The organism is Allorhizobium borbori (assembly GCF_014196535.1).
Lineage (GTDB): Bacteria > Pseudomonadota > Alphaproteobacteria > Rhizobiales > Rhizobiaceae > Ectorhizobium > Ectorhizobium borbori.
The window spans coordinates 166,545-215,324 of the sequence record NZ_JACIDU010000009.1 but is presented as its reverse complement, the minus strand read 5'-3'; the positions used below and the strand labels follow the sequence as shown (position 1 = coordinate 215,324).

General features: G+C 62.8%; 36 protein-coding genes, 1 tRNA gene and 2 riboswitches (1 of these 39 cut by a window edge). Of the genes, 15 read left to right on the top strand and 22 right to left on the bottom strand.

Annotation, left to right across the window (positions count from 1 at the left end; all coding sequences use genetic code 11):
* Positions 1 to 18 precede the first annotated feature (18 nt).
* A tRNA-Met gene (locus GGQ66_RS12950) sits at positions 19 to 95 on the top strand.
* A gap of 176 nt (positions 96 to 271) precedes the next feature.
* On the opposite strand, the gene GGQ66_RS12945 is transcribed toward GGQ66_RS12950, so the two are convergent.
* The 5 genes from GGQ66_RS12945 to GGQ66_RS12925 form a co-directional block, all read right to left on the bottom strand.
* Positions 272 to 1,957: an ABC transporter permease gene (locus GGQ66_RS12945; protein ID WP_183793132.1), complete on the bottom strand. Its 1,686-nt coding sequence runs from the start codon at positions 1,955 to 1,957 to the stop codon at positions 272 to 274.
* Between the two features lie 6 nt (positions 1,958 to 1,963).
* Positions 1,964 to 2,944 (bottom strand): ABC transporter substrate-binding protein, encoded by a 981-nt coding sequence (locus GGQ66_RS12940; RefSeq protein WP_183793131.1) that lies wholly within the window; start codon positions 2,942 to 2,944, stop codon positions 1,964 to 1,966.
* A 136-nt stretch (positions 2,945 to 3,080) separates the two neighbouring features.
* Positions 3,081 to 3,611 carry a histidine phosphatase family protein gene (locus GGQ66_RS12935; RefSeq protein ID WP_183793130.1) on the bottom strand — a complete coding sequence of 177 codons (531 nt, stop codon included), beginning with the start codon at positions 3,609 to 3,611 and terminating at the stop codon, positions 3,081 to 3,083.
* Positions 3,611 to 4,687 (bottom strand): MBL fold metallo-hydrolase, encoded by a 1,077-nt coding sequence (locus tag GGQ66_RS12930; protein WP_183793129.1) that lies wholly within the window; start codon positions 4,685 to 4,687, stop codon positions 3,611 to 3,613. The genes GGQ66_RS12935 and GGQ66_RS12930 overlap by 1 nt, the downstream gene beginning before the upstream one ends.
* Positions 4,688 to 4,690: 3 nt before the next feature.
* Positions 4,691 to 5,791, bottom strand: coding sequence for an ABC transporter ATP-binding protein (locus tag GGQ66_RS12925; protein WP_183793128.1), 1,101 nt, complete (start codon positions 5,789 to 5,791; stop codon positions 4,691 to 4,693).
* Between the two features lie 175 nt (positions 5,792 to 5,966).
* Between GGQ66_RS12925 and GGQ66_RS12920 the strand changes: the two genes are divergently transcribed.
* The 3 genes from GGQ66_RS12920 to GGQ66_RS12910 all read left to right on the top strand — a co-directional run bounded on the left by GGQ66_RS12920 (position 5,967) and on the right by GGQ66_RS12910 (position 9,831).
* Positions 5,967 to 6,827 carry a DUF6502 family protein gene (locus tag GGQ66_RS12920; protein ID WP_183793127.1) on the top strand — a complete coding sequence of 287 codons (861 nt, stop codon included), beginning with the start codon at positions 5,967 to 5,969 and terminating at the stop codon, positions 6,825 to 6,827.
* Positions 6,824 to 7,915, top strand: coding sequence for a DUF5666 domain-containing protein (locus GGQ66_RS12915; protein ID WP_183793126.1), 1,092 nt, complete (start codon positions 6,824 to 6,826; stop codon positions 7,913 to 7,915). Before GGQ66_RS12920 ends, GGQ66_RS12915 begins: the two co-directional genes overlap by 4 nt.
* Positions 7,916 to 8,508: 593 nt before the next feature.
* Positions 8,509 to 9,831, top strand: coding sequence for a GGDEF domain-containing response regulator (locus GGQ66_RS12910; RefSeq protein ID WP_183793125.1), 1,323 nt, complete (start codon positions 8,509 to 8,511; stop codon positions 9,829 to 9,831).
* 4 nt (positions 9,832 to 9,835) lie between these two features.
* On the opposite strand, the gene chrA is transcribed toward GGQ66_RS12910, so the two are convergent.
* The 4 genes from chrA to GGQ66_RS12890 all read right to left on the bottom strand — a co-directional run bounded on the left by chrA (position 9,836) and on the right by GGQ66_RS12890 (position 16,650).
* Positions 9,836 to 11,059: a chromate efflux transporter gene (gene chrA, locus GGQ66_RS12905; protein ID WP_183793124.1), complete on the bottom strand. Its 1,224-nt coding sequence runs from the start codon at positions 11,057 to 11,059 to the stop codon at positions 9,836 to 9,838.
* A gap of 670 nt (positions 11,060 to 11,729) precedes the next feature.
* Positions 11,730 to 12,842 carry an ABC transporter permease gene (locus tag GGQ66_RS12900; RefSeq protein WP_183793123.1) on the bottom strand — a complete coding sequence of 371 codons (1,113 nt, stop codon included), beginning with the start codon at positions 12,840 to 12,842 and terminating at the stop codon, positions 11,730 to 11,732.
* 2 nt (positions 12,843 to 12,844) lie between these two features.
* Complete coding sequence (rbbA, locus tag GGQ66_RS12895) at positions 12,845 to 15,583, bottom strand: ribosome-associated ATPase/putative transporter RbbA (RefSeq protein ID WP_183793121.1); 2,739 nt, start codon at positions 15,581 to 15,583, stop codon at positions 12,845 to 12,847.
* Positions 15,580 to 16,650: an HlyD family secretion protein gene (locus GGQ66_RS12890; RefSeq protein WP_183793119.1), complete on the bottom strand. Its 1,071-nt coding sequence runs from the start codon at positions 16,648 to 16,650 to the stop codon at positions 15,580 to 15,582. The genes rbbA and GGQ66_RS12890 overlap by 4 nt, the downstream gene beginning before the upstream one ends.
* A 214-nt stretch (positions 16,651 to 16,864) precedes the next feature.
* Here GGQ66_RS12890 and GGQ66_RS12885 point away from each other — a divergent pair, with 214 nt between their 5' ends.
* Together GGQ66_RS12885 and pbpC are read left to right on the top strand one after the other, a co-directional pair.
* On the top strand, positions 16,865 to 22,285 hold the full coding sequence (locus GGQ66_RS12885) for an alpha-2-macroglobulin family protein (RefSeq protein WP_183793117.1): 5,421 nt from the start codon (positions 16,865 to 16,867) through the stop codon (positions 22,283 to 22,285).
* Between the two features lies 1 nt (position 22,286).
* The gene (pbpC, locus tag GGQ66_RS12880) at positions 22,287 to 24,371 is read left to right on the top strand and encodes a penicillin-binding protein 1C (RefSeq protein ID WP_183793115.1); all 2,085 of its coding nucleotides are present in this window, start codon (positions 22,287 to 22,289) and stop codon (positions 24,369 to 24,371) included.
* A gap of 116 nt (positions 24,372 to 24,487) precedes the next feature.
* Here pbpC and GGQ66_RS12875 read toward each other — a convergent pair whose 3' ends face one another.
* The 6 genes from GGQ66_RS12875 to GGQ66_RS12850 form a co-directional block, all read right to left on the bottom strand.
* Positions 24,488 to 25,033, bottom strand: coding sequence for a DUF924 family protein (locus GGQ66_RS12875; protein ID WP_183793113.1), 546 nt, complete (start codon positions 25,031 to 25,033; stop codon positions 24,488 to 24,490).
* Between the two features lie 20 nt (positions 25,034 to 25,053).
* Positions 25,054 to 25,830 (bottom strand): ethanolamine ammonia-lyase subunit EutC, encoded by a 777-nt coding sequence (gene eutC, locus GGQ66_RS12870; RefSeq protein ID WP_370686343.1) that lies wholly within the window; start codon positions 25,828 to 25,830, stop codon positions 25,054 to 25,056.
* Positions 25,827 to 27,203 carry an ethanolamine ammonia-lyase subunit EutB gene (locus GGQ66_RS12865; protein WP_183793111.1) on the bottom strand — a complete coding sequence of 459 codons (1,377 nt, stop codon included), beginning with the start codon at positions 27,201 to 27,203 and terminating at the stop codon, positions 25,827 to 25,829. Before GGQ66_RS12865 ends, eutC begins: the two co-directional genes overlap by 4 nt.
* A gap of 86 nt (positions 27,204 to 27,289) precedes the next feature.
* Complete coding sequence (locus GGQ66_RS12860) at positions 27,290 to 28,483, bottom strand: vWA domain-containing protein (protein WP_183793110.1); 1,194 nt, start codon at positions 28,481 to 28,483, stop codon at positions 27,290 to 27,292.
* A 3-nt stretch (positions 28,484 to 28,486) separates the two neighbouring features.
* Complete coding sequence (gene metA, locus GGQ66_RS12855) at positions 28,487 to 29,416, bottom strand: homoserine O-acetyltransferase MetA (RefSeq protein WP_183793108.1); 930 nt, start codon at positions 29,414 to 29,416, stop codon at positions 28,487 to 28,489.
* 55 nt (positions 29,417 to 29,471) lie between these two features.
* A riboswitch (SAM riboswitch) is annotated at positions 29,472 to 29,549 on the bottom strand.
* Positions 29,550 to 29,607: 58 nt separating this feature from the next.
* On the bottom strand, positions 29,608 to 30,444 hold the full coding sequence (locus tag GGQ66_RS12850; RefSeq protein ID WP_183793106.1) for an AAA family ATPase: 837 nt from the start codon (positions 30,442 to 30,444) through the stop codon (positions 29,608 to 29,610).
* 295 nt (positions 30,445 to 30,739) lie between these two features.
* Here GGQ66_RS12850 and rpsU point away from each other — a divergent pair, with 295 nt between their 5' ends.
* The 7 genes from rpsU to GGQ66_RS12815 all read left to right on the top strand — a co-directional run bounded on the left by rpsU (position 30,740) and on the right by GGQ66_RS12815 (position 38,866).
* Positions 30,740 to 30,958 carry a 30S ribosomal protein S21 gene (gene rpsU / locus GGQ66_RS12845; RefSeq protein WP_183793104.1) on the top strand — a complete coding sequence of 73 codons (219 nt, stop codon included), beginning with the start codon at positions 30,740 to 30,742 and terminating at the stop codon, positions 30,956 to 30,958.
* An 86-nt stretch (positions 30,959 to 31,044) separates the two neighbouring features.
* Entirely contained in the window at positions 31,045 to 31,692 is a 648-nt protein-coding gene (locus tag GGQ66_RS12840; protein ID WP_183793103.1) for a thiamine diphosphokinase, read from the top strand.
* Positions 31,693 to 31,695: 3 nt separating this feature from the next.
* The gene (locus GGQ66_RS12835) at positions 31,696 to 33,519 is read left to right on the top strand and encodes an ABC-F family ATP-binding cassette domain-containing protein (protein WP_183793100.1); all 1,824 of its coding nucleotides are present in this window, start codon (positions 31,696 to 31,698) and stop codon (positions 33,517 to 33,519) included.
* Between the two features lie 73 nt (positions 33,520 to 33,592).
* A riboswitch (TPP riboswitch) is annotated at positions 33,593 to 33,714 on the top strand.
* Positions 33,715 to 33,756: 42 nt separating this feature from the next.
* On the top strand, positions 33,757 to 34,767 hold the full coding sequence (thiB, locus tag GGQ66_RS12830; RefSeq protein ID WP_183793098.1) for a thiamine ABC transporter substrate binding subunit: 1,011 nt from the start codon (positions 33,757 to 33,759) through the stop codon (positions 34,765 to 34,767).
* Between the two features lie 14 nt (positions 34,768 to 34,781).
* Positions 34,782 to 36,404, top strand: a complete 1,623-nt coding sequence (locus GGQ66_RS12825; protein ID WP_183793096.1) for a thiamine/thiamine pyrophosphate ABC transporter permease ThiP — start codon at positions 34,782 to 34,784, stop codon at positions 36,402 to 36,404.
* Positions 36,394 to 37,110 carry a thiamine ABC transporter ATP-binding protein gene (locus GGQ66_RS12820; protein ID WP_183793094.1) on the top strand — a complete coding sequence of 239 codons (717 nt, stop codon included), beginning with the start codon at positions 36,394 to 36,396 and terminating at the stop codon, positions 37,108 to 37,110. The genes GGQ66_RS12825 and GGQ66_RS12820 overlap by 11 nt, the downstream gene beginning before the upstream one ends.
* A 208-nt stretch (positions 37,111 to 37,318) precedes the next feature.
* Positions 37,319 to 38,866, top strand: coding sequence for a M48 family metalloprotease (locus tag GGQ66_RS12815; RefSeq protein WP_183793092.1), 1,548 nt, complete (start codon positions 37,319 to 37,321; stop codon positions 38,864 to 38,866).
* A 19-nt stretch (positions 38,867 to 38,885) separates the two neighbouring features.
* Here GGQ66_RS12815 and GGQ66_RS12810 read toward each other — a convergent pair whose 3' ends face one another.
* The 5 genes from GGQ66_RS12810 to GGQ66_RS12790 all read right to left on the bottom strand — a co-directional run bounded on the left by GGQ66_RS12810 (position 38,886) and on the right by GGQ66_RS12790 (position 44,877).
* Entirely contained in the window at positions 38,886 to 39,746 is an 861-nt protein-coding gene (locus GGQ66_RS12810; protein WP_183793090.1) for an RNA polymerase factor sigma-32, read from the bottom strand.
* 247 nt (positions 39,747 to 39,993) lie between these two features.
* Positions 39,994 to 40,566: a CarD family transcriptional regulator gene (locus GGQ66_RS12805; RefSeq protein WP_183793088.1), complete on the bottom strand. Its 573-nt coding sequence runs from the start codon at positions 40,564 to 40,566 to the stop codon at positions 39,994 to 39,996.
* A 346-nt stretch (positions 40,567 to 40,912) separates the two neighbouring features.
* Positions 40,913 to 41,251, bottom strand: coding sequence for a ferredoxin FdxA (gene fdxA / locus GGQ66_RS12800; protein WP_183793086.1), 339 nt, complete (start codon positions 41,249 to 41,251; stop codon positions 40,913 to 40,915).
* Positions 41,252 to 41,448: 197 nt separating this feature from the next.
* On the bottom strand, positions 41,449 to 41,859 hold the full coding sequence (locus GGQ66_RS12795) for an RNA-binding S4 domain-containing protein (protein WP_183793084.1): 411 nt from the start codon (positions 41,857 to 41,859) through the stop codon (positions 41,449 to 41,451).
* Positions 41,860 to 41,865: 6 nt separating this feature from the next.
* Positions 41,866 to 44,877 (bottom strand): helicase-related protein, encoded by a 3,012-nt coding sequence (locus GGQ66_RS12790; protein WP_183793141.1) that lies wholly within the window; start codon positions 44,875 to 44,877, stop codon positions 41,866 to 41,868.
* Between the two features lie 744 nt (positions 44,878 to 45,621).
* Between GGQ66_RS12790 and GGQ66_RS12785 the strand changes: the two genes are divergently transcribed.
* A complete protein-coding gene (locus tag GGQ66_RS12785; RefSeq protein ID WP_183793082.1) occupies positions 45,622 to 45,876 on the top strand; it encodes a YMGG-like glycine zipper-containing protein in 255 nt (84 codons plus the stop codon).
* Between the two features lie 277 nt (positions 45,877 to 46,153).
* Here the strand turns inward: GGQ66_RS12785 and GGQ66_RS12780 are convergent, their stop codons facing one another.
* Complete coding sequence (locus GGQ66_RS12780) at positions 46,154 to 47,335, bottom strand: acetyl-CoA C-acetyltransferase (RefSeq protein WP_183793080.1); 1,182 nt, start codon at positions 47,333 to 47,335, stop codon at positions 46,154 to 46,156.
* Between the two features lie 377 nt (positions 47,336 to 47,712).
* Between GGQ66_RS12780 and GGQ66_RS12775 the strand changes: the two genes are divergently transcribed.
* Entirely contained in the window at positions 47,713 to 48,360 is a 648-nt protein-coding gene (locus GGQ66_RS12775) for a LysE family translocator (protein ID WP_183793078.1), read from the top strand.
* A 21-nt stretch (positions 48,361 to 48,381) separates the two neighbouring features.
* On the opposite strand, the gene rlmN is transcribed toward GGQ66_RS12775, so the two are convergent.
* Positions 48,382 to 48,780, bottom strand: the 3' end of a protein-coding gene (gene rlmN / locus GGQ66_RS12770) for a dual-specificity RNA methyltransferase RlmN (RefSeq protein ID WP_183793076.1). It continues 831 nt past the right edge of the window; 399 of the gene's 1,230 nt are visible here — the last part of the coding sequence; its start codon lies beyond the right edge, outside the window; it ends in the stop codon at positions 48,382 to 48,384.

Genomic DNA, 48,780 nt, shown 5'->3' with positions numbered 1-48,780 from the left:
CATGCTTCCAATATATAACGCGGGGTGGAGCAGCCCGGTAGCTCGTCAGGCTCATAACCTGAAGGCCGCAGGTTCAAATCCTGCCCCCGCAACCAACGATCCCTGCATTTGTACCAAGCCCTTCCTACCGAAGGGCTTTTTTGCGTTTAACACACAATAATACCAAGCATGTATTTGTAATACACAAAAGCCCCGCGCAGCACTGCGACGGGGTTTGTTGCGTTTTGGGGGGCGTTTAGGTGTTGACCTATCAGGCCCGGCGGATGTCGATTTATGTGCGCCAAGGCAGGCTGCCGGGCGGCAGGCGGCGGCTGAGGAGTGTTCCGCTTCCCGCCAGGGCAAATACGACAGCTGTCGATGTTACCGCTACAGCGGCAGCCTGGGTCGAGTTGCCTTCGTATTGAAGTGCGAAGATCATCACGCCGATTGTCTCGTGACCGGATGACCAGAGAAGGGCCGAGAGTGTCAGTTCGTTCTGCGCGGTCATCATCACGACAATCGCGCCGCCAATCGCCGCGGGAAGCAGGTTCGGCAGGAAGATCTGTGTCAACCGGTGAGTGAGGCCTGCGCCTGCGATGCGTCCAGCCTCGTCCAGCGCCGGATCGATGGTCGACGCGGCGGCGGTGACAGGGCGCAGCACCAATGGCAGGAAACGGGCGAGATACGCAACCGTAAGGATCGCCATTGTGCCGTAAAGTGAAACGCCGACGATGGGGAGCGGCTGCAGGAATGCGAGGATCATGCCGAGTGCGACGACCGTACCGGGGATGATCCATGGCGCTTCCACCAGAATATCCATCGCCTTTACGAGTGGGCCGGGGCGACGCACCGATAGATAGGCGAAGGGAATGGCGACGAGGACGCCGATGATCGCGGTGAACAGCGACAGGCCGATCGAATTGAAGAAAGCGCGCAGGATCGTGGCGTTGCCGAGTGCGGTTGTGAACTGGGTAAGGCTGACCGTCTCCAGCCCGAAGGAAACGCCGATGGCAGGCAGGAGGGCGGTCATCGTGAGCGCTGCGAGCGGTGCCACGGCGATGACAAGAACGATGATCCAAAGGATGATTTCCACTGGTGCCGAACGGCGAGTCGGTTCGAACGGCTTGCCCGATGGCATGGGGACGGCGATCTTTCGCATGACGAAGCCGCGCAGCATCAGCGACAGCACGGCGATGAAGGTCAACAGCAACGCCAGTACCGCGACCTGTCCGGCAGCACTCTGGCCGAAGCCGTTCAGCCTCTGGTAGATCAGTGTCGTCAGGACGGATACGCGACCCGGGATACCGAGCAGGGCCGGGACACCGAAATTGCCGATGGCGGCAGAAAAGGCGACCAAGGAACCCGCGAGCACAGAGGGCATGACCACCGGCAAGATGATGCCCGTGGCGATGCGGCGGCCGGGAATGCCGAGAATGCGGGCGGCTTCCACGAGATCCGCCGGCAGGGAGCGTAGCGCGACGCGTGTGGCCATGAACACCAGCGGCATATGTTCGGCGCCCATGACCAGCGCGATGCCGCCGGCGGAGTAAAGCGGGTTGGTGGTGCCGGGGGCGGGTGCCATGCCGATGAGGTTGAGGATGGGTGAGTTGGCACCGAAAAGCTCGATCCAGGCCAGCGCCATGGTTTGTGACGGCACGATGAGCGGCATCAGGATCAGGAAGGTGAGCGCCCCTTGCGTGCGCAGCTTCAGCAGGCTGATGGCGAAAGCGAGCGATGCGCCGAGGATGACGGAGATCGCGACCGAAAGGCCTGATGTGTAGAGCGATCCGCCGAGCGCACGCGCCGTGGCGCGACTGGCCAGCGTTTCCGTGAAAAGGCCGAGAAAAGCGCCATCGTCACCCGGCTGGAAGCCGGTGGCGAAAAGCTCAGCCAGCGGCCAGAGGGTGGTGAAGGCAATGTAGGCCAGAAGAAGGGAGACGAGCAGACGCTCGCCCCCCGATGCGGTTCGGATGGCCATAGAGGATCAGCCGCCGAAAATGTCGGCAAACTTTTCCTTCGCCTTCTTGTCGTCGGCCAGCATCCGAGCACTGTCGGCAGGCAGGATCTTCAGCGTCATGAGATCCGGATAGCCGGCCGGTTGGGCGACGCCCGGCAGGATCGGGAAGTAACCCTGGCTTGCGGCCTGTTCCTGCGCTGTCTTCGAGAGCTGCCACTTCACAAAGGTCTTGGAGGCTTCGAGCGAGTCCGTATCCTTGAGGACGGCGATCGGCTGGGTGATGGCACTGACGCCTTCCCTGGGGAAGACGAAATCAACTGGCGAGCCCTTCTTCCGGGCGTTGAGCGCCATGTATTCGATGATGATGCCGTAAGCTTTTTCACCGCGCGCCACGGCTTCGATGACAGTGCCGTTGCCCTGACCGGCGACAGCGCCACCCTTGGCCAGCTTCTCGAAGTAATCCCAGCCGAATTCCGGTTGCTGGACGACCGTGCCGACATGGATGACGGCGGCACCCGAATAAAGCGGGCTCGGCATGATCAGGCTCTTGGCGGCGTCGGCGGTTAGAAGATCGTTCCAGCTCGAGGGCGCCGTCTTTACCAGATTGGTGTTGTAGACGATGCCCGTGGTGATGACCTTGGTGCCGAAATAGGTCTTGTCCTTGTCGATGAAGGCGGGATCGATGCCGTCCACCGGGGCGTCGGCATAGGTGTAGAGGCGACCTTCATTCTTGAGCTGCGTCATGGCGACGGTATCGGCGATCAGGATGACATCGGCCGGACTCTTGCCGGCGGCATATTCGGCCTGAAGCTTGGCCATGACTTCCGTGGTGCCGGAGCGGAACAACTCTACCTTGATATCCGGGTATTCGGCATTGAAGGCGTTGATGACGGCCGTCATCTGATCCTGCGGCTGCGACGTATAGACGGTGATCGTTTCGCCGGCGCTGGCGGAAAGGGCGGAGCCCGCAAGGAAGGCTGCGGCGAAAAGGGTGCGGAAAATCGACATCTCGACCTCGTTTAAAGCAAGCCGGGAATGGGCGCATGCGCGCAATCAACCGGCCGTGCGGGATATGGGAATGAATGCGCCATCGGGGGGACGGGCTTTCACCGAGGTCGGATAACGGTGCTGCGTGACGCAGGCGCTACAATTTCTTGACAATCCAGTGACAGTTTTCGTCACGGTGGAAATGCAGGATGTCGCAATTATCCGGTCGCGCGAAGGGAAGATCCAGAAAGGCGAAGATTTCCCGCGCTGTGCCGGAATGGGCGACGATGAGGACTGGCGCGGGACCGGTGATCCGGCCAAGGCCAGCGCGCGTGCGGTCGCGAAACTCGTCCGATCCCTCACCGCCATGGGGCTTTGCTTCGCGCTTGAGTTCGCTACGCGGACGGCCCTCCATTTCGCCCCAATTGCGTTCCCTGAGTTCATCGAGGAGAAAAAGGGGCGCATCGCAGGTGGTGAGAACCGCAGCGGCGGTCTGGCGGGCGCGGGTGAGCGTCGAAACCCAGAACGACCCGAGCGAAAGTCCTCTCAGTTTTTCGGCTTGCCGGGCCGCGAGCACCTTTCCCGCCGCAGTCAGCGGTTCGTCGGTGAAACCGGCAATGCGGTCGCTGTCATTGCTGGCCGTCATACCGTGGCGCATGAAGTAGAAGTCGTTTTCGAGAAGGCGCATTACCACTCCATAACGGTGCCAGGGGCGATAGGCCAGCCGGTTTCTGCGCGGAGTTCGGCAAGCGCCTGGGGATGGCAAAAGGCGGCGAGCGCCTGCTGCGGCGCAACGGCTTCCAGCAGGCGGCGCTGTTCACCGAGGCGGGGATGGACGTTCCAGCGCAGGAAACGGGCCGTGCCGTTACGGACCATCGCTTCGGAAGGCTGGCCGCCGGCGATATGGCCGGTGAAGACGATCTGGCCCGACTTCGTAGCGATCAGGCGTTCGGCGATGGCTTTGGCGGCGCCGCGTTCGGCATTCGGGCCGGCGGCGATCATGACGCCTTCCAGCGGGGAATCCGTCTCCAGATGCCCGCCCTTCGACAGAAGGTCGTCCAGTATGGCGCAGCCACCTGCCGTCAGCCAGCTTTCATGGGATAACAGGGTTTCCGCCACTTGCCGGTGCGAAGGGCAGAGGCTGACGGGCAGGCCCTTTTCGAGAAAATGGCGGGCCATTTCCAGCCCTCGTCCGCCGGCCGGGCAGGGGAAGAGGATGGGCTCAGCGTCAAGGATTCTGTCGATTTTCGCGATCTGCTCGGAAAGCGGTATGTTGGCCACGCCGTAGGAGGCGTCGAAGATCAGGGCTTTGGCGCGAGGCGGCAGCGAAGAGCGGAACAGGGTGCTTTCCAGCGAGACATCGCCGGAATAGACGAGGCCGTCTTTACCGCCCAGTCGCATCCAGACAGCACCCGGCGCGTGGCCGCAGGGGCCGGTTTCAAGTGTAATGCCGTAGATTCTTTCGCACTCTTCCAGCGGCGTCGCGGTCTTGAGTTCGGCGTGGTTGCTGAGTGCGATGGTGGGGCGCGTTGCGTAAAGCGGGGGCCTTCCAAGCGCCTCCCATAATACCAGGCCGCCGGTGTGATCGACATGGCCGTGGCTGAACAGAATCGCATCGATCCTGCCGAGGCCGTCGATGACCGGCAGGTTGTCGCCGTCTGGGCCACGTCCGAGATCGAGCAGCAAGCGCAGGCCCGCGGCTTCATAGAGGAAGCAGGCGGGGCCCTTGACGCCCACGCCGGAAATGGCAGTTACCCTTTGCATGGCTCAGGCCGGCTCCGGCACGGGCTGTTTGTGGCGGGCCGGGGCGGCATTGGCGGCGGCGCGGGCGATGACCCAGCCGCCGGAAAAGACGATCTCGACCGGGTTGCCCCGCGAAAGCCGCTCCCTGAGCGGAAGGCTGATGGTGTCAGCATCGATACCGAGCGGCGTGAACTGGCTCATCCATGCGCCGTTCTGGAAGATCTGGTTGACGAGTTCGGCCTTGAGATGGCCACCGTGGGAAACGGTCGCGATATCCGAGGCGTGAAAGCAGAGCCAGCCAGCCCCGACGGGCGCATCGCCCGGCATGTGCAGTAGCGTTTCGCCCAGTCTGATGGTGAGGTTGCCGGCGTCGGAGGCCAGCACATCGACCGGCAGCGTGCGCCCGCGGCCGATGAAGCGGGCAACCATTTCCGTGGCCGGGCGGGTATAGAGGTCTTCCGGCGCACCGATCTGTTCCAGCCGTCCGCGATTCATTACGGCGACATGGGTGGCGACGGCCATCGCCTCGTCCTGATCGTGGGTGACGAAGACGAAGGTCGCGCCAGTCAGGGAATGGATGCGACGGAACTCCGTCAGCATGGCTTCGCGCAAATGGGCATCGAGATTGGCGAGCGGTTCATCGAGAAGGATGAGGCGTGGCCGCATGGCAAGCGAGCGGGCGAGCGCCACGCGCTGACGCTGACCGCCTGAAAGCTCGTGCGGGCGGCGGGCCTCCAATCCCTTGAGGCCGACCACATCCAGCACTTCGGCAATGCGTGCCAAGCGCTGTTGCGTTGTCAGGCCGGCGATCTTCAGGCCGAATTCGATATTGCCCTTGACCGTCATGTTCGGCCACAGCGCATAGGACTGGAACACCATGCCGAGGCGGCGTTTTTCCGGCGGTACGAAGGCATCCGGACCGGCGACGGTTTCGTCATCGAACAGGATCTGACCCGAGTCCGGTTGTTCGAGACCGGCGATCATGCGCAGAAGCGTGGTCTTGCCGCACCCGGAGGGTCCGAGCAGCGCCAGAAAGGCGCCATCGGGAATGGAGATGGAGACGTCATCGACCGCAGGCGGGCCATCGAAGCGTTTCAGGAGATTTCGGATTATCAAGCGGGGCACGGCTTACCGTCCAATCGTTTCGTGCCGGTTGAATGTCGTATTTTCATGACATTTGCATGAAGCTTTCCCATGTTGCTGGGGATTTGCGACGAGTGCGATGTGTAAAAACTTCCCACAAGGCGAAATTCTGGTTAGATAGCCGAATGGAATGAATTCCGGTGGTCCCGATAAGCGCATGACACGGCAACGCCCGACCGCTCCCTTCTCAGAGGACGCCCTGCAACGCACGTTGACGCGGGTCCTGCGGCCGCTCGTCAGGCTGGCGCTTTCCTGCGGGCTGACATTTCCGGCCTTTTCGGCGGTAATCCGCCGGCTGTTCATCGACGTGGCGGAGAAGGAATTCGCCATCGAGGGAAAATCACAGACCGACAGCCGTATTTCGCTGATTACCGGCATTCACCGCAAGGATGTGAGCCGGCTAAGAACAGGTGAAATGCCCATGCCTGTGCTACCACCGCCGGTCTCGCGGACAAGTCGCATCGTGGCGCGCTGGCTGGCCGATCCCCGTTATTGCGACGAGCATGGCCTGCCCAGGCCCTTGCCGCGTACAGGGACCGACGACGAGATCTCCTTCGAGACGCTGGTGGGCGATGTGACACGCGACCTGCGCGCCCGCGCCGTGCTTGATGAGTGGCTGGACCGGGGCATTGCGGTTGTCGATGCGGATGACCGCGTGCATCTGAGCGCGGCCGCCATCGTGCCCGAGGCTGGCGATGATGCACTGAGGCACTATTTTACCCGAAACCTGCATGACCATGCGGCGGCAGCGGTGGCGAACATGGTTGCTGATGCACCGCCCTTTCTGGAGCGGGCGGTCCACTATAACCGCATCTCACCGGCGCTGGCCGCCCGGCTTGAGGCGTTGAGCCGGGAAGAGGCGATGCAGATGCTGCTTCGCCTGAACCGTGTGGCCAACGACGCTATCGAGGCGGATGAAGGCGGCGATGCCCGCTGGACCACCGGTGTTTATGTGTTTCGCGCCGATCATGAGCCGGAGAACCATTCCGTTCCGGCAGAGAAGGGCAAAGCCGAATGAGCGGTGTGCGGCTTTCCAGACGGCTGTTCCTGCAGGCAGCGGCCTTTCTGTTGCCCATGGGGGCTTCACGCGTTCTGGCTGACGCGCCGAAGCCGCTTCCCGTCGATCACGGCATTGGTGGGACCGGCATGCCCATTCGCCGCAGGGGCGGTGAGGATCAGGGGATCGGCGGGACCGGCGTGTTCGGCCGCATCCGTAAATTCGGCAGCATCTATGTCAACGACCTGCGTATTCATTATCCGCCTGACGTCGTGGTTTTCATTGACGGACGGCGCGCTGGCGTTGAGGCGATGCGGATCGGCCATGTGGTGCGCGCGGCCCTTTCAGGAACGGCAAGCCGGCCGCAAACGCAACGGATCGATATTACCAGCGAGGTGATCGGGCCGATCGAGCAGGTCGGCGCCGAAACGATGACCGTGCTTTCCCAGCGGATCGATCTCCGTACGGCTGCTTACAGGCCGAAACTCAAGCCGGGCATGACGGTTGCCGTTTTCGGTATTCGCGCGCCGGACGGGCAGATCGTGGCCAGCCGGGTCGAAACGCGCCCGCGTTCCGCGCGATGGATCGTGCGGGGTGTTGTAGAAAGGGCCGGCGGCCGATTGCGGATCGGTGGTTTGACCATAGATCGCCCTGCCGGCGCCCTTGCCGGACACCGTGTCGAGGCGGAGATCGCCAGGGCGGCGCGGGGACTGGTGCTTCGGCGCATTACCGAGGAAATCCTGGTGCCCGGCCTCGGTTCGGGCCGTGTGATTGTCGAGACCGTGCGCTCGTCAGGGGAAGGCGGCTTGCGATCGGGGCCGTCGCGCGGGCAACCCATGGAGCCCGGCTACTTCAATTTGTCCATCGGACCTGACGGTCGCGCCGGGCCAATGCAGGGCATGCCCGGGCCGGGGCCGGGGCTAGGACCAGGACCGGGACCCAATGGCGGGCCCTATCCGGGAGGCCATCCGCCTCCCGGCGGTCCTCCACCCGGCAGGCACCCCTTTGAGGGAGGGTTTTTCGAGGGTAGGCATCCCCCCGGGCCACCCGGTGGAAGAGCGCCGCCAGGTCCTCCGGGTGGAAGGGGGCCGCCGCCGGGGCGTCGCTGAAATAAAAATGGCGAGGTCCGGCTGGGCAGCCCGGAACTCGCCATGCCGATGGCCAGTCGAATATTCGCTTGCCCTTCCGGTTCGAGCACCGGGCCGGGATCGCGAGGCCGTCACGATACGCGATACAATCCGGGTGTTCTTTGGGGGCGGTCATGGTCTGCGATCGAATCGCCGGCCATCGGGAATCACCTGTTTTGAACTGCGCATGCATGAATAAATGGGAAATTTTCCCACACGTCAAGCGCAGCATTTCGCTGTCAGGCCTAATCGACTGACCCGTGGACGTGGCGGAAATGTGCGTCGATGATCGGGGTTTTCGCGGAGAAGACGTATCTCTGCCCGTGCCGTGTCCGACGGGGATGTTTGGCGGTGCATTTCTGAAGCGATTTGCAGCCAAAAAGACAGATCATCTGCGGAAAATCAACGATTTTTGCGCTATTTGGTCGCGGCTTACGGTCGTGTGACTAAAATTTCAGATCCGCTTAATTATTCACCTGCAATATATGGGTGTTTGCAGCCTGAAGTCCTGTCGACGCGCGTGGTCGGGGCAGGGTGCGGCAGCTTTCCTGGGCAATCAAGGGGCAGGTAGGTCTATGTCAGTGGCAAGAGCGGTGCAACGCAATGCGCCCTACCGTGTCGCGCACGACACCACGAAAATTCTGGTGATCGAGGATTCGGTTGCGGTTGCCGCCGTCCTGAAAGCCGGGATCGAGGAAGAGACGAGCGCGACTGTGGTTCATTGCGCTTCCTTTGCGGAAGCCGAGCCGCATATCGATGGCGGCGACATTTCCTTTGCCGTCACGGGCCTCAGCCTGCCGGATGCGGCGGGTCGTTCGATCCTCGACCGGCTGGAGAGGAGCGGTATTCCGGCCGTCGTGTTCACGGCCCGGCATGACGAGGAGGCCGAGACCCATTTCGCCGAACAGCGTCTGCTGGATTATATCCTCAAGGACAGCGCCGATTCCGTTGCGCGCGCCGTTCATTCGGTGAAGTGCATCGTTGAAAACAGCGCCTTCACCGTTCTGGTCGTCGATGACGCGCGCTCGGCGCGTTCCGGCCTTGTCGATCTTCTGACCCGGCGCCAGTTCAAGGTGTTCGAGGCCCGCTCCGGCTCGGAAGCGCTGAAGATCATGGCCGTTCAGCCGAACATCGACCTGATTATCACCGATTACCACATGCCAGATATGGATGGATATCAGCTCATCCAGCGCATTCGCACGGAGAAAACCTCGGAAGAGTTGCGGATCGTCGGTGTCTCCTCCTCGTCGGACCGGCGGTTGAGCGCGCTGTTCCTCAAGGCCGGTGCGTCCGATTTCATCTACCGCCCCTTCGTGGCGGAGGAACTCCAGTGTCGCATCGACAACAATATCGAGACGCTGAAGCAGCTTCGCCGGCTGAAATATTATGCCGAGCGCGATCCGTTGACCGGACTTTCGAACCGCAGGCTGTTCTTCGAAACGGGTATTCGCATGGCGCGGGAAAACGAGCGCGCCAACCGTGCGAGCGCGGTCGCCATTCTCGACGTCGATCATTTCAAGAAGGTCAACGATACCTATGGCCACGAGGCCGGTGACGTGGTGCTCAAGGCCGTTGCCGATACGCTGGCCGAAAAGGTGGAGGGCACGCGCCATCTGGTGGCGCGGCTGGGCGGTGAGGAATTCGCGCTTTACCTGCACGATCTGGCGGGTCGTGCCGCCTTCGACTTCTGCAATGGGGTGCGTGAGGCCGTGGAAGCCCTGGTGATCGAAGTCAACGACAAGATGATCCACATCACCGCTTCGATCGGCGTGGCCGATGTGCAGCCCGAAGAGACATTCGACAACCACCTGAACGCCGCAGACCAGTTTCTTTACATGGCCAAGAATGGCGGTCGCAACCGAGTCTTCTGCGAAGGCGTGCTGCTCGGCCAGTTCTGAGCAATCAGACCAGCCCGTAGAGCGTGCCGGCAAAGGCCATGGCGACGACGACCGCCGCCGGCGGAAGTTTCCACCATACGAGCAGGATGAAGCCGGTGGCCGCGAGTGCGAAATCGCCCGGCGCCCTGATGGCGCTCGTCCAGACCGGATCGTAAAACGCTGCCGCCAGCAATCCCACGACAGCCGCATTCACCCCTTGCAGGGCGGCACGCGCGCCAAGCCGATTGCGCAACGCGCTCCAGAAGGGCAGGGCGCCGAGCACGAGCAGGAGGCCGGGCAGGAAGATAGCGACGGTGCCGAGCATCGCCCCCGCCCATCCGTTCGGTCCGGTTTGCGAGGCGGCTCCCAGATAGGCAGCGAAGGTGAAGAGCGGTCCCGGCACGATCTGGGCCAGACCGTAACCGGCCAGGAAGAGATCGTTCGTCAGGCGGCCCGCCCCCACGAAGGCCGTTTCCAGAAGCGGCAGAACGACATGGCCGCCACCAAAGACCAGCGCGCCGGCCCGGTAGAAGGCATCGAAGGCGAAAGCCCATGCACCCGCACCGGTTTGGATGAGGAGCGGCGGCACGACGAGCAACAGGGTGAAGAGCGCAAGGCAGGCGATGCCGGCGCTTCGCGAGAGGCGTACCGGCAGCGCCTGCACTGAGGCCGATGCGGCGGGCTTGCAGAGCACGAGACCGAGCAGGCCGCCACCGGCAATCGCGATCATCTGCCCGAGGCTGCCGGGGAGCATCATGACCATGACGAGCGCGCCAAGCGCGATGCCGACGCGCGGCGCATCGGGTGTCAGCGTTTTCGCCATGCTCCAGACAGCCTGGGCGACGACGGCGACAGCGACGATCTTCAGCGCGTGGATGAGGGCAGCGCCGAGGGCATTGTCGAAGGAGCCGGCGGCAAGCGCGCAGAGCGTGAGAAACAGCGCCGAGGGCAAGGTGAAGGCCAGCCACGCGGCAAGCGCGCCGGGCATTCCGGCTCTGAGGTAACCGATGACAAAGCCGGTCTGGCTGGAAGCGGGACCGGGAAGGAACTGGCAGAGCGCTACGATATCGGCATAACCGGCGTCATCCAGCCAGCCGCGCCGTTTGACGAACTCGTCGCGGAAATAGCCGAGATGTGCCACCGGCCCGCCAAAGGCGGTGAGGCCGAGTTTCAGAAAAACGCGAAACACCTCCGCGACGGCTTTCCCTTTGGCGCGGGCGGGATCTGTGGCGGGAGTGTCATTTTGCATCGGTTCTCTTCCGGGCGCTGTGGCTCTTTCCCTTTACACGCTTTTCCATGAAGGTTTGAAGGCTGGCATTTGCGTTTCGGGGCCCCGCAAATTTGGGATGTGGTTTCCGTTTGGTTAAAATCGAGGATGCGATTTTAATCTTTTGTTAAGCATAAATTTCGTAGGGTCAAAGCACACCCTGACAGGGGTTCACCGGCTGCATCAGGCAGGTCCGGTCTTCCTGAAAATGTAGATCGTCGTGACTGCAGGGCCTTGACCGGGGCTGGCATGAGCGATGATCCAGACAGGTTCTCATTTCTTCCGGCGGAGATGCGATGACACATCGCGGTCTATCTGTTCGCGAAACCTGCAGTCTTTCCGCGGCTTCGGCAACGGATGGAGCGGGGTCTCATCCGGAAGATGATGTTTCCCACCGTTGCCGGCTCGTCCGGGGCGCTTTTGAGCCGCGCCTGTACCGGCCTGCCGATGGGGAACGAAGAAATCGCTTGCCGGCAGGATGCCGGAAAGCGTCGGGCCGGGGTTTTCACAGGCCCCGGTTCTGCCCGGCAGGGCAGCGTACCGGATCGAAGCGATGTGCGATCGGAATGCCCTGCGTCGTGTCCGGCCTGTCAGCGCCCAGATTGGTCTCTAAGGTGCTGGCAGGCCGCCGGGCCGACCGTTGCGGTCCCGGTCATCTCAGGAAATCGCGGAAGCGCCTGAGTGCGAAAAGGGAAAGCGCCGAGCCGATGGCGGCCAGCGCGAGAAATTGCGGCCAGACGATGCCGAGGCCTGCGCCCCGGAACAGGATGGCCTGACCAAGAATGACGAAATGCGTATTCGGCGCCGCCAGCATGATGGTCTGGATGATCTGCGGCATGCTTTCGCGGGGCGTCATGCCGCCGGCCAGAACCTCGAGCGGCAGAAGCACGAGGACGAGCAGCATGCCGAATTGCGGCATGGAGCCGGCAACCGTGGCCAGGAAGATACCGAGCGAGGTGGTGGCGAAGAGGTGAAGCGCCGCCCCCGCCAGAAAGAGCGGTATCGAGCCCTGTATATCCACGGAAAGCAGGCCCTGCACCACGCCATAAAGCGCGCAGCCGGTGGCCACCAGCACCACCGCGCCCATGGACCACACTTTCGACAGCATGATTTCCGCCGGCGTGACGGGCATGACGAGCAGGTGCTCGATCGTTCCGTGTTCGCGTTCGCGGATCAGTGCCGCGCCCGTCAGGATGATCGACAGGATCGTGACCTTGCTGATCGTATCGGTGATGGAGCCGAACCAGCTTTTGCTCAGTTCCGGATTGTAGCGGGCGCGCAGCGTCAGATTGACCGGCACTTCGGTTGCGGCGCGGTAGCGCTTCACATATTCGTTGATCTCGCTGTCGACGATCTGCTGGATATAACCGTTGCCGGAAAAGGCCTGCGACATGCGGGTGGCATCGATATTGAGCTGCAGTTCCGGCACGCGCCCGGCCATGAGGTCGCGCTGGAAATCCGGGGGAATATCGAGCGCGAACGCATCGAGCCCGGCATCCATGCGCTTGTCCATTTCGGTGACGGAAATCATCTTCGGCGTCATGAAATAAGGTTCGTAGAACGCCGAGGCGATCCGCCCCGACAGCGGCGACTGGTCCTCATCGACAATGGCGATGGCCGCGTTGTTCAGGCTTTCCGGCATGGCGGAAGCGTAGGTGTAGATCGATACCGTGAAGGCGTAGAGGATCAACGCCAGCAGCATGTGATCACGGGAAAGCCCGCGCAGTTCCTTGATGCCCAGCTCTATGACGTTGGAAAGACGCATGGTCAGTTCGCCTGCTTGCGGAGGAAGAGGGCTCCCATTGCGATGAGGATCGGCACCGCGATGAGGAGCGGGATGAACGATCCGGCGAGATTGGTGAAATCGAGGGCCTTGGAGAAGGTGCCGCGCGAGATCGTCACGAAATAGGTGGCGGGATAGATGTTGCCAATGACGGCACCCGCGCCCTTGAGCGAGGTGACCGGATCGATCAGCCCGGAATATTGCACCACAGGAATGAGGGTGAGCAGTGCCGTGCCGAACAGCGCGGCAATCTGGCTCTGCACGAAGGTGGAGATGACGAGCCCCATGGCCGTGGCGATGGTGACATAAAGGAAGGCGCCGGCGGTGAGCGTTATGAAACTGCCGGTAAAGGGCACCGAAAAGGCCGTCATGGCGAACGCGATGAGCAGCAGGAAGTTCACCATGGCCAGCAGGATATAGGGGATCTGCTTCCCGATCAGGAATTCGAGCCGCGTGACCGGTGTCACATAGAGATTGACGATCGAGCCGAGTTCCTTTTCCCGCACGACGCTGAGCGCCGAAAGCATCGCGGGGATGAGCATCAGGAGCAGCGGAATGACTGCCGGCACCATGGCGACGAGGCTGCGGATGTCGGGATTGTAGCGATAGCGGGCCGCGACGGTGTAGGTGCCTTTGATTGCCTCATCGCCGTAGAGTTCGCGGGCCTTGCGTGTGAGCCAGCTTTTATGCATGCCCTCGACATAACCGCGCACGGTTTCGGCCCGTGTCGGCATGGCGCCGTCGATCCAGGCGCCGACCTCGACCGTGTTCCCGTGGGTGACATCGCGCCCGAAGCCCGGTGGAATTTCGATGGCGAGGCTGATGTCGCCTTCCTGCATCCGCCGGTCCATATCCGCGTAATCGAGGATTGGTGGCTTCTCGATGAAGTAGCGCGAACCGGAGATATCGGCGACGTAATCGCGCGAGATGGTGGAATCGTCGCGGTCGAGAACGGCGAAGGTCAGGTTCTCGACATCGAGGTTGATGCCGTAGCCCATCACGAACAACAGGATGACCGAGCCGAGAATGGCGAGCGTTGCACGGATCGGGTCGCGTTTCAGCTCCAGCGCTTCACGGCGCGTGTAGCTCAACATGCGGCGCAGGCTGAAAATACCGCGGCGTTTGGGGGCCGTGGATGGCGCGGCTTCCAGCGATGCCGGTTCCGCCGCACGGACTGTTTCCGGGCCGATGGCGTCCTGAAGATAGGCGATGAAGGCATCTTCCAGCGATGCCGCGCCGCGCTTTTCGACAATGGCGGCGGGCGTGTCGCTGATGAGCACCTTGCCGGCATGCATCAACGAGATACGGTCGCAGAGCGCCGCCTCGTTCATGAAATGGGTGGAGACGAAGATCGTCACGCCGTCCTTGCGGGAGAGATCGGCGAGGATCTTCCAGAAATCGTCGCGGGCAACGGGATCGACGCCGGACGTCGGTTCATCGAGGATGAGGATATCCGGTGCGTGGATCATCGCGACCGCCAGCGAAAGTCGCTGGCGCACGCCGAGCGGCAGCGCTTCCGGCAATTCGTCCATGATACCGGCGAGATCGAAGCGTGCGGCCATCTCCTCGATGCGGGCCGGGATCGTCTCCTTCGGCAGGCGGAAAAGGCAGGCATGCAGGTCGAGGTTCTGGCGCACGGTCAGTTCGCCATAGAGCGAGAAGGCCTGGCTCATGTAGCCAATGCGGCGGCGCACCTCCATGTCGGCGGCATTCACGGTATTGCCGAACAGTTTGGCCGTACCTTCCGTCGCGGCGAGAAGGCCGGTCAGCATTTTCATGGTCGTGGTCTTGCCGCAACCGTTCGAGCCGAGAAAGCCGAAGATTTCACCGCGCGGAATGCGGAAGCTGACGTGATCGACGGCGGTGAAGTCGCCGAAACGCATGGTCAGGCCTTCCGCCTCGATCGCGAACGCCTGCGCACCATCCGTCTGGCGCGGCGGAATGACGACCTTGGTGTGGTCACCGCGCTCTTCCACCGGCAGGAGCTCGATGAAGGCGGCGTCGAGATCGGCGGTGCCGGTGCGGGTCATGAGTTCGGCGGGGGTGCCGGTTGCCAGCACCTTGCCGGCATTCATCGCCATCAGCCAGTCGAAACGGGCGGCCTCTTCCATATAGGCGGTGGCGACGATGACGCTCATTGTGGGGCGCGTAGCGCGGATGCCTTCGATCAGTTCCCAGAATTGCCGGCGTGAGAGCGGATCGACGCCGGTGGTCGGTTCATCGAGGATCAGCAGATCGGGATCGTGGATGAGAGCGCAGCAAAGACCGAGCTTCTGCTTCATGCCACCGGAAAGCTTGCCGGCCGGGCGGTCGAGAAAGGGATCGAGCCCGGTGCCGCGGGTCAGTTCGCTGATGCGCCTGTCGCGTTCGGCCTTGTCGTGACCGAACAGGCGGCCGAAGAATTCAAGGTTTTCCCGCACAGAGAGCGTGGCATAGAGATTGCGGCCAAGGCCTTGCGGCATGTAGGCGATGCGCGGGCAGACGGCATTGCGGTGCTTCACATCCGCCATGTCGCCGCCGAGCACCAGAACACTGCCGGTCTTGATGGCGCGGGCGCCGGAGACGAGCGACAGAAGCGTCGACTTGCCGACGCCATCCGGGCCTATCATGCCGACCATGCAGCCGGCGGGAATATCGAGCGTCACGGCATCGAGCGCCACCGTCTTGCCATAGGCATGGCTGACGGCTTCGAGCCGGACGATGGCGGGTTCCGAAACGCTCATTGGACGAGGTTTTTCTCAAGCTCCGCAGGCCAGACGGCATCCGGGGCGGTGCGTACATAGGCGACGCCCGGCAGACCGGTCTTGACCTGACGGATATATTTTTTCAGCAGCTCCTGCGGAATGGCGGCGCGCACCCGAAAGACGAGCTTCTGGCGCTCTTCTTCCGTTTCCACCGTCTTCGGGGTGAACTGGGCGACATCCGCGACGAAGGATATCTTGGCCGGGATGGTGTATTGCGGCGCGGCATCCAGCACGAGGCGCACATCCGAACCGATCTGCAGGCGGCCCGCTTCGGAGGTCGGCAGGAAGAAGGTCATGTACACGTCTTCCAGATCGACCAGGCTGACGATGCGGCCACCGGCGGCCAGCACCTCACCGGGTTCGGCAACGCGATACTGGATGCGTCCGTCGCGCGGCGATTTCAGCGTGCCATCGGCGATCTGCGTCTCGATGAGTTCGATGGCGGCCTTTGCCGCGTCGATGGCGGCTTCGGCATCCACCACCTGTGCGCGGGCGGCATTGATACCCGCCTCCGCGGCGGCAAGGCTTGCCTTGGCGACGGCCAGCGCCGACACTGCACCCTGATAGGCAGACCGCGTATCGTCCAGAACCTGTTGCGACACGACGCTGGTCTTCGCCAGGGATTCCGCGCGGTCGAGGGTTTTCTGGGCGACTTCGAGCTGAACTTCGCGCTGCGCGACCACAGCCTTGGCCGACTCATTTTCAGCCAGCCTCTGCTTGAGAACGCTGCCGGCGGTGTCGACGCCGATTTCGGCGCGGCGCTTTTCCGCTTCCGCCTGCCGCTTCTGTGCTGCCAGCGTATCGCTGTCCATGACGGCGAGCACCTGCCCGGCGGTGACGAAATCGCCCTCGCGAACGGTAATTCCCTTCAGGCGTCCGGCAAGCTTGGTGGAAATGCCGATTTCCGTTGCCTCGATGCGACCATTGCCCTTGGCGATGCCGGCGGGCAGTTCGGTGGCGCCAAGGCGTTGCCAGGCGAGATAAGCGCCCGCTGCTGCGATGACGACGACGCCCGTCGCCGCGAGGTTCCTGATCGACAGAGCCATGCCCATTCCCTTTGAAAACGGTGCCATTCGTGAAAGCGCGCTCATCCTAAAACAGGCGGCGGCTAATGTTAACTCCTATCAGGAGAGCGTCGAAGATTGATTGATTTTTATCAATGCCTCGCAATTGCTTCGCCCGGCATTCCCCCAAAGCGTGTGATTGACAATGGAGACGCCTCGGCCAAGATGCGCCAAAAGCAAAGACCGGGAGGGTCCCATGCGCGCGTTTCTCCGCAGCATTCTTGTTCTCAGCCTTGTTTCCATGGCCGGTTTGGCCGCCGCGCAGAGTGCGAGAACCATCGAAACGACGCCGGATGCCGATTATTTCGGGTTCGATCTCCGAGCCGAGAAGAATGTGTCACAGGCCCAGTGCGAGAAGCTTTGCACCGACAGCAAATATTGCAAGGCCTTCACCTACAACATCAAGGCGCAATGGTGCTTCCTGAAGTCGGATTACGATACGATCAAGCCTGCGCCGGGGGCGGTGGCGGGGCGTGTCGTCGAAAAGACGTCCGAACCGGATACCGGTGCGCCGCCGCGCCTTGCCTTCATTTCTTCGTGGATGCAGCAGAACGCCCGCGATTTCGCCAACGGTCTCGACGTGCCGGAGGAAGACAGCGACAAGACGCTGGCCGTGCTTTCGAGCGAAGCGGCGGCGGCAACCGCCGCCAACGATTCGGCCCGCGCCTTTGCTCTCTACAAGGCGATTGCCGTTGCCGAGCCGGACAAGGCGCTGGGCTGGCTGGGAGCCGCGCGGGTTGCGCTCGGCGTGACCGACAATTCGATTTCCGCCACCGATGCGGTTTCCGCTGCGCTGAACGGCTATCAGCGCACCCGCACGGCGAAGGAGCGGGCATCCGCCCTTTCCGTTCTGGCGCAGGCGCTGGAGAAGACCTCGGAATTCCGTCCGGCGCTCGAAGCCTACAAGGCATCGTTGAAGCTCGCCGAGGTGAAGAGCGTGCGCGCCGCCTATGCTGCCCTGCATGAGAAGCAGGGGTTCCGCATGGTGGAACATACGATCGATTCCGACACGGCAAGTCCGCGCGCCTGCGTGCAGTTTTCCGAACCGTTGCAGAAATCGGGCACGGATTATTCTTCTTTCGTGACGCTGGATGGGGCCGTGCCCTCCGCGCTCGAAGCCAAGGACAACCAGATTTGCGTCGAAGGGCTGACGCATGGCGGGCGTTACAAGCTCGCCTTCCGTGCCGGTCTTCCCTCCACCGTGGGCGAAAACCTTGAAAAGCCGGTATCGCTCGATCTTTATGTGCGCGATCGTAAGCCGGCCATTCGCTTTACCGGCGAGAATTTCGTGCTGCCGGCCACTGCGCGGCGGTCGATCCCCGTGGTTTCGGTGAATGCCGAGGAGGCATCGCTCAAGCTCTATCGCATTGGCGACCGGGGCGTGGCGCCGCTGATGGCCGATTCGAAGTTCCTGTCGCAGATGGATGGCTATGGCTTCGACGATCTCGAGGAAAACCGCGGCGAACTGGTGTGGCAGGGCGCGCTTTCGCTCGATCAGCAGCTCAACAAGGAAACGATCACCGGCTTTCCGGTGGATGAGGCGCTGCCTGAGCGCAAACCGGGCGTCTACGTGCTGACCGCCTCCGTGAAGGGCGACGGGCTGGAAAGCTGGGACAGCAAGGCGACGCAATGGTTCGTCGTCTCCGATATCGGTCTTTCGACCTTTGCCGGTACCGATGGCCTTTCCGTCTTCGTGCGCTCGCTGTCTTCCGCCAAGCCTATGGCGAATGCAGAACTAACGCTGCTTTCGCGCGGCAACGAGGTGCTCGGAACCGGCAAGACCGACCGTGACGGCAAGCTGGTGCTTTCCGCCGGGCTCATGCGCGGGGCCGGAGCGCTGGCGCCCGCCGTTCTCACCGCCAAGATGGGCGAGGACTACGTGTTCCTCGATATGACGCGGGCAGGCTTCGATCTTTCCGACCGGGGTGTGACGGGCCGCACCGCGCCGGGGCCACTCGACCTGCTGCTGTGGACCGAACGCGGCATCTACCGGGCCGGCGAAACCGTTCATGCGGCGGCGCTTGCCCGTGATGCCGCCGCCAATGCCGTCCCCGGTCTGCCGCTGACCTTCGTCTTTGAGCGCCCCGATGGCGTGGAGGCATCGCGTGTCGTCAGCAACGATGTCGGGCTGGGCGGCCATGCCGTTGATTATGCCGTTTCTGCAACGGCGATGCGCGGCACCTGGCGGTTCAAGGTGTTCACCGATCCCAAGGCGCCCGCGCTTGCCGAAAAATCCTTCCTTGTTGAAGACTTCGTGCCGGATCGCATCGAATTCTACATGGTGACCGAGGCCAAGGCGATTGCGTCGGACGCACCGGCAACCCTCGATATCGATGGCCGCTTCCTCTATGGCGCACCTGCTGCCGGCCTTGCCATGGAAGGCGAAATCGTGGTGAAGCCGGTGCGCAGCCGCGCGGGCTTCGAGGGTTATGTCTTCGGTCTGGCCGACGAGGAAACGGAAGAGGCAAGCCGCACCGCGCTGGAGGACCTGCCGACGCTGGACGAGGACGGCAAGGCCAGCGTCGAAGTGGCGCTTTCCGACCTACCATCCACCACGCAATGGCTGCAGGCCGAAATTGCGCTGCGCATGCGCGAGGGCGGTGGCCGCGCCATTGAACGGACGCTTTCGCTGCCGGTTCAGCAGGATGGGCCGATGATCGGCATCAAGACGGAGTTCTCCGGGTCCGTTGCCGAAAACAGCCAGGCGAAATTCAACATCATCGCCGTCGATGGCGAGGCCCGCACCGCGCTCAAGGGCGCGAAGTGGAAGCTCATCAAGGTCGAGCGAAATTACCAGTGGTATCGCGAGGGCAATGGCTGGCGCTTCGAGCCGGTGCTGTCTACCTCCAAGGTGGCGGATGGCACGCTGGATATCGGCGCCGAGGGGGCAGCCCTTTCCGTGCCGGTAGCCTTTGGTCGTTACCGGCTGGAAATCGAGGGTAAAGGCGCGCTTTCGAGCGCGGCCTTCGATGCCGGCTGGTATGTGGAGGCAAGCTCCACCGAAACGCCGGATGCGCTGGAAATTGCGCTGGACAAGCCAAGCTATGCGGCGGGCGATACCGCAAAGCTGAAGATTTCGCCGCGCCATGCCGGCCGCGTTCTGGTGACGGTGGGCACGGAATCCCTGCTTTACAGTGCGGATGCCGAAATCGGCGAGGGTGGCGGGGAAATCGCTATTCCCGTGACAGCAGACTGGGGCGGCGGAGCCTATGTGGCCGCCACGCTGTTCCGTCCGGGCGATGCGCAGGAAAGCCGCATGCCGATGCGTGCCATCGGCGTGAAATGGCTGGGCATCGATCCGGCCGCCCGCAGGCTTGCCGTGACGCTTTCGCCGCCGGAGAAGGTTCTGCCGCGCGGAGCGCTGGAAATTCCCGTGCAGGTGGCCGGGGCCGGTGTTGGTGAGGAAGCCTATGTGACGGTCGCCGCCGTCGATGTCGGCATTATCAACCTGACGCGCTACACGATGCCGGAGCCGGAAGGCTGGTATTTCGGCCAGCGCAAGCTGGGCCTTGAAATCCGCGACCTCTATGGCCGCCTTATCGACGGTTCGCTGGGCGCCATGGGCCGCATTCGCACCGGTGGCGACGGTGGCGACATGGCCCTGCAGGCGAGCCCGCCGACCGAAAAGCTGGTCGCCTTCTTTTCCGGCCCGGTGAAGCTTGGCGCCGATGGCAAGGCGAATATCCGCTTCGACCTGCCGCAGTTCAACGGCACGGCCCGTGTGATGGCGGTGGCCTGGACGAAGACAGGCGTGGGCCATGCCGAGAAGGACGTGGTGATCCGCGATCCGATCGTGTTGCAGGCCAGTCTGCCGAAGTTCCTTTCGCCCGGCGACCGTAGCGAATTGCGCATCGATATCGCGCCGACGGATGCGCCGGCGGGCACCTACAAGCTCACCGTTTCGACCGATGCGGCGGTGACGCTGGACCGGGCGGCCGCCACGCGCGACGTGGCACTGCAACCCGGCAAGCGGCAGGCGGTCACGCTGCCGATCCTTGCCCACCAGCCGGGAACGGCGAAGATCGGGCTCGCCTTGACCGGGGCTGACGGGCTGAAGGTGGAGCAGGGGCTGGAGGTGCCGGTGCGGCCCTCGACACTGCCGGTGACGGTGCGCAACGAACTTGCCATCGAGCCGGGCCGCAAACTCGTGGTGGATAGCGGTCTTCTGGCGGGCAGCATCGTCGACGGGGCCTCGGTTGCCGTCAATATTACCCGTGCGCCCGCCTTCGACATGACGGCGCTTGCCATGATGCTCGACCGCTACCCCTATGGTTGCGCCGAGCAGACGGTGAGCCGGGCACTGCCGCTTCTCTATCTCGATCAGGCCGCCGCGCTGGCTGAGGGACCGGACGATCCCGATCTGAAAGTCCGGGTCCAGCAGGCGGTGGAGCGGGTGCTGGGCTACCAGTCCTCCTCGGGCAGTTTCGGGCTCTGGGGTCCGGATTCCGGTGACTTGTGGCTCGACGCCTATGTCAGCGATTTCCTGACCCGGGCGCGGGAGCGTGGTTTTGCCGTGCCGGAAGAAGCGTTGGCACAGGCGCTTTCCAATCTTGAGAACCAGTTGGCCTATACCGAAGTGAAGAATGCCGGCAATGCCATGGCCTATGCGCTTTACGTGCTGGCAAAGAACCGCAAGGCGGCGATTTCCGATCTGCGCTATTATGCCGATACGGCGCTTGAAAGCATTTCGACGCCGATGGCGCGGGGGCAACTGGCTGCCGCGTTGTCGCTCTACGGCGATCAGGGCCGGTCGGGCAGCCTGTTCCGCAGTGCGCTCGCCCTTTCCGGGGAAGCGGCGGCGGCGCAATCGCGCTCGGATTACGGTTCGACGCTGCGCGACAATGCGGCCCTTTTGGCGCTTGCTGCCGAAAGCCGCCCGGAACCCGGCGTGGTCGTGCCGGTTTCGACGCGGGTTGCCGAGGAATGGCAATTGAAGAGCGCTTCCAGCACGCAGGAACAGGCGTGGATGTGGCTTGCAGGCCGCGCGCTTTCCGAAGGTGACAAGACATTGGCGCTTGCCATCAACGGTGAGGCGAAGAAGGGCGGCTATCAGGCGCGCATGAGCGGCGAGGTGCTGGCCGCCAAACCGATCTCCGTCGAAAATCGCGGCAAGGAAACCGTTTATGCGTCGGTCACGGCGGTCGCTTCGCCGGAAGAAGCGCTGCCGGCGGGCGGGCAGGGCTACGCCATTTCCCGCACCTATTACACCATGGATGGCGAGGAGACGGATATTTCGCAGGCCGTGCAGAATGAACGTTACGTGGTGCAGATCACCGTGACGCCGGAGCATGACTGGGCGCAACGCCTGCTCGTGACCGATCTTCTGCCTGCCGGTTTCGAAATCGACAATCCGAAGATCATCGGCAGTGCCGATCTTGCCAATTTCGACTGGCTGGCGGATGTGGAGGCGGCGCATACCGAATTCCGCAGCGACCGGTTCGTGGCCGCCTTCAACCGAAACGAGGGCGATGGCGACGAGATCACGCTGGCCTATGTGGTGCGGGCGGTGACGCCGGGCACCTATGCCCTGCCGGCGGCAAGCGTGGAAGATATGTACCGGCCGGAATTTGCGGCGCGCACGGCAAGCGGCATGGTTGCCGTTTCGAAGGCTGACTGACATGCGCGGGCGGCGGCTGGTCTTCGGCGTGGCCGTTTCAGGCCTCATCGGCATCGCCGCCATCTTCGCGCTCTATTGGGCTGACAAAGCCTATCCGCCGCCGCTTGATGCTGCGCGGGTGGTTTCGGCGGAGGTGCTGGACCGAAACGGGGCTCTGCTGCGCGCCTTCGCGACCAGGGAGGGACGTTGGCGGCTGAAGACCGGGGCGGCGGATGTCGATCCTCGGCTGGTGCAGATACTCGTTGCCTATGAGGACCGGCGGTTTCATGACCATCACGGCATCGATCCGCAAGCCATCGCGCGGGCGGCCTGGCAATTCGTGACGCATGGCCGCATCGTTTCCGGCGCATCGACGCTTTCCATGCAGGTGGCGCGGTTGATCGAGCCGCGCGCCGAACGCAGCCTGTTTGCCAAGCTTCGCCAGATGGCACGGGCGGTGCAGATCGAGCGGCGGCTTTCCAAGGCGGAAATCCTCGACCTTTACCTGACGCTGGCGCCCTATGGCGGCAATCTGGAGGGCGTGCGCGCCGCCAGTCTCGCCTGGTTCGGCAAGGAACCGAAGCGGCTTTCGGTTGCGGAAGCCGCGCTTCTGGTGGCGCTGCCACAATTGCCGGAGAAACGCCGGCCCGACCGCTTTCCCGAGGTGGCGGCCAAGGCGCGCGAACGGGTGATAGACCGGGCGGTGAAGGCCGGGGGGCTCGATGCCGGCGAGGCGGCCCGAGCGGAGATGGCGGCCGTTCCCGCATCCCGCCGGGCGCTGCCTGCGCTTGCCGCGCATCTGGCGGGCACGGCCCTTCTCAAGAAGCCCGGCGAGCGGCTTTACCGCACGACGCTCGACGCGCGCATTCAGGGGGCGCTGGAAGCGGTGGCGGCGGGCGCGGCGGAGCGGCTGGGGCCGAAGCTTTCTGTGGCCATGGTGATGGCCGATGCCCGCACAGGCGATATTCTGGCGCGCGTGGGTTCGGCGGATTATTTCGACGGCGGACGGCGCGGCTGGATCGACATGACGGAGGCCGTTCGTTCGCCCGGTTCGGCGCTGAAACCCTTCATCTATGCGCTCGGCTTCGAGGAAGGGCTTGTGGCGCAGGAAAGCATCGTGGAAGACCGGCCCGCCGATTTCTCCGGCTACCGGCCGCGCAACTTCGACATGACCTATCAGGGCGATGTGTCGATCCGCCGGGCATTGCAACTGTCGCTCAACGTGCCGGCGGTGAAGCTGCTTGAGGCCACCGGCCCCGCGCGACTGATGGTTAGGCTGAGGCGCGCGGATGTGAAGCTGCAACTGCCGACGGGTGAGCCGGCCGGACTTTCCATCGCGCTCGGCGGGGCCGGCATTTCGCTCAAGGAACTGACGCAGCTTTACACCGCCTTTCCCAACCGCGGCAAACCGATGCGGCTGGGCGATGGGGTGACGGGCGAACCCGGCGCTTTCGACGGAGAGCCGCTGACGACACCATCCGCCGCCTGGCAGGTGTCGGATATTCTCTCGGCCGTTCTGCCGCCGCCCGGCAGTCCCGTCGGCGGCATCGCCTACAAGACCGGCACGAGCTACGGCTATCGCGATGCCTGGTCGGTGGGGTTCGACGGGCGGCATGTGCTGGGCGTGTGGATCGGAAGGGCGGATAATGGCGCGGTGCCGGGCCTCACCGGCTATCAGGCCGCGGCCCCCGTTCTGTTCGAGGGCTTTGCGCGTTCGGGCGTGGCGATCACGCCGCTGCCGGAAGCGCCGGTCGGTGCGGCGCATCTTGCCTTCTCCGAGCTTCCCTTCGGGCTTCGCCGGTTTGCCGCCACGGAAAACGGCCTGCCGCGCCTGAAGGCCCAGGAACCGCCGCCGCGTATCGTCTATCCGCCGGAGGGCGCGCGGGTGGAACTGGGGTTCAGGAGCGAGCGCGACGCCGAACCGCTGGTGCTGAAACTTCAGGGCGGCAAGGCGCCGTTCCGGTGGCTTGCGAACGGCAAGCCGCTTTCCGGTGATCCGACCCGCCGGCGCACCAGCGAATGGTTGCCGGATGGCGGCGGCTTTTCACGGCTGACGGTGATCGACGCGGACGGTCGTGCAGCGAGCGTCGGGGTGTTTCTGGAATAGGCGGCGGGAGGCAACACCTCGGGTTGCCGGATCAGAGGTTGCCGTGCCCCTCGTCCCGCTGCCGTCCCCTCTCCCCACAAGGGGGAGAGGGGACGGCAGCCAGAGGGAGGTTGTCCTTACCCGGCAAAGCCGCCTTCATCGAGAAAGGCCTGTTCCTCCGGTGTCGTTTCCCGGCCCAGAATGGCGTTGCGGTGGGGAAACCGACCGAAGCGGGCGACGATATCGCGGTGGTCGATGGCGTGGGGAAGCCAGGGTTCGCCGAGCTTTTCGTTGAGGCGGACGCATTCGTGCTGATCGGAGAGATCTTCCGAATGGGTGAGCGGCAGGTAGAAGAACACCCGCACATCCTTCTCCATCGCCTCGTCATGACCAAGCGCCAGAGCCCGGCGGCAATAATGCAGTGCCAGCGGGTCGGTGGCATACATATGCCCGGTGTTACGGAACGAATTGCGCGGATACTGGTCGAGCAGGATGAAGAGCGCCAGCGCGCTTTCGGGCTGGTCGATCCAGCTTTCCCGCTCGCGGCGGGCGGCGGACCAGTGGAGGTCGGCGAAGGTTTCGCGGAAGGTGCGGTCGAAGGCCTCGTCCTTGCAGAACCATTTGTCGGGCCCCGCCTCGCGCCAGAAACGGGTGACGGCGAGGGCTTCGTCGGGAATGGTCATGCAAGTCTCCAGCTCAAATTTCAGCTTTCCGGCAGTGCGGCCTGCTGCTCCTCCTTCAAGTCTACCCCGGTCAGCCTGCGTTTCAAAGCTTCACGGATGAGCCAGAACGCCTTTGCAGCGGCAAGAGGCAGTTTCAGGCCGGCGTCGCGAATGTTGGAAATGCAGTTACGGTCGGCATCGGAAAGACCGGGCCGAGGGCCATAGGTGAGATAGGCGCCGAGGCTGTCGACGGAGGAGAGGCCGGGGCGTTCGCCGATCAGCATCAGCACGAGGCGGGCCTGAAGCGCTACGCCGATTTCGTCACCGATGGCGACGCGGCCGTTTTCGACGACGGCGATCGGCCCGACGGAGAGGCCCTCGCTGGCGAAAAGCGGCAGAAGATCGGCGATGAACGGCACGGCATTGGCGGCGATGGCGGTTGAGGACAGGCCGTCGGCCACGACGATGGCGATGTCGCAGGGTTCCGACCCCAGCGCTTTCAGCCGGTCGACATCCTCCGGTTTCAGGCGACGGCCAAGATCGGGCCGCGACAGATAGGTCTGCCGGCTTTCCGCCTGGCTCGATACCGGGATGTTCATGAGGCCGAGATCGGAAAGACCAGCCCGCAGCGCTTCCTTGTCGAAGGGAATATGCACGGCATCGCGGGCGGTGGCATGGGCATAGGAAAAGCGCAGCACCTGCGATGTGGGCAGTGATGCGCCGACGCGACCGAGCGCGATGGAGGCATCGGTGTGACGGCGCAGCGCTTCCCACGGATCGAGCGTGACGATGTCGGCGGACTTGGTGTCTTCGGTCACGATGCGATCCTCAGCAGCGATTGTCCGGCGGTCTGTGGCAGAAGGTGGCCGGTGTCGTCCGTCACCTGCATCCTGTTCAGCCAGTCCCGGAATTCCGGCGCGCGTTTCAGGCCGAGCACCTCGCGCACGTAAAGCTGATCGTGGAAGGAGGTGGACTGGTAGCCGAGCATGACGTCGTCGGCACCGGGAATGCCCATGATGAAATTCACGCCGGCGGCGCCCAGAAGGGTCAGCAGCGTATCCATGTCGTCCTGATCGGCTTCGGCATGGTTGGTGTAGCAGATGTCGCAGCCCATCGGCACGCCAAGTAGCTTGCCGCAGAAATGGTCTTCCAGACCGGCACGGATGATCTGCTTGCCGTCATAGAGATATTCCGGGCCGATGAAGCCGACCACGGTGTTGACGAGGAGCGGTTTGAAGGCGCGGGCGACCGCATAGGCACGCGCCTCGCAGGTCTGCTGATCGACGCCGTGATGGGCGTCTGCGGAAAGGGCGGAGCCTTGTCCCGTCTCGAAATACATGACGTTGTCGCCGACCGTGCCGCGCTTCAGCGCAAGGCCGGCTTCATAACCCTCGCGCAGCGTGGCAAGCGAGATACCAAAGGAGGCGTTGGTCTTTTCCGTGCCGGCAATGGACTGGAAGACGAGATCGACCGGTACGCCCTTTTCAGCCATGGCGATGGAGGTGGTGACGTGGGTGAGCACGCAGGATTGCGTCGGAATTTCATAGCGGGCAATGATTTCCGCCAGCATTTCCACCAGCCCGGTCAGAACCGGCACGCTGTCGGAGGCGGGGTTGATGCCGATCACCGCATCGCCGCAGCCATAGAGCAGACCGTCGACAATGGAGGCGGCGATGCCCATGCGGTCGTCGGAAGGGTGGTTCGGCTGGAGGCGCACCGCCATGGTGCCTTCGAGGCCGATGGTGTTCCGGAATCTGGTGACGATCCGGCATTTGCGGGCGGCAAGGATCAGATCCTGATTACGCATCAGCTTGGATGTGGCAGCCACCATTTCCGGCGTCAGGCCGGGGGCGAGGGCAGCGAGTGTGACGGCATTGGCGGCGGGTGACAGCAGCCATTCGCGAAAGCTTCCGACCGTCATATGCGAAACCGGCGCGAAGGCCTGTGCATCGTGACCATCGATGATGAGGCGTGTCACCTCGTCTTCTTCATAGGGGATCAGCGCTTCGCTAAGGAAGGTTTTCAGCGGCACATCGGCCAGACACATCTTGGCGGCGATATTTTCGGCAGCGCTTGCCGCAGCGACGCCGGCGAGATAATCGCCCGAACGCGGTGGCGTGGCTTTCGCCATCAATGTCTTCAGGTCGGCGAAGCGATAAAGCTCGCCGCCAGCGGTGATCTGGTAGGCCATGGCCGGCGGGTTCCCCGTTTGTTTTTTCCGGAGCCGGCATTAGGGCAGGGGTGTTGACGGGCGTCAAGTGTTTCGCGGTTGCGAAATCAACGCGACAGTTCGCGGATGGCGGCATCGAGGCCGCCGAGGGTGAGGGGAAACATGCGCTCGCCCATCAGTTTGCGGATGAGTCCGATGGACATGGTGTGATCCCAATAGTCCTCGCGCACCGGGTTCAGCCAAACGGATTTCCGGAAATGGCCGGTGATGCGATCGAGCCAGACGGCGCCGGGCTCCTGGTTCCAATGCTCGACGGAGCCGCCCGCCATGGTCACTTCGTAGGGACCCATGGATGCATCGCCGGCAAAGACGATGCGGTAATCCGGCCCGAAGGTACGGATGACGTCGAGAGTGGGGATGCGGTCGGCGTGGCGGCGGCGGTTGTCCTTCCACACGCCTTCATAAATGCAATTGTGGAAGTAGAAATATTCCATGTGCCGGAATTCGGCGCGGGCGGCGGAAAACAACTCCTCGATGACGCGGATATGGTCGTCCATTGAACCGCCGGAATCGAGGAACATCAGAAGTTTCACGGCATTGCGCCGTTCGGGCCGTGTCTTTACGTCGAGATAGCCGTGTTCGGCGGTGGAGCGGATGGTGCCGGACAGGTCGAATTCATCGGCCGCACCGTCGCGCACCCAGCGGCGCAGGCGCTTGAGCGCCACCTTGATGTTGCGGGTGCCAAGTTCCACCGTGTCGTCGTAATTGCGAAATTCGCGCTTGTCCCAAACCTTCACGGCGCGGCGGTGGCGGGATTGCTCCTGTCCGATGCGCACGCCTTCGGGATTGAAGCCATAGGCCCCGAAGGGGGAGGTGCCGGCGGTGCCGATCCACTTGTTGCCGCCCTGATGGCGGGCTTTTTGTTCTTCCAGCCGCTGTCGAAGCGTTTCCATGAGCTTGTCGAGACCGCCAAGGGCCTCGATCTCTCTTTTCTCCGCATCGGTGAGGTATTTTTCCGCCAGTTTCGCCAACCATTCGGCGGGCAGGTCGACCGGGGCCGGGCCCTCGCCCTCACCATCGCCCGAAAGAGCGGCAAGACCCTTGAAGTGAGTGGAAAACACCCGGTCGAAGCGGTCGATATGGCGCTCGTCCTTCACCAGTGCGGCGCGGGCGAGATAGTAGAAGGCCTCGATATCGAAGGCGGCAATCCCCTGCTTCATGCCCTCCAGCAGGTCCAGGAGTTCCCGTAGTGTTACGGGAACCTTTTCTGCCTTCAGCGCCAGGAAGAAGGGGATGAACATCGCTTATCCCTTGTCGGTGCCGATCTCCGCGAGATCGTAGGGGGTGGTCTGGTACATCTCGTTGATCCAGTTGCCGAAGAAGAGATGCGCATGGCTGCGCCAGCGGTTCAGGGGCGTCAGCGCCGGATCGTTGTGCGGGAAATAATCGTGCGGCATCTTGATGGGCACACCGGCATTCACGTCGCGGAAATATTCATCGCCGAGCGAGGTGGAGTCATATTCCACATGGTTGAACATGTAGAGCCGGTTGGCCGTGGTGTCCTGCACCAGGCAAACGCCGGAACCGTCGGATTCCGCCAGAATATCGAGGGCCTGCCCCTTTTCCTCGACATCGGCGCGGCGGATTTCCGTCCAGCGCGACACGGGCACCTCGAAATCGTCGGAGAAGCCGTTGAGGAAAACGGAGGAAGGCTTGAGGTTCCTGTGGCGGAACACGCCGAAGGCCTTTTCCTTCAGGGCGTGCTTGGGAACACCGTGGAAGTGGTAGATCGCCGCCATCGCGCCCCAGCAGATGTTGAGTGTCGAATGGACGTTGGTTTCGGTCCAGTCGAGAATCCTCTGCATTTCCGACCAGTAGGTCACGTCCTCGTAGGGAATGGTTTCGACGGGCGCGCCGGTGATGATGAAGCCGTCGAACTTGCGGTCCTTGATCTCGTCCCAGGTCTGGTAGAACGAGAGGAGATGTTCGGCGGAGGTGTTGCGCGGTGTGTGACCACCGACGCGAACCAGCGTGAATTCCACCTGCAGCGGCGACGCGCCGACGAGGCGCGCCATCTGGATTTCCGTCTTGATCTTGTTCGGCATGAGGTTCAGGAGCCCGATCTGAAGCGGGCGAATATCCTGACGGACGGCCGCTGTTTCAGTCATGACCCGCACGCCCTCGGAAACGAGGGTGTCGAAGGCGGGCAGCGTATCGGGAATCTTGATGGGCATGGGACACGATCCAGACTTTGAAACAAGCCAGCCGGTCTCGATAAACGGTTTCGGGAACATCGCTCCCTCGGCCCTTTAGCGAGTTTTTTAACGTGGCTGCAAGCCGGCCGGCCAAATCACCACGGACTTTCCATTTACCGGTGTATTGCGGAAAAATCAATCTTTGCGGCGTGCAGATGCCGCAAAATTCGTCAGTTGCGCCGGGCCATGAAGGCAAGCCGTTCGAAGAGGTGCAAATCCTGCTCATTCTTCAGAAGCGCACCGTGGAGCTTCGGCAGGATGGTCTTCGGATCGACCTTGAGATCGTCGGGCGAAACCTCATCGGCGACCAGAAGGCGAATCCAGTCCAGCGCTTCGGATGTGGATGGCTTCTTCTTCAGGCCGGGCACGGCGCGGATTTCGTAGAAGAGAGTCAGCGCGTTGCGCAGCAGGTCGTGGCGGATGCCGGGATAATGGACTTCCACGATGCGGGCGAGTGTTTCGGCCTCGGGGAAGCGGATGAAGTGGAAGAAGCAGCGGCGCAGGAAGGCGTCCGGCAGTTCCTTCTCGTTGTTGGAGGTGATGATGACGATGGGACGGACTTGCGCACGCACCACCTCGCCGGTCTCGTAGACATGAAACTCCATGCGGTCGAGTTCCTGCAGGAGATCGTTGGGGAACTCGATATCGGCCTTGTCGATTTCATCGATCAGGAGAACGACCTTGCGACCGGCGGCAAAAGCCTGCCAGAGCTTGCCCTTGCGGATGTAGTTCGCCACATCGGAGACACGGGGGTCGCCAAGCTGGCTGTCGCGCAGGCGCGAGACCGCGTCGTACTCATAAAGGCCCTGCTGGGCTTTGGTGGTGGATTTGACGTTCCATTCGATGATGTCGAGGCCAAGGCCTTCGGCAACCTGCCGGGCCAGTTCCGTCTTGCCGGTGCCGGGCTCGCCCTTGACCAGCAGTGGACGCTCCAGCTTGATGGCGGCATTGACCGCGACCATCAGATCCTTGTCGGCGATATAGCTTCCGGTGCCGGAAAATTCCATCGGGCGTCCTCCAAACGTCACTTTCAGGCGATCAATAGCGGATGAATGCATTCTTTGGAACCTTTTGGCGCAGAAAGCGCTTGAGTTCGCGGCCCGACCGAACCATTATACGCCACCGAATGACAGGGCGGTTTGCCGCCTGAAATGCCGTCTCACGACGCCACAGGGCGCCCGGCGGAATTTTCGTCCGTATCCAGAGAATTCCTCCGGCTTTCACGCGCCGGATCGTCACCATTGATCGCGGCTTTGCCGCTTCAAACCAATTATCGCCGCAGGGCGAAGCAAAGGAGTTACATTGCAGGTTCTCGTTCGTGACAACAATGTCGAGCAGGCGCTGCGCGTTCTGAAGAAGAAGCTTCAGCGCGAAGGTGTGTTTCGTGAAATGAAGGCTCGTGCCTCCTATGAGAAGCCGTCCGAGAAGCGCGCGCGCGAAAAGGCCGAAGCCATTCGCCGCACCCGCAAGCTGGCGCGCAAGAAGGCTCTGAAGGAAGGCGTTGTCGCCCGCAAGCACTGATCGCCTGGCTTGGCCGGTCCGTTTGTAAAAGGCTCCGTTCTCGCGGGGCCTTTTCCTTTGACGGGTATATGCGCTATTGCAGGGCCATGAGCGACAGTTTCACCATCCTGCTCGGCGGCGAGCTTGAAAAGACCGAACGGCTGATGGCGGCCATGGCCGGCAGCCGTGTCATTGCGGCGGATGGCGGCATGCGTCATGCCGAGGCGCTGGGCGTCGTGCCGGAACTGTGGGTCGGGGATTTCGATTCCGCCGATCCCGCCCTTTTCGAACGCTATGCCACTGTGCCGCGCCAGACCTTCCCCCGCGAAAAGGATGCGACCGACGGCCAGCTTGGCGTTGAAACCGCCATTGCGCTGGGCGCGAAACGGCTTGTTCTGGCCGGTGCGCTTGGAGGAACCCGTTCCGACCATGCCTTGCAGCATGTCGTCTATGCCGTGCATCTGGCCGAACGCGGCCTCGATGTACTGCTGACGTCCGGCGAAGAGGAGATGGTTCCCTTTCTCGCTGGCACGGTTGAGGTCGATCTGCCCGACGGCGCGTTGTTTTCCATTCTCGGCCTGACCGATCTTGCGGCGCTCACCATCGAAAACGCGAAATACGGCCTCGACCGCCGCGATGTGCCCTTCGGACCGCCGATGACGATCTGCAATGTGGCGCGCGGGCGGGTTCGCCTGACCCATGAAGGCGGGCGTGCGATCATTCTGTCGCGCCCCTATGATTTTACCGGAGTTTGATTCTTGGCCCCCCCGATCCTGAAGCTCGACAATATCTTCCTCACCTTCGGTGTGACGCCGCTTCTGGCCGGCGCATCGCTCCAGGTGGAACCGGGCGACCGCATCTGCCTGGTGGGGCGCAACGGCTCCGGCAAATCGACGCTGATGAAGATTGCCGCCGGGCTTGTCGAGGCGCAGTCGGGCGAAGTCTTTCGCCATCCCTCCGCCACCATCCGCTATCTGGAGCAGGCGCCGGATTTCGGCAGCTTCACGACGGTGCAGGCCTATTGCGAGGCGGGGCTCGGACCCGGCGACGACCCCTACCGCGTCACCTATCTGCTCCAGCATCTCGGGCTGACCGGCGAGGAAGACCCCTCCCGGCTTTCCGGCGGTGAGGCGCGCCGGGCAGCGCTCGCCCGCGTCATGGCGCCCAAACCCGACATTCTCATGCTCGATGAGCCGACCAACCACCTCGATCTCCCGACCATCGAATGGCTGGAAGATGAGCTTTCACGCAGCCGCTCGGCTCTGGTGCTGATTTCGCACGACCGGCGCTTTCTCGAAAAGGTTTCGACCGCGACCGTGTGGCTCGATCGCGGCATTGCCCGGCGGCTCGACCGCGATTTCTCCCACTTCGAAGCCTGGCGTGACAAGGTGCTGGAAGAGGAAGAGCAGGAGCAGCACAAGCTCGGCCGCGCCATCGAGCGCGAGGAACACTGGATGCGCTACGGCGTGACCGCGCGGCGCAAGCGCAACATGCGCCGCGTCGGCGAACTGCAGGACATGCGCGCGAAGTTTCGTGGTCACAAGGGGCCGCAGGGTTCGGTTCAGGCCACGATTACCGAGGGGCGCGAATCCGGCAAGCTGGTCATCGAGGCGGACAAGATCACCAAGGCCTATGAGGGGCGCACCATCGTCGCGCCGTTTTCGCTGCGGGTGCACCGCGGCGATTGCATCGGTCTCGTCGGGCCGAACGGTGCCGGCAAGACGACGCTTCTGAAGATGCTAACGGGCCAGCTTGAGCCGGATTCCGGCATCGTCAAGCTGGGCACCAAGCTTGAAATCGCCACGCTGGACCAGAAGCGCGAGGACCTCAATCCGGAGGAAACGCTCGCCCATTATCTGACCGACGGGCGCGGCGAAAACCTTCTGGTGAACGGTGAGCAGAAGCATGTGTCCGGCTATATGAAGGACTTCCTGTTCCAGCCGGAGCAGGCTCGCACGCCGATCCGCAACCTTTCCGGCGGCGAGCGCGCGCGCCTCATCCTTGCCCGCATCATGGCGCGGCCCTCCAACCTGCTGATCCTCGACGAGCCGACGAACGATCTCGACATCGAGACGCTGGATCTGTTGCAGGAAATCGTCGCTGGCTATTCCGGCACGGTCATCCTTGTCAGCCACGACCGCGATTTCCTGGACCGCACAGTGACCTCCACCATCGCGCCCGCCGTTCCGGATGCGCCGGACGGACGCTGGATCGAATATGCCGGCGGCTACTCCGACATGCTGGCCCAGCGCAAGGGGGCGGCTGACGAACGCCGCAAGGCGGAAAAGGCCGCCGAAAAGCCGAAGGCCGAGACTGCCAATGCGGTCGAGACGCCGAAGGGCAAGGGCAAGCTTTCCTACAAGCAGAAGTTCGCGTTGGACAATCTGCCGAAGGAAATGGAAAAGCTTCAGGCCGACATGGCCGCCCGCGAGGCAAAGATGGCCGACCCCAACCTCTTCACCAAGGACCCGGCAGGCTTCAACAGGTTGGCCGGCGAACTGGAAAAGCTGCGCGACAAGCTGGCGGCGATGGAAGAGGAATGGCTGGAACTCGAAATGCTGCGGGAAGAGCTGGAAGGCTGATTTCTCCCTGCCTGGGCGAGAACAGGTCTGTTTCTCGCCCTTGTCACATTCCCAACATCGCGCTACATCTCTCCTCGCTCTAACGGGGTGCCCCGGTTTCGACCGGGGCTGAGAGGCATTGGCCGTGTTCACGGTTGCCAACCCGAAGAACCTGATCCGGTTAGCACCGGCGGAGGGATTAGACGGCTCGCATCCTGCGCCCTATTCCCGTCAACACGATCGAACGAGGAGGCGCTGATGCGCACGAAATTCCTGTCCCTGCTTGCGGCCTGCGCCGTATTCTCCCTGTCTTCGGTTGCGGCGGACGCCGCGGGCAAGACGCTGACGGTCTATACCTATGAGAGCTTCGTTTCCGAATGGGGACCGGGGCCGAAGGTGAAGGAAGCCTTCGAGAAGACCTGCGACTGCACGGTGAACTTTGTCGGCATTACCGATGGCGTGGCGCTGCTTTCGCGCCTGAAACTGGAAGGTGCCTCCGCCAAGGCGGATGTGGTGCTCGGCCTCGACACCAGCCTGACGGCGGAAGCCAGGGATACCGGCCTGTTTGAGGCGAGCGGTGTCGATACGTCGGCGACAACCGTGCCGGGCGGCTTCAAGGATGAGGTATTCGTTCCCTATGATTACGGCCACTTCGCGGTCATCTACGATTCCAAGGTGGTGACGAGCCCGCCGAAGAGCCTGAAGGAACTGGTCGAGGGCGACCCGTCGCAGAAGATCGCCATTCAGGATCCGCGCACCTCCACACCCGGTCTCGGCCTGCTTCTGTGGGTGAAGTCGGTCTATGGCGACAAGGCTGGTGAGGCGTGGAGAGCGCTCAACAAGCGGGTGCTGACGGTGACGCCCGGCTGGTCGGAAGCCTATGGCCTGTTCACCAAGGGTGAGGTGCCGATGGTGCTGTCCTATACGACATCGCCGGCCTATCACATCATTGCCGACAAGGAGACGCGCTATCAGGCGGCGGCCTTTTCCGAAGGTCATTATGTCCAGATCGAGGTGGCCGGCCTGTTGAAGAACGCACCGGAAAAGGAACTCGGCCGAGATTTTCTGCGCTTCATGCTGACGCCCGGCTTCCAGGACGCGATCCCGGAAAACAACTGGATGTGGCCGGCTGCCGCCACGTCCGCACCGCTGCCGGAGGCGTTCAACACGCTGGTGAAGCCGGAAAAGACCCTCCTCATCCCCTCTGAGGAGGTTGCCAAGAACCGCAAGGCCTGGATCGACGAGTGGCTGGCCGCCTCGGTCAAGTGAAAGCCTGACCGGCCATGCTGACGGCGGGTGAAAGAATGCGGGCGATTGGCGGCGGGGCTCTGGTTCTTGCCGTCATCACCGGCTTTGCCGGCACGGCACTCGCGGCTCTTCTGCTGTTTGACGGGGCCGGATTTTCCGGCCTCCTTGATACCTATACACTGAGCGTGGCCCGCTTCACGCTCTGGCAGGCGACGTTGTCCACCCTGCTTTCGGTGCTCTTTGGCATTCCCGTTGCCCGCGCGCTGGCGCGGCGGCCGCAATTTCCGGGCCGCATCTGGATTGTCCGGTTGCTTGCGGTGCCCATGGGCTTGCCCGTGCTGATCGGCGCACTCGGCCTAATCGGCATCTGGGGCCGGCAGGGGGCGATGAACGATCTGTTGCGCATGCTCGGCCTTGCCGAACCGGTGAGCATTTACGGGCTTTCCGGTATCCTTCTGGCGCATGTCTTCTTCAACATGCCGCTCGCGGCACGGCTGATGCTGGCGGGGCTGGAGCGTATCCCCGGCGAATACTGGCGCGTTGCCGCCTCGCTCGGCATGCCCTCGCGCTCCGTGTTCCGTTTCATCGAAGGGCCGGTGCTGCTCGGGCTTCTGCCGGGGGTGGCCGGGCTCATCTTCATGCTGTGCGTCACGAGCTTCACGCTGGTTCTGGTGCTTGGCGGCGGGCCAGCGGCAACGACCATCGAGGTGGCGGTCTATCAGGCGCTGCGGTTCGATTTCGACCCGGGCCGGGCTGTGGCGCTTGCACTGATGCAGATCACCATGACCGGCATATTGCTGGCCGCCATGGCCTTTGTTCCGGTGCCGGTGGAACAGAGTGCTACACTGGCGCGTGGCGGTCGGCGCTTCGATGGCTGGCGGCGGCAAACGCAATGGGTCGATGGTACCGTGCTGCTGCTGGCAACCACCTTTACCGGCCTGCCGCTGCTGGCCGTGGTTCTGGCCGGGTTGAAGGCCGATCTTCCGGCCCTTCTTTTCTCGCCGGCCTTTCGCCGGGCGGCGTTGACAAGCCTTGCCATTGCGCTGAGCGCCGGTTGCCTTTCGGTGATGCTGGCCGCAACCATCATTCACGCGCGGGCGGCCATTGGCAGCGAGCGGCGAGCCGGAATGGCGCTGCGGGGCATCCGTGCGGGGCTTTCCGGCGCGGGATCGCTCATTCTGCTGGTGTCGCCGTTGATGCTCGGCACCGGCTGGTTTCTGGCGCTGCGCCCGTTCGGCGACGTCGCCCGCTTTGCGCCGACGCTCGTCATCGTGATCAACAGCCTGATGGCGCTGCCTTTTGTCATCCGCGTGCTTTCGCCGGCCTTCGATGTGCACCAGGCGCGGACGGGGCGGCTTGCTGCCAGTCTCGGCATTCAGGGTTTTGCGCGGCTGCGGCTGATCGACGGGCCGGTACTGGCCAAACCGGTGCTGATGGCGCTTTCCTTTGCCATGGCTCTGTCGCTCGGCGATCTCGGGGCGGTAGCGTTGTTCGGCTCCGACGATCTGGTGACGCTGCCCTATCTCATCTACAGCCGGCTCGGAAGCTACCGGACCAACGAGGCGGATGGCTTCGCCCTCATTCTCGGTTTTGTCTGCCTGCTTCTGACGGTGGTGGGGACGCTTGGCTCAAGGAACAGGATGACCGATGACCGATGATTGCGCGATTGCCCTGTCCGGCGTGACGCTTGCGCTCGGCAATGCGACCTTCGCCTTCGATTGCCGCCTGCCGGCGGGCGCGATCACGGCGGTCACAGGGCCTTCCGGCTCCGGCAAGACCACCTTCCTCAATCTCGTCGCCGGGTTCGAGCGGCCGGATGCGGGCACAGTCAGCATCGGCGGACAGGATGTGACAGCGCTTCACCCCGCAGAGCGTCCGGTGTCGCTGGTGTTTCAGGACAACAATCTCTTCGCCCATCTCGATATCGCCAGCAATATCGGCTTGGGGATCGATCCGTCGTTAAGGCTGTCGGCCCAAGATCGGGCAGCGGTGTCCACCGCGCTGGAGCGGGTCGGGCTTGGCGGTTTCGAAAAGCGCCGGCCGGGAACGCTTTCGGGTGGCGAACGGCAGAGGGCGGCCTTTGCCCGCGCTCTGGTGCGTCGCAGGCCTGTGCTTCTGCTGGACGAGCCCTTCGCGGCGCTCGATCCGGATCTGCGGGCGGCCATGAGCGCGCTTCTGGTGGAGCTTCACCGCGAAACGGGCAATACGGTGCTGATTGTGACTCATGATCCGCAGGAGGTGAGGCGCAGCGCCGACCATGTTCTGTTTCTGAAACAGGGCCGAATTGCCGTGAATCTGCCAGCGGAGCGCTTTCTTTCCGGCACGGGCGTGGCCGAGGCCGACACCTTCATGCGGCAGATCTGAGGCTTCTCCATGACAAGCCTGCGCCCTGCCTGATATGCGGTCTTGGAGCATGCCACATTTTCGACGCTCGCGGCTGGCATGGAGATGACCGGCATCGTCTTCTCGGCCATGAATAAATTGCAGGGCTCCCCTACTTGCGAAAAGACTTTGTGCTATTAATTGAAGCATCGTCCTGTGTCGGCGGTTTGTTCGGAGACTGAGCATTTCGATGTGCCTGAAAAGCGTATCCGCGTTGAAAAATGCAGGACAGCATGGCGGAAACGATACGCGGAAGGCGAGAGGGCTTTTTGTGGCGTCTTCCCTGCGTTTGCTGAGCATCGGTGCGCTTGGCGTTTTTCTGACCGGCTGCCAGTCGCTGATGGAGCAGGCTTACGAGCCGAGCGTGCGACCCTCCTCCAATCCGCAGATCGTCGATGAAGTGCAGAAGAACGATCCGCGTGCGGCCATGGGCGCGCGCGAGCATCCGCGCATCGTTGCGAGCTATGGCGGCGAATATCACGACCGCAAGACCGAGCGGCTGGTGGCGCGCATTACCGGCGCGCTGACGGCGGTTTCGGAAAATCCCAACCAGTCCTACCGCATCACCATTCTCAATTCGCCTGCCATCAATGCCTTCGCGCTGCCGGGCGGCTATCTCTACGTGACACGCGGTCTTCTGGCGCTGGCCAATGATGCATCGGAAGTGGCCGCCGTGCTTTCGCACGAGATGGCGCATGTGACGGCCAACCACGGCATCGAGCGCCAGAAGCGCGAGGAAGCGGAAGTGATCGCCTCGCGTGTCGTCGCCGAGGTTCTGTCGTCCGATCTGGCCGGCAAGCAGGCTCTGGCGCGCGGCAAGCTGCGCCTGGCTGCCTTCTCGCGCCAGCAGGAACTGCAGGCCGATGTGATCGGCGTTCGGATGCTGGGTGAAGCGGGCTACGACCCCTACGCCTCACCACGCTTCCTTGAATCCATGGCCGCCTACAGCCGGTTCATGTCGGTGGAGCCCGACAACGACCAGAGCCTCGACTTCCTCTCAAGCCACCCCAATGCTCCGCAGCGCGTGGAACTGGCGCGCGAGCAGGCGGCAAAATTCGGCCCTGAAGGCTCTTCGGGTGATCGCGGTCGCGATTACTATCTCGCCGGCATCGATGGGCTCCTCTATGGCGACAGCCCGGAGGAAGGCTATGTGCGCGGCCAGACCTTCCTGCACTCAAGCCTTGGCATCCGCTTCGATGTGCCCGAAGGTTTCGTGATCGATAACAAGGTGGAGGCGGTTCTGGCCACCGGGCCGGGTGACATCGCCATCCGTTTCGACGGCGTGGCGGATTCCTCCAACAACAGTCTCGAAGCCTATCTGACGAGCGGCTGGGTAGCGGGACTTCTGCCGGAAACGGTGCGCAGCATCAAGGTCAACGGGCTGGATGCCGCTACCGCGCGCGCCAGCGCCGAGCGCTGGGATTTCGACGTGACCGTGGTGCGCCTGCAGAACCGCATCTTCCGCTTCCTGACCGCGGTGCCGAAAGGCAATGCCGATCTCGACCGCACCGCCAATATCCTGAAGGCCAGTTTCCGCACCATGACGCCCGCCGAGGCGGCATCGCTGAAGCCGCTGCGTATCCGCGTGCTGACGGTGCAGCCGGGTGAAACCATCTCGACGATTTCCAGCCGCATGATGGGCACGGATCGCAAGCTGGACCTGTTCAAGCTCATCAACGCGCTGCCGGCAGCGGCGAGCCTGTCGCCGGGGCAGAAGGTGAAGATCATCTCGGAGTGACTGGCTGACCCCGGCGGGGTCAGGCCATGGCCATGTCCGGGGCGATGGTGGCCAGTGCGGCGCGGAGTTTTTCCATGGCGCGGCTTTCAATCTGGCGAACACGTTCCTTGGAGATGCCGAGTTCGCTGCCGAGTTCCTCCAGGGTCAGGCTTTCTTCCGCCAGACGGCGGGCACGGATGATGCGTTCCTCGCGGCGGTTGAGGAAGCCGAGGGCCTGATAGAGCCAGCGATGGCGACGTTCGCCGTCGATCATGCCGCTTACCTGTTCGTCGGGCAGAGGCTCGGGGCTTTCCAGCATATCGATCTGTTCACGCCCGTTTTCCTCACCGGCAATGGCAGGAGCCTGTAGAGACGCATCGGGAGCGGAGAGGCGGGCGTCCATGGTCTGCACATCGGCCACGCTGACACCGATGGCGGCGGCGATTTCCTCATGCACCGCACGGCTCGTCAGGTCACGGTCGCCGCGGGCGATACGGGCCCGAAGGCGTCGGAGATTGAAGAACAGCGCCTTCTGCGCCGAACTGGTGCCCCCACGCACGATGGACCAGTTGCGCAGGATGTAATCCTGCATCGCGGCGCGGATCCACCAGCTTGCATAGGTGGAAAAACGGACGTTACGTTCCGGTTCGAAACGGGCGGCTGCTTCCAGCAGGCCGACATTCCCCTCCTGAACGAGATCACCCAGCGGCAGGCCGAAGCCCCTGAAACGGGAGGCCATGGCGATGACGAGACGCATATGGGCCGTGGCGATGCGGTTGCGCGCATCCCGATCTTCAGCCGTGCGCCAGCGGATGGCCAGATCGTGCTCCTCGTCGCGGCCGAGATAGGGGGCCTGCATCGCGAATTTGACGAGGGTGCGGTCAACGGTCATCGGGTTCATCGCTATCTCCAGAAACAGGTCACGAGGGCATCATTCCCGGAACCGGCAAGGTTCCAGGTCGACGATCGGATGAATGCAAGAGCGCCGCCCCGGTTGAGGGACGGAAGGAAGCGGCCGGACATGTCGTCCATGATTTCGCTTCACAGTCAGGACAATGCGCAGACTGAAAAAAGGTTCCGAAGAAATCTTGAAAAAAGAAAACCCGGCGCTATGGCCGGGCTGTCTTCAATGGAAATGGGAAAAAGCCTCAGGCGGCTTCGTCTTGGGTATCGTCTTCCTCGACGGACTTGCCGCGCTTCGGACCCTTCGCAAGATGGGTTTCCACAAGGCGGACGGCTTCGGTTTCGGACATCTTGTTGACGGCGGCGATTTCGCGGGCCATGCGGTCGAGGGCTGCTTCGTAAAGCTGGCGCTCGGAATAGGACTGCTCCGGCTGGTTCTCGGCGCGGTAGAGGTCGCGAACCACTTCGGCAATCGAGATCAGGTCGCCGGAATTGATCTTCTGATCGTATTCCTGCGCGCGACGCGACCACATGGTGCGCTTGACCTTGGCCTTGCCCTGGACAACCTTCAGAGCGCGCTCGACGAAATCGGTTTCGGACAGCTTGCGCATGCCGATGCTGACGGCCTTGGCCACCGGCACCTTGAGGCGCATCTTGTCCTTTTCAAAGTCGATTACGAAAAGCTCAAGCTTCATGCCTGCGACTTCCTGCTCTTCGATCACGGCAATCGTGCCGACGCCATGCGCCGGATAGACGATTGCTTCGCCCTGCTTGAAGCCATGCCGCGCTGCCGAAGGTTTTTTCTGCTGGGTCGTCATTCGTTTCAAAAACTCCCTGTTACGCACCCGGCCCGTCGGGGCCGGCGGTCGGGTCAAATCAGGCCCGGATGAGACGGGGAAAGACCGTCCTGGTGACACCAAACCGGCCACAAGACGACACGCAGCAGTCATTCAGCCTTCGCGATGTGAGACGGCAACTTCGAGTGTTGCGAATGTCACGGGAACCGCGCGGTGATCTGACGTGCTTTCGTGAGGTTTAAGGGCATAGAAATACCCTGTTGTGGGCCAGTTCTTTATCCCTAGCACAAAAATATGTGGAAATCAATAATTTGCTTTGGCGGCGCGGAAAGGTCCGCACCGCTTGCTCCGGTCGTGACCGGGCGGCTCAGTCGCCTGCGCCGGGCTTTTCGGAGAAATACTTCTCCAGCTTGCCTTCGACGCCGTCCATTTCCTTGGCTTCCGGAAGCGGATCGCGCTTGACGGTGATGTTCGGCCAGATCGCGGAATATTCCGTGTTCAGCTTCAGCCACTTGTCGAGCCCCGGCTCGGTGTCCGGCTTGATCGCTTCCGCGGGACATTCCGGTTCGCAGACGCCGCAATCGATGCATTCGTCCGGATTGATGACGAGGAAGTTCTCGCCTTCATAGAAGCAGTCCACCGGGCATACTTCGACGCAGTCGGTGTATTTGCAGCGAATACAATTGTCAGTCACGACATACGTCATGAGGCACTCCACGATCCGAACGTTGTCTGGCCAAACGTCGTCTGGCTCTCAGGGCTTGGCCCGCTATTCCCTGTCCCTCGCCTGACTGGCCCGCCGGCGCGGAGGGATTCGGTGTCCGTCAGCACGCTTGTCAGGTACTGCCTTTGGTCGCGCATATCAAGAATAAACCGACTTCAAAATGTCGCAGGCGTAGACTGTTATTTCTCGTCGCCGCCAAAATCGGGACGCAGGCTGTCGAGCGCCCGCCGGTCGCGTTTGGTGGGACGACCGGAGCCCGGCTGGCGCTGGGCCTGCTCTAGCGCCGTCAGACGCGGACGCTCCTCAGGCGGCGGGGACAGATCCTCGTAAAGCAGGCGCGCTTCCTCGTAAGGGCCGCGCCGCGCGCCGCCGTCGCGCACGATAAGGATCACGTCGCGCCGTTCAAGCTTCAGTTCGAGCCGGTCGCCGATCTTCACATTATGGGAGGGCTGGTGGACCTTGCGTCCGTTCACCGCAACATGTCCCGCCTCGACAAGCGTCTGGGCGAGACTGCGCGATTTAACCATGCGGGTGTAGAAGAGCCACTTGTCGATGCGCTGACGCTCGGCGACAGGCGGCTCCCCAGGCATGGCGGATTACTTCTTGAGCTGGTCGCGAAGCGCCGCGAGTGCTGCGAAGGGCGAATCCGGATCGATCGGCTTGTCCTTCTTCGGCGGGCGAGCCTCGAAGCGCTGGTTGTCGCGCTTGGCGTCGGAACGCTGGTGATCGCGCTTGCCGCCATGCTCGGGCTTGCCGCCCTTGCGCTCGTTGCGGTCACCATGGCGCTTGCCGCCATCGCGGTCGCCATTGCGCGCGGGACGGGGACCATCGTTGCGACGGGCTTCGCCATCACGCGGCTCACCGCCCTGCGGACGATTGCCGTGACCACGACGTTCACCGCGTTCGCCACCTTGCGGACGGGCGCGGGCATTGTCGTTGCGGCCACCCGGACGCCACAGCAGAACCGGCTTCGGTTCGGCAGGCGCGGCATCTTCGGTTGCGGCAGCCGGAGCGGCTTCAGCCTCGGCCACGGCTTCCACCGGGGTTTCGGCGGCTGCTTCTGCCGGCGTTTCTTCGGTGTGTGTATCGGCTTCGGCCTCGTCGACGGTTTCTTCCGCCGGGGTTGCCGCGCCTTCCGTGGTCGGGTTGCCGGCGTTCAGGAAGGCCTGGGCTTCTTCCGGCGTGACGCTGTCGGCGCGATAACCGAGACCCTTGAGGATCTCTTCCATATCGTCCGGCGTTGCACCGAGGATCGACAGCATGGCCGTCGTCGTGGTGAAGCGGCGACCGTCATAGGCCCCTTCCGGACGCGTGCCGGAACCGGGCTTCCACTGCAGCAGCGGGCGGATGAGATCGGCCAGACGCTCCAGAATGTCGATGCGCACGGCGCGCTTGCCGAGGAAGCGGAAGCCGGCGAGCTTGTAGAACTGGCGCTCATAGCCGGCATCGGTGACGACCGAGGTGCGGCCGGCGGCCAGAACCGGAATGAGTTCGCCATAACCGGGCTTTTCCGTGCCGTCGTTTTTCAGCGCCCACAACAGGGTGATGAGTTCGGCAGGCGCGGGCTTGAGCAGCGCGGGAATGAAGATGTGGTAGGCGCCGAAACGCACGCCGTAGCGGCGGATCGAGGCGCGGGCATCCTGATCGAGCGTCTTGATTTCGTCGGCGACATCGCGACGGAAGAGGACGCCGAGGTTTTCCACGAGCTGGAAGGCCAGGCCACGGGCAAGGCCCTGCAGGTCTTCGGCGCGCGACAGATCGTCCAGCGGTTTCAGAACCGTGGTGATGTGATGATTGACGAAGCGCTCGACGCGGGCGGCAACGTGATCGCGCGCATTGCCGGTAAGCTGTTCGTCGGCCAGCAGGATGACACGCGGACGCATGATGTTGTCGCTGGCCGTCAGGCGACCGACAGGTTCGCCGAGCCAGCGGACGATGCCGCGGGAATCGAGCGCCAGATCGTTATTGCCCGAAGCGTGCAGCCGTGCGGCGCGTGCTTCGAATTCCAGCGCAAGCGCCCGCATGGCCGCTGATTCCACAGCCTTGCCTTCCGCCCCGTCTATTCCCGGCGCGGGAGTAAACCGGAAACCGGCCAACTGCCCGACATGATGTCCTTCCACGAAGACATCGCCATTTACACTGATTTCAGCTTCCAGCATCGCATTCTCTCTCAGGCGCCTCATGAGCACAGTTGTCCTGCGGTCTACAAAGCGTTTCGTCAACCTTTCATGTAGCGCATCGGACAGACGATCCTCAATTTCCCGCGTCTTTTCTTGCCAGTGTGTCGGATCGGCAAGCCAGCCGGGGCGGTTCGAGACGTAAGTCCATGTTCGTATCTGCGCGATTCGCGCCGAAAGCGTGTCGATCTCGCCGTCGGTCCGGTCGGCGCGTCGCGCCTGCTCGGCGAGGAAATCTTCGCTGATTGCGCCGTGCCGGACAAGATCGAAATAGATTGTCGAAATCAAGTCCGCATGTTGCGCCGGCGTGATGCGGCGGTAATCGGGCAGGGCGCAGGCGTCCCAAAGCGTCTCCACCCGTTCCCGGGTCGTCGCAATGTCGATGATTTCGGGGTAGCGGGCAAGGTAATCCAGCGCCTGCGCGTCTGTCGCGGGCAAGGCGCGGGTCAGGCCCTGAACCGTCGGCACGGCCTCGATACTGCGCTGCAGGGCCTTGATGGAACTGAAGTCGAACTGGGCGGTGCGCCACTGCATCACCTTCACCGGGTCGAAATGATGGGTCTCGATGCGTTCGACCAGTTCGTCGTCGAAGGGATCCACCCGGCCTGTGACGCCGAAGGTGCCGTCCCGTGTGTGACGTCCGGCGCGGCCGGCGATCTGGCCGAGTTCGCCCGGATTGAGGTTGCGGTACTGGTATCCGTCGAACTTGCGATCCTGCGCGAAAGCGACGTGATCGACATCGAGGTTCAGGCCCATGCCGATGGCATCGGTGGCCACCAGATAGTCGACATCGCCTTCCTGATAGAGCCCAACCTGCGCGTTACGGGTCCGGGGCGACAGAGCGCCGAGCACGACCGCAGCACCGCCACGCTGGCGGCGGATGAGTTCGGCAATGGCATAGACCTCGTCTGCCGAGAAGGCGACGATGGCGCTGCGCTGTGGCAGCCGGGTGATTTTCTTCGATCCGGCGTAGAAAAGCTGCGACAGGCGCGGGCGTTCAATCACGAGAATGCCGGGCAGAACCTGTTCGAGGATAGGCCGCATGGTGCCGGCACCGAGCAGCAGGGTTTCCTCCCGGCCGCGCAGATGCAGGATGCGGTCCGTGAAGATGTGGCCGCGTTCGAGATCGCCGGCAAGCTGCACCTCGTCGATGGCGACGAAGGCGGCTTTGGTCTCGCGCGGCATGGCCTCTACCGTACAGACGGAAAACCGCGCGCCGGGTGGGTTGATCTTCTCCTCGCCGGTGACGAGGGCCACATGTTGCGGACCTACCTTTTCCACCACGCGGGTATAGACCTCGCGGGCGAGCAGGCGCAGCGGCAGGCCGATGACGCCGGAGCCGTGGGCGACCATGCGCTCGATGGCATAATGGGTCTTGCCGGTATTGGTGGGGCCGAGCACCGCGGTCACGCCGCGGCCGGAGAGGATCATGGGCTGCATAAGGTGAGGTTCATCGCTCCCAGGGCATTGCGCCGGCCAAACACCCGTTCTCGCATCACGGCAAGACGGGATGGCTTTTCCCACAGATGGCGTTTGCGGCGGGCGATGGCAAGACGCGATTGCCGCGCGGCATGCTTTTTCCCCGGTTGCAGTCGCTCTGACCTGACCTTTCGGCTAAGTGCTTGATTTAAGATTCGGAACAGCCTGCGAACGAATCGGCGACGAATCGCTGATTCCAGGGGATTCAGGGTTTGTTCACCGCAATATCTCGCGGCTGCGAGAGAAAGTGCCACCAAATGCTGAATCGAAATTCGGTCATCCGGGCATTTCCGCCCGTCCGTCGTTAACCTTTTTCGGGCGATCTTCATCTTTAGGTAAGGACTATTCATCCTGTTGTTTCTATGAGGTTATTTTCCCATTAAGAAATCTCCGGCCGGATGGGCGTTAACCTTCGGGTCAAAGGCGGAACGAATCATCGACGAATCGCTGATCTGAGTTGTTTCCTGGTTTGTTCACCACAAGATGTGGTGTCTATTGCCTCAATGCGACACAGTTTTCGGTTTCTGGCGGGCGCTCCAGGTCCATTTCCGGCGCTCGCCGTTAACCTTTGCGGCGGGTGGATTCATTTCCCGGTAAAGGGGAACAAAGCCGGGAGGATGGCGTTTGACCTTCATGGCTGGATGGCGGGGCGGCTGTTTTCCGCATTCAGGCTGAACGACAAACCGGGAGATGACCATGAAGAAGATTGCCTTGAGCCTTGCTCTGGTGGGGGCGCTGGCTTCCTGCACAACAACGGAACGGACGACGGCGGTCGGCGCGGCTTCGGGCGCGGTTATCGGCGGTATCGTGACAGGGCGTGCCGGCGGCGCAGCCGTTGGTGCCGTGGCCGGCGGCATTGCCGGGGCGCTCATCGGCCAGTCACAGGAACGGCGCGGCTACTGCATCTACCGCGACCGCTACGGTCGCACCTATGAGGCGCGTTGCCGATAAAAACCTCCGAGGGCGATCCAGTCCGCCAACGAGGAAGCTGGGCCGGAATGTCGTGTTCCCTGGGCATTCCGGCCTTTTTAGTGCGTAACGTTAACCTTCGGGTCAAAGACGGAACGAATCACAGACGAATCGCTGACTTAGCTGGTTTCCCGGTTTGTTCACCGCAAGATGTGGTGTAAAAACAATTTGTTAACCATAGAAAACAGTGGAAAACGCCGCCGCTGGAGTTCTGTTCCGGCGGCGGCGTTAACGATTCAAGCGGCTGTGTTTGCAGGAATTAAAGGGCCTCGACGCACATCGCGACGCCCATGCCGCCGCCGATGCACAGCGTGGCGAGACCTTTCCTGGCGTTGCGGCGCTTCAGTTCGAACAGCAGCGTGTTGAGAATGCGCGCGCCCGATGCACCGACCGGGTGGCCGATGGCAATGGCGCCGCCATTGACGTTGATCCTGGCCGGATCGAGGCCGAGGTCGCGGGCAACAGCGCAGGACTGGGCGGCAAAGGCTTCATTGGCTTCGATGAGGTCGAGATCGCCGACCGACCAGCCGGCCTTGGCCAGCGCCTTCTGCGAAGCGGGAACAGGGCCAATGCCCATGATGCGCGGATCGACACCGGCGGTCGCCCACGACGCGATGCGGGCGAGCGGGGTAAGGCCGCGGCGGATCGCTTCCTCTTCCGTCATCAGCAGAACGCCTGCGGCTCCATCATTGATGCCCGAGGCGTTGCCGGCGGTAACGGTGCCGTCCTTTTCGAAGGCCGGGCGCAGCTTGGCGAGTTGCTCCAGCGTCGTGCCCGGACGGATAAACTCGTCCTGATCGACCACCACATCGCCCTTGCGGCTGGTGACGGTGAAGGGAACGATCTCGTCGGCGAAACGACCGGCCTTCTGGGCGGCCTCCGCCTTGTTCTGCGAGGCGGTGGCGAAAGTGTCCTGCTCGGCGCGGGTCAGGTTCCACTGACGAACGATGTTTTCCGCCGTGATGCCCATGTGATAGCCGTAGAAGGCGTCGGTGAGGCCGTCCTTCAGCATGGTGTCGAACAGTTCGACGGAGCCCATCTTCACGCCGCTGCGCAGATACTGGCAATGGGGGGCGAGCGACATGGATTCCTGGCCACCGGCAATGATGATCGAGGCATCGCCGGACGCGATCTGCTGCATGCCGAGCGCGACCGCGCGCAGGCCCGAACCGCAGAGCTGGTTGATGCCGAAGGCAGTTGCTGCTTCGGGAATGCCTGCCTTCATGGCGGCTTGACGGGCAGGGTTCTGGCCCTGACCCGCGGTGAGGATCTGCCCGAGGATGACCTCGTTGACTTCGGCGGCGTCCACGCCCGCACGCGAAAGTACGGCCTTGATAACGGTGGCGCCGAGTTCATGGGCGGGGGTATTGGCGAAAACGCCATTGAAGCTGCCGACGGCGGTGCGCGCGGCGCTGGCGATAACGATGGATTTCTGGCTCATGGCGGTCTCCTCTTGAACTCCTCCCGGAAGCAGCTCCTGCGGTGGCTTCATCGGCCGGGTCTGACGGAACTGCCTGAAACATGACTAGCGGACCGTTGCAGCGCATTTTCAATCGCTGGAACAGTCTGCGGACTTTGTGCCAAACTGTCAAAGTCCCGACAACCTGTCAAACGTTTGTTACAGTCTGGATATGATGTTTCCGACATCGGGTTTCAAGGCTGCCATGGTCCATGGCGCGGATTGGAGCCTTCCAGGCTTTCGCGGGAAAGCTGAAAGGCTTTGTCTTCTGTTTTGGCAAACTGGCGGGCGCAAAACCGCTTCGCACTTTTGCCGGAAATGCTTTATGAGGAACGCACTCGTTTCAATGCAGGCCCCTCATGGAATTCCTTCCCTCGATCCCGACATTCCTCGCTTTTGCCGCTGCGACCTTGCTGCTTGCCGCCACGCCCGGACCGGACATGACACTGTCCATCAGTCGGGCGCTGAGGGACGGCCGCTCCGCCGGTCTTGCGGTTCTCATCGGCACCAATCTCGGCTGTGCGGTTCACACGATGCTGGTGGCTTTCGGCGTTTCCGCACTGGTCATCGCTTCGCCGACGGCCTTCATGATCCTGAAAACGGGGGGCGCTGCCTATCTCTTCTGGCTGGCCGTGCAGGCGCTGCGCCACGGCTCGACCTTCAAGGTGGAGACGGCGGGCGGCAGTGAACCGGCGCGCTCGCTCGCCTCGACGATCTGGACGGGCATGGCGGTCAATCTGCTGAACCCCAAGGTCATCATCTTTTTCATGACCTTCCTGCCGCAATTCGTTTCCGCCGGCGATCCGCATGTGACCGGCAAGCTACTCGTACTCGGCATGACCTTCATCGTCGTGTCACTGCCGGTGACGGTGGGGGTGGTGCTGGCCGCTGACCGGCTTTCCGCCTGGCTGCAACGCAATCCCGGCATCGTGCGCGGTATCGATTACACCTTTGCGGCGGTGTTTTCCCTGTTTGCGGTCAAAATCCTGTTCACGCAGGCACGCTAGATAAGGCCAGTGCGGCGAGGATCAATCCTCGCCGTGATTGGCGATCATCATGGCTTCGAAGGCAAGCCGCTCGGTCTTTTTCATGCGCTCGGATTCCGACTTCAACTGGCCGCAGGCGGCGAGGATGTCGCGGCCGCGCGGGGTGCGGATCGGCGAGGCATAGCCGGCCTGATTGATGAAGTCGGCGAATTTCGCAATCGTTTCCCAGTCCGAACACTGGTAGTTGGTGCCGGGCCAGGGGTTGAACGGGATCAGGTTGATCTTGGCGGGAATACCGCGCAGCAGCTTTACCAGAAGCTTGGCGTCTTCCAGGCTGTCGTTGATATCCTTGAGCATCACATATTCGAAGGTGATGCGGCGCGCATTCGACAGGCCGGGATAGGCGCGGCAGGCGTCGAGCAGTTCCTTCAGCGGATACTT

Coding starts and splice junctions, on each gene's coding strand:
- GGQ66_RS12940 (WP_183793131.1), bottom strand. CDS start 2,944: ATGTCGATTTTCCGCACCCTTTTCGCCGCAGCCTTCCTTGCGGGCTCC.
- GGQ66_RS12780 (WP_183793080.1), bottom strand. CDS start 47,335: ATGAGCCAGAAATCCATCGTTATCGCCAGCGCCGCGCGCACCGCCGTC.
- GGQ66_RS12910 (WP_183793125.1), top strand. CDS start 8,509: ATGTCAGTGGCAAGAGCGGTGCAACGCAATGCGCCCTACCGTGTCGCG.
- GGQ66_RS12815 (WP_183793092.1), top strand. CDS start 37,319: ATGTGCCTGAAAAGCGTATCCGCGTTGAAAAATGCAGGACAGCATGGC.
- GGQ66_RS12930 (WP_183793129.1), bottom strand. CDS start 4,687: ATGCAAAGGGTAACTGCCATTTCCGGCGTGGGCGTCAAGGGCCCCGCC.
- rbbA (WP_183793121.1), bottom strand. CDS start 15,583: ATGAGCGTTTCGGAACCCGCCATCGTCCGGCTCGAAGCCGTCAGCCAT.
- GGQ66_RS12935 (WP_183793130.1), bottom strand. CDS start 3,611: ATGCGCCTTCTCGAAAACGACTTCTACTTCATGCGCCACGGTATGACG.
- GGQ66_RS12915 (WP_183793126.1), top strand. CDS start 6,824: ATGAGCGGTGTGCGGCTTTCCAGACGGCTGTTCCTGCAGGCAGCGGCC.
- GGQ66_RS12785 (WP_183793082.1), top strand. CDS start 45,622: ATGAAGAAGATTGCCTTGAGCCTTGCTCTGGTGGGGGCGCTGGCTTCC.
- GGQ66_RS12920 (WP_183793127.1), top strand. CDS start 5,967: ATGACACGGCAACGCCCGACCGCTCCCTTCTCAGAGGACGCCCTGCAA.
- GGQ66_RS12820 (WP_183793094.1), top strand. CDS start 36,394: ATGACCGATGATTGCGCGATTGCCCTGTCCGGCGTGACGCTTGCGCTC.
- GGQ66_RS12805 (WP_183793088.1), bottom strand. CDS start 40,566: ATGACGACCCAGCAGAAAAAACCTTCGGCAGCGCGGCATGGCTTCAAG.
- GGQ66_RS12885 (WP_183793117.1), top strand. CDS start 16,865: ATGCGCGCGTTTCTCCGCAGCATTCTTGTTCTCAGCCTTGTTTCCATG.
- GGQ66_RS12810 (WP_183793090.1), bottom strand. CDS start 39,746: ATGAACCCGATGACCGTTGACCGCACCCTCGTCAAATTCGCGATGCAG.
- GGQ66_RS12790 (WP_183793141.1), bottom strand. CDS start 44,877: ATGATCCTCTCCGGCCGCGGCGTGACCGCGGTGCTCGGCCCCACCAAT.
- GGQ66_RS12890 (WP_183793119.1), bottom strand. CDS start 16,650: ATGGCTCTGTCGATCAGGAACCTCGCGGCGACGGGCGTCGTCGTCATC.
- GGQ66_RS12945 (WP_183793132.1), bottom strand. CDS start 1,957: ATGGCCATCCGAACCGCATCGGGGGGCGAGCGTCTGCTCGTCTCCCTT.
- metA (WP_183793108.1), bottom strand. CDS start 29,416: ATGCCCATCAAGATTCCCGATACGCTGCCCGCCTTCGACACCCTCGTT.
- GGQ66_RS12860 (WP_183793110.1), bottom strand. CDS start 28,483: ATGTTCATCCCCTTCTTCCTGGCGCTGAAGGCAGAAAAGGTTCCCGTA.
- pbpC (WP_183793115.1), top strand. CDS start 22,287: ATGCGCGGGCGGCGGCTGGTCTTCGGCGTGGCCGTTTCAGGCCTCATC.
- GGQ66_RS12775 (WP_183793078.1), top strand. CDS start 47,713: ATGGAATTCCTTCCCTCGATCCCGACATTCCTCGCTTTTGCCGCTGCG.
- chrA (WP_183793124.1), bottom strand. CDS start 11,059: ATGCAAAATGACACTCCCGCCACAGATCCCGCCCGCGCCAAAGGGAAA.
- GGQ66_RS12900 (WP_183793123.1), bottom strand. CDS start 12,842: ATGCGTCTTTCCAACGTCATAGAGCTGGGCATCAAGGAACTGCGCGGG.
- GGQ66_RS12850 (WP_183793106.1), bottom strand. CDS start 30,444: ATGGAATTTTCCGGCACCGGAAGCTATATCGCCGACAAGGATCTGATG.
- GGQ66_RS12825 (WP_183793096.1), top strand. CDS start 34,782: ATGCTGACGGCGGGTGAAAGAATGCGGGCGATTGGCGGCGGGGCTCTG.
- thiB (WP_183793098.1), top strand. CDS start 33,757: ATGCGCACGAAATTCCTGTCCCTGCTTGCGGCCTGCGCCGTATTCTCC.
- GGQ66_RS12875 (WP_183793113.1), bottom strand. CDS start 25,033: ATGACCATTCCCGACGAAGCCCTCGCCGTCACCCGTTTCTGGCGCGAG.
- GGQ66_RS12865 (WP_183793111.1), bottom strand. CDS start 27,203: ATGGCCTACCAGATCACCGCTGGCGGCGAGCTTTATCGCTTCGCCGAC.
- GGQ66_RS12840 (WP_183793103.1), top strand. CDS start 31,045: ATGAGCGACAGTTTCACCATCCTGCTCGGCGGCGAGCTTGAAAAGACC.
- fdxA (WP_183793086.1), bottom strand. CDS start 41,251: ATGACGTATGTCGTGACTGACAATTGTATTCGCTGCAAATACACCGAC.
- GGQ66_RS12795 (WP_183793084.1), bottom strand. CDS start 41,859: ATGCCTGGGGAGCCGCCTGTCGCCGAGCGTCAGCGCATCGACAAGTGG.